39 protein-coding genes and 3 riboswitches are annotated in these 44,306 nt (G+C 59.7%); of the genes, 30 read left to right on the top strand and 9 right to left on the bottom strand.

Annotated features, from left to right (window positions below; genetic code table 11):
• The first annotated feature begins 74 nt into the window (after window positions 1–74).
• The 19 genes from ACLTXB_RS11450 (at window position 75) to ACLTXB_RS11360 (ending at window position 25,302) form a co-directional block, all read left to right on the top strand.
• On the top strand, window positions 75–1,520 hold the full coding sequence (locus ACLTXB_RS11450; protein ID WP_428227075.1) for a terminase large subunit domain-containing protein: 1,446 nt from the start codon (window positions 75–77) through the stop codon (window positions 1,518–1,520).
• A gap of 2 nt (window positions 1,521–1,522) precedes the next feature.
• The gene (locus ACLTXB_RS11445; RefSeq protein ID WP_428227074.1) at window positions 1,523–3,547 is read left to right on the top strand and encodes a portal protein; all 2,025 of its coding nucleotides are present in this window, start codon (window positions 1,523–1,525) and stop codon (window positions 3,545–3,547) included.
• Between the two features lie 13 nt (window positions 3,548–3,560).
• Entirely contained in the window at window positions 3,561–3,866 is a 306-nt protein-coding gene (locus ACLTXB_RS11440; RefSeq protein WP_428227073.1) for a ribosomal-processing cysteine protease Prp, read from the top strand.
• 177 nt (window positions 3,867–4,043) lie between these two features.
• A complete protein-coding gene (locus tag ACLTXB_RS11435; RefSeq protein ID WP_428227072.1) occupies window positions 4,044–5,060 on the top strand; it encodes a hypothetical protein in 1,017 nt (338 codons plus the stop codon).
• Window positions 5,061–5,099: 39 nt separating this feature from the next.
• Complete coding sequence (locus tag ACLTXB_RS11430) at window positions 5,100–6,161, top strand: N4-gp56 family major capsid protein (RefSeq protein ID WP_428227071.1); 1,062 nt, start codon at window positions 5,100–5,102, stop codon at window positions 6,159–6,161.
• Between the two features lie 60 nt (window positions 6,162–6,221).
• A complete protein-coding gene (locus ACLTXB_RS11425) occupies window positions 6,222–6,674 on the top strand; it encodes a hypothetical protein (protein WP_428227070.1) in 453 nt (150 codons plus the stop codon).
• Between the two features lie 143 nt (window positions 6,675–6,817).
• On the top strand, window positions 6,818–7,840 hold the full coding sequence (locus ACLTXB_RS11420; RefSeq protein ID WP_428227069.1) for a hypothetical protein: 1,023 nt from the start codon (window positions 6,818–6,820) through the stop codon (window positions 7,838–7,840).
• Between the two features lie 18 nt (window positions 7,841–7,858).
• Window positions 7,859–8,419, top strand: coding sequence for a hypothetical protein (locus tag ACLTXB_RS11415; protein WP_428227068.1), 561 nt, complete (start codon window positions 7,859–7,861; stop codon window positions 8,417–8,419).
• A gap of 14 nt (window positions 8,420–8,433) precedes the next feature.
• Complete coding sequence (locus ACLTXB_RS11410; RefSeq protein WP_428227067.1) at window positions 8,434–8,880, top strand: hypothetical protein; 447 nt, start codon at window positions 8,434–8,436, stop codon at window positions 8,878–8,880.
• Window positions 8,861–9,100: a hypothetical protein gene (locus ACLTXB_RS11405; RefSeq protein ID WP_428227066.1), complete on the top strand. Its 240-nt coding sequence runs from the start codon at window positions 8,861–8,863 to the stop codon at window positions 9,098–9,100. The genes ACLTXB_RS11410 and ACLTXB_RS11405 overlap by 20 nt, the downstream gene beginning before the upstream one ends.
• Window positions 9,090–9,539 (top strand): hypothetical protein, encoded by a 450-nt coding sequence (locus tag ACLTXB_RS11400; protein WP_428227065.1) that lies wholly within the window; start codon window positions 9,090–9,092, stop codon window positions 9,537–9,539. Before ACLTXB_RS11405 ends, ACLTXB_RS11400 begins: the two co-directional genes overlap by 11 nt.
• Window positions 9,508–9,939, top strand: coding sequence for a DUF6273 domain-containing protein (locus ACLTXB_RS11395; protein WP_428227064.1), 432 nt, complete (start codon window positions 9,508–9,510; stop codon window positions 9,937–9,939). The genes ACLTXB_RS11400 and ACLTXB_RS11395 overlap by 32 nt, the downstream gene beginning before the upstream one ends.
• Before the next feature lie 12 nt (window positions 9,940–9,951).
• Window positions 9,952–11,274, top strand: a complete 1,323-nt coding sequence (locus ACLTXB_RS11390; RefSeq protein ID WP_428227063.1) for a reverse transcriptase domain-containing protein — start codon at window positions 9,952–9,954, stop codon at window positions 11,272–11,274.
• Window positions 11,222–11,923 carry a DUF6273 domain-containing protein gene (locus ACLTXB_RS11385; protein ID WP_428227062.1) on the top strand — a complete coding sequence of 234 codons (702 nt, stop codon included), beginning with the start codon at window positions 11,222–11,224 and terminating at the stop codon, window positions 11,921–11,923. The genes ACLTXB_RS11390 and ACLTXB_RS11385 overlap by 53 nt, the downstream gene beginning before the upstream one ends.
• 226 nt (window positions 11,924–12,149) lie before the next feature.
• Window positions 12,150–12,638, top strand: coding sequence for a hypothetical protein (locus tag ACLTXB_RS11380; protein ID WP_428227061.1), 489 nt, complete (start codon window positions 12,150–12,152; stop codon window positions 12,636–12,638).
• Between the two features lie 14 nt (window positions 12,639–12,652).
• Complete coding sequence (locus ACLTXB_RS11375; protein WP_428227060.1) at window positions 12,653–14,476, top strand: hypothetical protein; 1,824 nt, start codon at window positions 12,653–12,655, stop codon at window positions 14,474–14,476.
• A 14-nt stretch (window positions 14,477–14,490) separates the two neighbouring features.
• Window positions 14,491–14,784 (top strand): hypothetical protein, encoded by a 294-nt coding sequence (locus ACLTXB_RS11370; RefSeq protein ID WP_428227059.1) that lies wholly within the window; start codon window positions 14,491–14,493, stop codon window positions 14,782–14,784.
• Between the two features lie 13 nt (window positions 14,785–14,797).
• Complete coding sequence (locus tag ACLTXB_RS11365) at window positions 14,798–16,267, top strand: hypothetical protein (protein ID WP_428227058.1); 1,470 nt, start codon at window positions 14,798–14,800, stop codon at window positions 16,265–16,267.
• Window positions 16,268–16,629: 362 nt separating this feature from the next.
• Window positions 16,630–25,302 (top strand): hypothetical protein, encoded by an 8,673-nt coding sequence (locus ACLTXB_RS11360; protein ID WP_428227057.1) that lies wholly within the window; start codon window positions 16,630–16,632, stop codon window positions 25,300–25,302.
• A gap of 36 nt (window positions 25,303–25,338) precedes the next feature.
• On the opposite strand, the gene ACLTXB_RS11355 is transcribed toward ACLTXB_RS11360, so the two are convergent.
• The gene (locus ACLTXB_RS11355; protein ID WP_428227056.1) at window positions 25,339–25,695 is read right to left on the bottom strand and encodes a hypothetical protein; all 357 of its coding nucleotides are present in this window, start codon (window positions 25,693–25,695) and stop codon (window positions 25,339–25,341) included.
• A complete protein-coding gene (locus tag ACLTXB_RS11350; RefSeq protein WP_428227055.1) occupies window positions 25,685–26,254 on the bottom strand; it encodes a helix-turn-helix domain-containing protein in 570 nt (189 codons plus the stop codon). Before ACLTXB_RS11350 ends, ACLTXB_RS11355 begins: the two co-directional genes overlap by 11 nt.
• Window positions 26,255–26,543: 289 nt before the next feature.
• On the opposite strand from ACLTXB_RS11350, the gene ACLTXB_RS11345 reads away from it, so the two are divergent.
• From ACLTXB_RS11345 to ACLTXB_RS11325, 5 genes are read left to right on the top strand one after another with little or no spacing between them, the layout of a single operon-like run.
• Window positions 26,544–26,807, top strand: a complete 264-nt coding sequence (locus ACLTXB_RS11345; RefSeq protein WP_428227054.1) for a hypothetical protein — start codon at window positions 26,544–26,546, stop codon at window positions 26,805–26,807.
• On the top strand, window positions 26,800–27,084 hold the full coding sequence (locus ACLTXB_RS11340) for a hypothetical protein (protein WP_428227053.1): 285 nt from the start codon (window positions 26,800–26,802) through the stop codon (window positions 27,082–27,084). Before ACLTXB_RS11345 ends, ACLTXB_RS11340 begins: the two co-directional genes overlap by 8 nt.
• Window positions 27,085–27,103: 19 nt before the next feature.
• The gene (locus tag ACLTXB_RS11335; protein WP_428227052.1) at window positions 27,104–27,574 is read left to right on the top strand and encodes a Gp49 family protein; all 471 of its coding nucleotides are present in this window, start codon (window positions 27,104–27,106) and stop codon (window positions 27,572–27,574) included.
• Window positions 27,575–27,614: 40 nt separating this feature from the next.
• The gene (locus ACLTXB_RS11330; protein WP_428227051.1) at window positions 27,615–27,971 is read left to right on the top strand and encodes a hypothetical protein; all 357 of its coding nucleotides are present in this window, start codon (window positions 27,615–27,617) and stop codon (window positions 27,969–27,971) included.
• Window positions 27,964–28,737, top strand: coding sequence for an N-acetylmuramoyl-L-alanine amidase (locus tag ACLTXB_RS11325; RefSeq protein ID WP_428227050.1), 774 nt, complete (start codon window positions 27,964–27,966; stop codon window positions 28,735–28,737). The genes ACLTXB_RS11330 and ACLTXB_RS11325 overlap by 8 nt, the downstream gene beginning before the upstream one ends.
• Before the next feature lie 52 nt (window positions 28,738–28,789).
• On the opposite strand, the gene ACLTXB_RS11320 is transcribed toward ACLTXB_RS11325, so the two are convergent.
• The 6 genes from ACLTXB_RS11320 to ACLTXB_RS11295 all read right to left on the bottom strand — a co-directional run bounded on the left by ACLTXB_RS11320 (window position 28,790) and on the right by ACLTXB_RS11295 (window position 36,564).
• The gene (locus tag ACLTXB_RS11320) at window positions 28,790–29,509 is read right to left on the bottom strand and encodes a cation:proton antiporter (RefSeq protein ID WP_428227049.1); all 720 of its coding nucleotides are present in this window, start codon (window positions 29,507–29,509) and stop codon (window positions 28,790–28,792) included.
• A gap of 142 nt (window positions 29,510–29,651) precedes the next feature.
• Window positions 29,652–30,404, bottom strand: coding sequence for a cyclase family protein (locus ACLTXB_RS11315; protein WP_428227048.1), 753 nt, complete (start codon window positions 30,402–30,404; stop codon window positions 29,652–29,654).
• Window positions 30,405–30,462: 58 nt separating this feature from the next.
• Window positions 30,463–31,821 carry a 23S rRNA (uracil(1939)-C(5))-methyltransferase RlmD gene (rlmD, locus tag ACLTXB_RS11310; protein WP_428227047.1) on the bottom strand — a complete coding sequence of 453 codons (1,359 nt, stop codon included), beginning with the start codon at window positions 31,819–31,821 and terminating at the stop codon, window positions 30,463–30,465.
• Between the two features lie 111 nt (window positions 31,822–31,932).
• Entirely contained in the window at window positions 31,933–34,176 is a 2,244-nt protein-coding gene (gene pflB / locus ACLTXB_RS11305; protein WP_235397248.1) for a formate C-acetyltransferase, read from the bottom strand.
• Between the two features lie 16 nt (window positions 34,177–34,192).
• Window positions 34,193–34,921 carry a pyruvate formate-lyase-activating protein gene (gene pflA / locus ACLTXB_RS11300; protein ID WP_428227046.1) on the bottom strand — a complete coding sequence of 243 codons (729 nt, stop codon included), beginning with the start codon at window positions 34,919–34,921 and terminating at the stop codon, window positions 34,193–34,195.
• A 68-nt stretch (window positions 34,922–34,989) separates the two neighbouring features.
• A riboswitch (ZMP/ZTP riboswitch) is annotated at window positions 34,990–35,068 on the bottom strand.
• A 77-nt stretch (window positions 35,069–35,145) separates the two neighbouring features.
• The gene (locus tag ACLTXB_RS11295) at window positions 35,146–36,564 is read right to left on the bottom strand and encodes an alanine/glycine:cation symporter family protein (protein WP_110441202.1); all 1,419 of its coding nucleotides are present in this window, start codon (window positions 36,562–36,564) and stop codon (window positions 35,146–35,148) included.
• Between the two features lie 103 nt (window positions 36,565–36,667).
• Window positions 36,668–36,755, bottom strand: a riboswitch (glycine riboswitch).
• Window positions 36,756–36,842: riboswitch (glycine riboswitch) on the bottom strand.
• A 250-nt stretch (window positions 36,843–37,092) separates the two neighbouring features.
• Here ACLTXB_RS11295 and secA point away from each other — a divergent pair.
• The 6 genes from secA to ACLTXB_RS11265 all read left to right on the top strand — a co-directional run bounded on the left by secA (window position 37,093) and on the right by ACLTXB_RS11265 (window position 43,585).
• A complete protein-coding gene (gene secA, locus ACLTXB_RS11290) occupies window positions 37,093–39,849 on the top strand; it encodes a preprotein translocase subunit SecA (protein ID WP_008980072.1) in 2,757 nt (918 codons plus the stop codon).
• A 180-nt stretch (window positions 39,850–40,029) separates the two neighbouring features.
• Window positions 40,030–40,782, top strand: coding sequence for a threonine/serine exporter family protein (locus tag ACLTXB_RS11285; RefSeq protein ID WP_428227045.1), 753 nt, complete (start codon window positions 40,030–40,032; stop codon window positions 40,780–40,782).
• A 52-nt stretch (window positions 40,783–40,834) separates the two neighbouring features.
• Window positions 40,835–41,254: a threonine/serine exporter family protein gene (locus ACLTXB_RS11280; RefSeq protein ID WP_428227044.1), complete on the top strand. Its 420-nt coding sequence runs from the start codon at window positions 40,835–40,837 to the stop codon at window positions 41,252–41,254.
• A 15-nt stretch (window positions 41,255–41,269) separates the two neighbouring features.
• Window positions 41,270–42,154 (top strand): GDSL-type esterase/lipase family protein, encoded by an 885-nt coding sequence (locus ACLTXB_RS11275; RefSeq protein ID WP_008980075.1) that lies wholly within the window; start codon window positions 41,270–41,272, stop codon window positions 42,152–42,154.
• Window positions 42,151–42,618 carry a DUF4358 domain-containing protein gene (locus tag ACLTXB_RS11270; RefSeq protein ID WP_008980076.1) on the top strand — a complete coding sequence of 156 codons (468 nt, stop codon included), beginning with the start codon at window positions 42,151–42,153 and terminating at the stop codon, window positions 42,616–42,618. The genes ACLTXB_RS11275 and ACLTXB_RS11270 overlap by 4 nt, the downstream gene beginning before the upstream one ends.
• Window positions 42,619–42,781: 163 nt before the next feature.
• Window positions 42,782–43,585 (top strand): cell wall hydrolase, encoded by an 804-nt coding sequence (locus tag ACLTXB_RS11265; protein ID WP_428227043.1) that lies wholly within the window; start codon window positions 42,782–42,784, stop codon window positions 43,583–43,585.
• 47 nt (window positions 43,586–43,632) lie between these two features.
• Here ACLTXB_RS11265 and cgtA read toward each other — a convergent pair.
• Window positions 43,633–44,306, bottom strand: a 674-nt coding sequence (cgtA, locus tag ACLTXB_RS11260) for an Obg family GTPase CgtA (RefSeq protein ID WP_428227042.1), incomplete at its 5' end; no start/stop codon positions are given.

The raw sequence follows: 44,306 nt of genomic DNA, 5'->3' as shown, positions 1-44,306 counted from the left end.
GGGCAGCGGCGTGGTCCTGCTCTCCCCTGTTATGCACAACCCCGGACCGCCGGACGCAGGAGGAGGCGCTGGGGATGGCTAACGTGGTATGGAGACCGCAGCCGCGCCAGGCTGCGCTCATGGCCCGGTTCGAGGACGAGGCCCTGTATGGGGGCGCGGCTGGCGGCGGGAAATCGGACTGCGCCCTGGCCGAGGCTCTGCGCCAGGTGGAGATACCGTACTACCGGGGCCTTATCCTGCGCAAGACCTACCCGCAGCTCACGGAGCTGATGGACCGCTCGACGGAGATATACCGGCGCGCATACAAAAAGGCCAAGTTCAACGAGAGCAAGCACGTCTGGACCTTCCCCAGCGGCGCGAAAATCTACTTCGGGTCCATGCAGCATACCAAGGACAGGGTGAATTACCAGGGCAAGCGCTATGACTTCATCGACTTTGACGAGCTGACGCAATTTCTGTGGGACGAGTACAGCTACCTGTTCTCCCGGAACCGCCCCAACGGGCCGGGGACCCGCTGCTATATGCGGGCGCAGGCCAACCCCGGGGGCGTGGGCCACGGGTGGGTCAAGGAGCGGTTCATCACGGCGGGCAAACCCATGGAGACGATCTGGGAGCAGGTGAAGGTCAGATACCCGGACGGGCGCGAGGAAACGCGGTGGAAGTCCCGCATCTTCGTCCCCTCCTCTGTGTTTGACAATAAAATCCTGCTGGAGAACGACCCGGACTACATCACCCGGCTGGCCTCTATGCCGGAGCAGGAGCGCAACGCCCTGCTGTATGGCAACTGGGACACCTTCTCCGGCCAGGTCTTTACAGAGTGGCGCAACGACAGCGAGCACTACGCCGACCGCATCAACACCCACGTCATCTCCCCCTTCAAGGTCCCGGATAGCTGGACGATTTGGTGCGGGTTGGACTGGGGCTACTCCAGGCCCTTCTCGGTGGGCTGGTATGCTGTGGACCACGACCGGCGGCTCTACCGCATCCGGGAGTATTACGGCTGCACAGGCGCGCCCAACACCGGCGTCAAGATGGAACCGGCGGAGGTGGCCCGGGAGATACGCCGCATCGAGGCCGAGGACCCCAACCTCAAGGGCAAGCGCATCAACCGCGTGGGGGACCCGGCGATCTGGGGCAGCGACGGCACGGAGAGCATCGGGGCGCTGATGGAGCGGGAGCGGGTCTACTTCGAGCGGGGCGACCATGCCCGCATCGACGGAAAGATGCAGGTGCATCACCGGCTGGCCTTTGACGAGGAGGGCTGGCCTATGCTCTATGTGTTCTCTACCTGCAAGCACTTCATCCGCACGGTGCCCAACCTGGTGTACGACGAGAAGAACGTGGAGGACATCGACACCGACGGTGAGGACCACATCTACGACGAGCTGCGGTATGTCTGCATGAAGAACCCCATCTCCCCCAGGCCCAGGAAAGCGCTGCCGCTGGTGGTGTATGACCCTCTGGACCTCCAGGAGCAGCAACAGACCTACGACAGATACGACTTTTACAGGAGGTATTGATTATGGCACTATTCGGACGGAAAGAGGAGGCAGTCCCCGGCGTGAAGCCCGACGGCCTGCCCGGTGTGCAGCGGGACGAGACCATGCCGCCGGAGATGGCTGCGATGCTGCTGTCTCAGCCGGAGGGCACAAAGCGCATCGGCAAGGAGGAGGTGGCAAAGGCCATCGACATTCTGACCCGATACAAGCAGGGCAAGGCCAACCTGGAGACCCGCATTGTAGAGGACGAGCTGTGGTGGGAGCTGCGCCACTGGGAAGCCATCGGGCGCAAGGACGGCAGCAAGGCCCGGCAGATCGCGGGCAGAGGGGCGGAGCCGACGTCTGCCTGGCTGTTCAACTCCATCACCAACAAGCACGCCGACGCCATGGACAACTACCCGGAGCCGGTGGTGCTGCCCAGGGAGCGCAGCGACGAGGAGAGCGCAAAGACCCTCTCCTCCATCCTGCCGGTGGTGCTGGAGTACAACGAGTTCGAGCAGACCTACTCCGACAACTGGTGGGAGAAGCTGAAACACGGAACGGCGGTCTACGGCGTGTTCTGGAACAGCGCCAAGGACAACGGCCTGGGCGACATCGACATCCGCTCCATCGACCTGCTGAAAATCTTCTGGGAACCCGGCATCACCGACATTCAGAAGTCCCGCAACCTGTTTATCGTGGACCTGGTGGACGAGGACCTGCTGGAGCAGCAGTACCCGGAGCACAGAGGGCACCTGGGCGGCAGCGTCATCGACGTGAAGCAGTATATCTACGACGACACCGTGGACATCACAGGCAAGAGCGTGGTGGTGGACTGGTACTACAAGACCACCTCCCCCTCTGGCCGGACGCTGCTGCACTATGCGAAATTCGTAGGCGACACCCTGCTGTTTGCCAGTGAGAACGAGCCGGAATACCGGGAGCGGGGCTGGTATGACGACGGAATGTACCCGGTGGTGTTCGACGTGCTGTTCCCGGAGAAGGGCACGCCGGTGGGCTTCGGCTATGTGGCGGTCTGCAAGGACCCGCAGCTCTACATCGACAAGCTGTTCGGGAACATCCTGGAGAATGCGATGCAGGCCACCAAGCGGCGGTACTTCGCCTCCAACAACACGGGCATCAACGAGGAGGAGTTCCTGGACTGGAGCAAGCCCGTCGTCCATGTGGAGGGCGAGCTGGACGACAGGCGGCTGAAAGAGATCGTCACCCAGCCCCTCTCCGACATCTATGTGCAGGTGGCACAGCTGAAAATCGAAGAGATGAAGGACACCTCCAGCAACCGGGACGTGAACAGCGGCAGCGCAGGGTCCGGCGTGACTGCTGCTGCGGCCATCGCTGCCCTCCAGGAGGCGGGCAACAAGACCAGCCGGGACATGATCTCCGCCAGCTACCGGGCGGACGCCAAAATCAACTCCATGTCCATTGAGCGCATGAGGCAGTTCTACGACGAGGTGCGGTCCTTCCGCATCACCGGCACGACGCCGGGAAGTTATCGGTTCGTGGACATGAACAACGCAGGACTGCGGGAGCAGCCGATGGGCCAGGACAGCTATGGAAACACGATCTTCCGGCGGCCTGTATTCGACCTGAAAATCAAGGCGCAGAAAAAGAACCCCTTCTCCCGCATGGAACAGAACGAGCGGGCCAAGGAACTGTACGGGCTGGGCTTCTTCAACCCGGAGCGGGCACAGGAGGCCATGGGCGCGCTGGAGATGATGGAGTTTGAGGGCAAGGAGAAGGTCCTAGAACAGGTGCAGCAGGGCCAGACGCTCCTCAACATCTGCCAGCAGATGTCCCAGCAGCTTGACCAGATGGCTTTCATCATCCAGTCGCTCACCGGGAAGGACATGGGCATCGCAGCGCCACAGGACGGCGGGCAGAGCGCAGGCGGGAAGCAGCCGCCCGCAGGAACGGCAGGCGGCGGGAGCGGGCTTGCAAGCGGCATCATGCAGGCGCAAACACCCATGACGGACTACGGGACCAGGCTTGCGGCCCGCAGCACCCCCAACATGAACGCCAAGAGCAGCGCCGCAGCGCCGCAGAGCTGAGAGGAGGCACACCATGACAACGGTTTATGCCGAGCGGGACGGAACGCGCTACACGCTGTTTGCCAATGGGCACGCCACGGGCCACCCGGAGGTGTGCGCCGCCATCTCCGGCATCCTCTACGCCCTGGGCGGCTATATCAAAAACACAGAGGGCGGTTCCACGCTTGCCTATGACCAGACCATGGAGAGCGGCAGAGTGGCCTTTCACTTCAACGGTGACTCTGCCGCTGGCGGGGCGTTTGACGCGGCGGTTATCGGTCTGAAACAGATCGAGGCCAAGTACCCGGACTGCATCTGCGTGGAGTATCTGGAGGAATAAAAAAATTTTTTCTGTTTTCGGGGCGCAATCGTGAAAAGCGTTTGGTACGCTTATGCTGTCCTCCTGCTTCACCTACGGGGGCAGCGGCCAGAGGCATACGTTCTGCCGCTGCCCTGGTGAAGTACCAGGACCGATGCACGGGGGCGAGACACCCGCGACGAAGAAGGAGGCAATCCTATGAGAGACATTCATTTGCTGGACATCCGGCTGGACCTGTTCGACGGCGGCGCTGCTGCTGGCGGAGCGGGCGCTGGGGCGGCGGCCCCTGCATCCCAGGCTGGTGACGGCACCCAGGGCGGTTCCCAGGCATCCCCCGGTAGCACCCGCCGGGGAAAATCGGGCGAGTTCCAAAATGTCCTGTTCGGCAAGCAGGCGGCACCGGCGGCGGCTGGTGACACCGGCGGACAGAACGGGCAAGCGCAGTCCTCCGACGCCGGGAGTGACAACAAGCCGGGCGTGCAAACCACGTCCGATACGCTGGAAAGCAGAAGAAAGGCGTTTCTTGACCTTGTGAACGGCGAGTACAAGGACATCTACACCGAGGAGACCCAGCGCATCATCAATCGGCGGTTCCGGGAGACCCAAAACCTGGAGCAGCAGGTGGGCAGCTATCAGCCCCTCGTGGATATGCTGATGCAGCGCTATCACATCGGGGACGGCGACATCGACAAGCTGACCGCCGCCGTTGAGAATGACGATGCGTACTGGTCCGAGGCTGCGGAAGAAGCAGGCATGAGCGTGGAGCAGTACAAGCAGTTTCAGAAACTCCAGCGGGACAACGCAGCACTCCTCAAGGCCCAGCGGATGCGCCAGGGCGAGGAGGCGGCGCAGCGGCAGCTCCAGAGATGGTATGGCGAGGCGGAGCAGGTCAAGAGCCTGTACCCCAGCTTTGACCTTAATGCAGAGGTCAAGGACCAGCGGTTCCTCTCTATGCTGAAAGCTGGCGTTCCCGTCCAGCACGCCTATGAGGTCATCCACATGGAGGAGATCAAGGCGGGCGTGGCCCAGATGCAGGCCCAGGCCACCGAGAAGCAGGTGGTGGCTGGCATCCGCGCCAAGGGAGCGAGGCCCCAGGAGAACGGCACTTCTGCCCAGAGCGCATTTACCGTGAAGGACGACCCCAGCAAGTGGTCCAAGAAGGACCGGGCCGAGGTCGCCCGCAGAGTTGCGCGAGGGGAAACCATCAATCTGTAACGGCTCTCCCCCTCCCGCATGGGAAAGGAGAATAGACTTATGTTTAAGACCAAGAGCGCGGACAAGTTCCTGCTGCTGCCCGTGGTGCTGAACCTGTTCGACGGCAACACCAACGTGACCGGCGACGGCGGGCTGTCCGACGAGATGAAAACCTTCTACTCCGACTATCTCATTGATATGGCGGAGCCGGAACTGGTGCATGACCAGTTCGCCCAGAAGCACCCCATCCCCAAGAACGGCGGCAAGACCATTGAGTTCCGCAAGTACGACCCCCTGCCCAAGGCGCTCACCCCCCTGACCGAGGGCGTGACCCCCGACGGCCAGAAGCTCAGCATGAGCACCATTACTGCCGAGGTGAAGCAGTACGGCGGCTTCGTGGAGCTGTCCGACATCCTGCTGCTGACTGCCATTGACAACAACCTGGTGCAGGCCACCAAGCTGCTGGGCAGCCAGGCGGGCCGGACCCTGGACACCATCACCCGCGAGGTACTGAACGGCGGCACCAATGTCCAGTACGCCGAGGGCCAGGTCAAGGCCCGGGCTGAGCTGGTGGGCGGTGCCACCACCGACCTGACCAAGAACCACTACCTGACCGTGGACGCGGTTCGCAAGGCGGTACGGTTCCTCAAGGTGATGAACGCTCCCAAGATCAACGGCTACTACGCCGGTATCATCCACCCCGACTGTTCCTACGATCTGATGTCCGACCCCAAGTGGGTGAACGTCAAGACCTACTCCGACCCCGACGGCATCTACGAGGGCGAGATCGGGCGCATTGAGGGCGTCCGCTTCGTGGAGACCAGCGAGGCCAAGGTATGGGAAAAGGCGGGCAAGGATGCCGCCGGGAACGAGGGCAGCCCCCAGGCCAGCAAGCGGGATGTGTACTCCACCCTCATTCTGGGTGCGGATGCCTACGGCGTGACGGAGATCACCGGCGGCGGCCTCCAGCACATCGTCAAGCAGCTGGGCAGCGCTGGTACTGCCGACCCCCTGAACCAGCGCGCGACCGCTGGTTGGAAAGCGACCAAGGTTGCCGAGCGCCTGGTGGAGCCTTACATGGTCCGCATTGAGACCACCTCCACCTTCAACGGTGCAGCCTGATAAACCACCGGGGCCGCCCGCTGCGGCAGGCGGCCCCACACCATGAAGGAGGTATTGACCATGGCTGAGAAAAAGAAGCCCGCAGAGGAGATGCAGGATGAAGCCCCCCAGGTGGATGCCGCTGCCGAGGCGGAGAAAATCCTGGAGGAGGCCCGAGCAAAGGCCGCTGCAATCGTGGCCGACGCAAAGGCGGAAGCGGCGGCGGAGATCAAGGCCGCCAAAGAAACCGCCCAGAATGATGACACGGTTGCGAAGGAAGCCGCTCCTGCCCATGACCCCTACGACGATATGGTGCCCATTCGCCTGTTCAAGGACAACGGCAAGTACAAGGACGACGTTTTTGTGGCCGTGAACGGCGAGCGGGTCCAGATCAAGCGGGGCGAGACGGTAGAGGTCAAGCGGATGTTTGCCGAAGTCCTGGAGCAGAGCATGAACCAGGACACTGCCACCGCGAACCTCATTGACCAGGAGAGCAACCGCTACGCAGAGAAGGCCAAGGCCCGGGGCGTCTGATGCTCCGGCTCTGGGACAACCGCATACCTACCGCGAATACCCAGGCGGCTGCGACACGGCGCAGCGAGGTTCGGACGGGACCTTTTCCTCCCTTCCCGGCCCCGCTGCGCCGTTTTCATACAGGAAGAAAGGAGGGAACGGAAATGGACAGAACCATCAACATCAATGTCAACGGTGAATTTGTCAAGAAGGACAACAAAAACGCCGGGGTGCAGGGAGAAGCCAACGCGACCAAGCTGCACATCACCATGAGCGCAGACTGGGAGCAGTACAGCAAGCGCATCATCTGGCGGGACCCCATGGGCGAAAAGCCTGTGGCTGTGGTCCTCTACAACAGCGTGGAGGACCTGGTGGCAAAAAAGGACCCGCTCGTGTTTGACACGCCCATCCCGGCAGAGCCGCTGTCCCTCCCTGGCTGGTGCAGCTTCACCATTGAGGGCTACAAGGAAGCGGAACCCTCTGCCGTGTCCATCACGGTGACGGACTACCTGCTGGTGAAGGGAAACGACACCTACAACACACCCAAGGAGCCGACGCCCACCCAGGCGCAGCAGCTCCAGGTAGAAATCGACAAAATTGTACCCCAGGTCTCTGAGCTGGTGAGCAACGCCATCGACGCGCTGGAGCAGGCGGAGGCCGCCGTGAAGGTATGGGAACCCTGGGGCGGAGCAAAGACCTACCTCCCGCTCCAGAAGGTCTCCAGGCTGGGTAGCTCCTACATCTGCAAACAGACCAACGCGGGCATCGACCCGTCGGTTGACACAGCGGACGGAGGCGGCGTGGAGGGCGCATACTGGCTGCTTATCGCAAAGAAGGGCGACCAGGGCGACCAGGGTGCTACCGGGCCGCAGGGGTTAACCGGCAAGCAGGGCATCCAGGGCGAGCGGGGCCTGACTGGAGAGCGCGGCGTCCCGGGCATCCAGGGACCCAGAGGCTTGCAGGGCATCCAGGGCGAGACAGGGCCACACGGCGCAGATGGAGCGCGCGGTCCTCAGGGCATCCAAGGCCCGCCGGGGCCGCGCGGCATCGACGGCGTGGCAGTACAGACCTCTGGCATGGTCACGTTTAACGTGTCTGAGGACGGGCATCTGCTCTGCTCCTATACGGGAGATCAGAGACCCAATTACTACATCAATCTAGAAGGGCATTTGTGCCTGGACATCTGACGGAAGGAGGAAAAACTTATGCCTACTTTTGATCTCGGCCAAGTTGTGGGTCCCCAGGGACCCCAGGGCAAGGACGGCCCCCAGGGCCCGCAGGGCATCCCCGGTGCTACCGGCAAGCAGGGCATCCAGGGTGAGCCGGGACCCCAGGGCGACCCCGGCCCCAAAGGGGACCCGGGCGCGACCGGCAAGCAGGGGCCTGCGGGCGCAGACGGCAGAACCCCCAATATCCAGGTGGGGAACACCGAAACCCTGGCAGCTGGTAGCAAGGCCACGGTGACGCGGCGGGTGGGCAGCCCGGATGCGGCCCCCATTTTTGACTTCGGCATCCCCAAGGGAGCGGACGCGGTGAACCCGGGCGATATGCACAAGGCCACCTACGACCCCACGGGCAAGGCCCGGGACATCTTCGCCTATGCGGACACCAAGATGCCCAAGAGCGGCGGGACCTTCACCGGGACCGTGGGGGGCGTGTCCCCCACCAGCGGCAGCACCAAGGGCTTCCGCAACATCTACTTCGGCGGCGGCGCTCCGGCATCCGGCCTTGGGGCCAACGGCGACATCTACATCAACATCGGGTAAGGGAGGAACCAACCATGATTAGAGCAGGAAAATACACCGTGGAGGACAGCGGCTTTACTGTGACCACGGAGCGCATCGGCGGCCTGCCCAGGCAGGCCGTGGTGGTGGAGCTGCCCGGCGGCATCACCGGCACTGCCCTGGACGCGCTGTGCGCCGGTCCCATCGAAGTGCTGAATGAGAAGGGCGAGGTGGTGCAGACCCACACCGGCCCCTTCCGCATTGCGACCCACGGGCTGAAATTGGTCCGGGAGGACCAGAGCGGCGACGTGGCCGCTTTGGCTTCTCAGGTGGCAACGCTGGAGGCTGCGCTTGCCAAGGAGACCAGCGAGAAAGAAAGCGCCCAGGACGCGCTTGCAAGCCTCAACGACAAGCTCACCACGCTCCAGGGACAGCTTAATAGCGTACAGAGCGCGGACAAGGCCCAGGGGCCGGAGGCAGCTGATGGAACGAGTAGCCTGTAAGAGCTGCGCGGAGGCGTCTTGCCTGGTGGCGAACCTGCTGGCAGAGCTGGAGCAGCCGTGCCGGAACTGCGGGACGGCGGATTGCGTGGTGTTCATGGGGACCTCCCCCACCGGCGAGCCGGTGACGGTGCGGATGCACCGGGACCTGACGCTGGACGTGGAGGGCAACTGCGGTCTCCTGGAGGAGATCAGAGGAAGAAGGTGCCCGCATGGACCGTAAGCCCACGAAACAGGAAGAAAAGGAGTTCATCCTGGGCAATAAGGCGGCGGACCTCTGGCTGACGATCTGCGACGCGTGCGCCAATGAAAAGGTCATCCCCAAGAAGTACCGCTACACCACCGGCACCGGCCTGATGAACACCGCAGAGAGTATCTGCGGAGACATTGAGGAAGCGAACCTTATCGACCTTCGGGAAGCGCCGAGGGACCGGCTTATGCTCCAGAGAAAGGCACTGCGAGAGTGCAAAAAGCTGGAGCGGAAAATTATCCGCATGAAGGAGAGCGACCAGTACCCAGGCATAAACTCCCACAAGGCGAGCGTCCTTTCCAGGGCATCCATGACCGTGCGCTATATGTGCGCGGCCTGGTACGAAAAGGACAAGGCCCGCGCTGCGGCCATGAAAACGGATGCAGGACGGTACGGACAGGGGCGGCGGTAAGCCATCCTGCACCCTGCTGTCTTTCATTAGGGTATGGCCTGTTCGCGCCATCAACTGGGGCCTGCGCTCCCCGAACTCCGATGACAACAACGCGTACAACATCAATACCGACGGCACCGTGAACAACAACAACGTCTACAACGCGAACTTCGCCCCGCGTCCCGCTCTGATGGAACACCGCGTACAAGTACCCCGCCCGGGGGAAAGCAGAGGCCTATCATCAAAGGAGGCCATATCCTGTCGCGGCAAGCTGCATGGAGGACGCAGCGAGCCAGGACGAACACATGGTATCGACGCTGACGGACCCGACACCGGGGGAAGGCCCCCGGGCACCTCTATGGAGGGAGGTGCCGCCAGCTATCAGCGATGCCCAGCGCTCCTCCGCATCCAAACCAAGTAAGGATGTGCAACCATGACCTATGAGGAACTATGCTCCTTCGACACCCTATGGGACGCCTATGTGCGGGCCAGACGGTGCAAGCGGAGCAAAGGGAGTACCGCAGCCTTTGAATACAGCGCAATCGAGGAGCTGCTGATACTCTCCAAATCCCTTTTGCAGGGGACCTTTCAGCCGGACCCGCTGGATGCGTTCCTGATCTACGAGCCGAAAAAGCGGCTTATCCAGGCCCCAACATTCCGGGACAAGGTGGTGCAGCACGCACTTACGGATTACGTCGTGTACGACGAGCTATCCCGGAGTCTGACGCGGAACACCTACGCCGCACAGGTCGGGAAAGGGGTACACTTCGGCCTGAAAATGCTGGAGCAGCACATGAGGACCCACTTTCTCCGCAAGAAGGGCGCGGACGAGGCGGCGCGGCGCGCTGCCGGTCTGCCGCACCGCCCGATGGAGGAGTGGGACTACGCCGAGGGCGCGGTCATCAAGGGCGACATCCGGCACTTCTTCCAGAGCATCGGCCACGACCGCCTCAAGGCGGCGCTGGCAAAGCGCTTCCAAGACCGGCGCATCCTGGAGCTGATGTTTCGGTACATCGACGAGGTGAGCGATGGGCTGGCCCTGGGCCACCAGACCAGCCACATCTACGCCGTGTTCTTCGTCTGCTCCATCATGCACTACATCAACGAGGTGCTGCGCCTGCCGCTGGCCGGAATGTATATGGACGACTGGTATGTGATCTGCCCGGACATGGAGACAGCGCGCAGAGCGCTGGCCCTTATCCGGGAACAGTTTGCAAGGCTGGGGCTGGAGCTGAACAACAAGACCAACATCTTTCCCCTGCAAAACGGCATCGACTTCTGCGGGTTCCACACCTACCTGACCAAGAGCGGGAAGGTGGTCAAAAAGCTGCGGTATGCCTCCATCAAGCGGATGAAACGACGCATCCGCCTGTGGGAGCGGCAGTATGCAGCCGGTGAGATCACGCGGGAGAAAATCATGGAGTGCTTCGGCTCCTGGGAGGCCCACGCCAAACACGGAGACACGAGGCAGCTCAGAACAGAGATGCGCGCACGGCTGGAGGCGAGCCTGGCGCGCGCAGCACCCGTAAAGGGTACGCCGCATCCGTATGGCAGCAAAGCTGCCGACGGCTGCGCAGAGGTCCGGCGGCGGGGGCGGGCGGAACCGGCCCGCTCCCCTGCCACAATCCACCCGCAAGGGGTATGCGGCATCCGTAAGGCGGCAGAGCCGCCAACGGCTGCCCAAGAAAGGAGATCAAAACGCTATGGGACAGTTACTTTCCAATCTTGCCAACGGCAGCCTGGTCAAGCTGAATGAGAACAGCCAGGGGAAGAAGTTCATCAAGCTGGATAACGACCATTACGGGTCTGGAACCGGCGTCACCATGCTGCGGAAGGATGCGTTTAGCGAAATCGCCTGGAACGCGTCGGACAGCAACGGTTACAAAAACCGCTACTTCGGGTGTACGCTGGACAACTTCTGCGACGGTATCTGGCCGCTGAAACTGGACCCGGAAATCCGGGACTGCATCGTGCCGGTGCCCATCGTGGTGGCGGAGGGAAACGGTGTGGCTACGCTGCACACCATCTACCGCAAGGGCTTTGCCCTGTCCTGCACAGAGGCGGGAGTGAGCGGCTGGCAGACGGAGGGCAAGAAGTTTGCCTACTTCGCAGACAATAACAAGTGCATCGCCAACCTGGACGAGACGGCGACCGCCATCTACTGGGGCCTGCGCTCCCCGTTCTCCGATGGCGTCAGCGCGTACGTCATCGATTCCGACGGCACCGTGGACTACGACAACGTCTACCTCGCGAACTTCGCCCCGCGTCCCGCTTTTAATCTTAAATCTTCTATCGTTGTATCGGATGCTCCGGGCAGCGATGGTTGCTACACGATTGAGAGCGTACCGGGCAAAACCGGCGGGCTGTATGTGAAGAACAACGGCGTGTGGGTCGCGGTCGTATAAGCTCCGCATCCCTCGCCCCGCCGCCAGCGGCAGGGCTCGCTCGCTCTGCTATACTCCCTTTCCGACCCGAGACCGCAAGCTGGGTCTCGGGTCGGCGGGGACGGGGACACGATTTTACCGGGGCAAAGCCCAGCGGAGCGGGCTTGCCCCGGAGAGGACGAGCAACGGATTGGAGCGGATGTCCGCCGGGAGGCGGACGGAGCGGAAAGGAGTTTGTGAGGACGAGATGCCGAGTATCAACGAGGTACTGGAGCGGGTGAACCGGGCGAGGCCGGATGCCATCGACGACGAGACCAAGGCGGCGTGGCTGCTGGAGCTGGACGGGCAGCTCTATCGGGAGGTCATCCTGCGGCACCGGCTGACGAGCGGGAGCGGGCTACACGGACCGGCGGGCGTATGCCCAGTGTGCGGCAGCACGGAAATCTTTTACGACCGCGCTATGGACTGCTCCTCTTGCCAGGCGTGCCGGTGGAGCGAGTTGCCGGAGTACCCCAGGAACTACCCGGAGGACGGGGACAAGCCGCTGCTGGTGCCCGCACCCTACGACGGGCTGTATGACCTGTACCTTATGAGCAAGTCCGACTTCTACCTGCGGGAGCTGGACAACTACAACAACAGTGCCCTGGCCTACAACACGGCGCTGGACGAGTGGAAGAAAGCCTACCACCGCAGCCATGCGCCCATCGGCGCGGGCTATTACAAGAATGTATTTTGACTGGAGGTGAGGAGATGAAGCTACCCTATCTGAACGGGACCAACCGAAAAGCCTCCCGGCAGATCGTCACCTTCGGCGGTGTGAATTACCAGGACAGCGGCGGCGAGGGCGAGCTGGAGGAGAGCGTGAACCTCTCCTCCACACGGTTCCCCTACCTGTGCCAGCGGGACGGGCGGGCCAGCACCGGAAAGTATCAGGCCCCCACGGGGCTGTATGCCCGGGGGAAGCTGTGCGTGGTGGACGGAAAGGACTTTCTATACGACGGGCGGAAGGTTGGGACCGTCACCGCCGGAGAAAAGCAGTTTGCCACCATCAACACCAAAATCGTGATCTTCCCGGACAAGGTGTACTACGACACCAAGGAGGACAAGTTCGGGAACCTGGCGGCGGAGTACAGCGGATATGCCGGAAACGTCACCTTTACCACCAACACTCTGACCGTGCCGGAGCAGAGTTATATCGACCAGGCGGAGACCGAAAGCTACACCCTGTCCGGGGTGGCGGCAAATACCTCCATCACGGTCTACACCGGGGCCAGCATCGACAAGGGCAACGGAAAGCTGACCATGAGCGGCGGGTCTGCGACCACGCCGGACAAGCTGAAAAACGGGGACCTTATCCAGCACAAGTGCGACACCGCCAAGGAGTACATGGTGGTCCAGAGCAGCGCCAAGCAGAGCGACGGGACCTATCAAATCACCTATATCATGCACGAGGCGCTGCTGCACAAGTACCCGGAGTTCAAGGACGTTTTCAAGGCCGGGGATGCAATCGAGATCACCGGCTGCACGACCTATGCCAGCAACAACGGCAGCCATATCATCCGCTCCCTGTCCGGGCGGACGCTGACCTTTGATAAAGATATTTTCAAGGCCGGGGCCGAGGCGGGCACCGTGCTGATGGAGCGGAAGGTGCCAGACCTCACCTGTATCTGCGAGTGCGACAACCGCATCTGGGGTGCGGAGGGGACCACGATCTGGGCCTCTGCCCTGGGCGACCCGACCAACTTCTACGTCTACGACGGCCTATCCACGGACAGCTACGCCGTGGCGGTTGGTACGGATGGGGCCTTTACCGGGTGCGTAGCCTACGGCAGCACGGTCCTCTTCTGGAAAGAGGACTGCGTGCATAAGGTCCTGGGCAACTATCCGGCCCAGTATGAAATCTACACCTATACCGTGCCCGGCGTGCAGGAGGGCAGCGAGAAAAGCCTGTGCATCATCAATGAGACCCTGTTCTACAAGGGGCGGAGCGGCGTGTACGCCTACACCGGCGGAACGCCGGAGCTTATCAGCGAGAACTTTGGGACCAGGCGCTTCGACGATGCTGTGGCCGGGACAGACGGAGAGCGCTACTACATCTCCATGCGGGACAGCAAGGGAAACTGGAACCTCTATGTGTTCGACACGATGCGGGGCGTGTGGCTGCGGGAGGACGGGACCCACGCAACAGACTTTGCCCTGCTGGACGGCGTGCTGTACTACCTGGACGGCGGAACCGGCAAGCTGATGAAAACCGGGCAGGACTATTCCGAGGAGGGGCGCATCCCGTGGAGCGCCACCCTCTGCAAGATGGACGAGACCACCCACGGACGGAAGGGCTACTCCAAGCTGTACCTGCGGGCGGACCTGGAGGCCGGGTCCTGGCTCAAGGCGGAGATCAGCGTGGATGACGGACCGTTCCGGCAGGTATTCGCCACCCACAACGAGCGGGCCAAGACCCTGCAAATCCCCATCCTGCCGGTGCGGTGCGACAACTTCCGCATCCGGCTGTCCGGCAAAGGCCCATGTCTTATCAAGAGCCTAGTCCGTGACTTCACGGTGGGCAGCGAATATTAAGAGGGGGCGAGCGCATGGCAACGACACTACCGGGAAACCCGCCGTCCTATGACCGAAACGATGTGGCGGGAACGGTCAAGGCCCTGTGCAGCTACACCAGGAACTTGCAAGAGAACCTGGACTTTATGCTGGGGCAGATCAAAAAGAACCAGGAGACGATGCAGCAAAGCATCTCCTCCCAGGGGGAGCGCGTCGCAACGCTGAGCAGCGCGATGTCCGGCGTGCAGAGCAGCCTTTCCGGCCTGGGGAACGATGTCAACCACCTGGCCGCCCGCGTTTCGGCGCTGGAGCAGAAGGGCACAACGTAAAGGGGGTAACACCATGGCAACCAAAAAGAAGGATGAGGAGCGGATTTCTCAGGACATCAAGGGCACAAGCTCTGGTTATAGACCGCTGGACAGCAGCGGGAACGACTACGCCTCTATGGCAGGAATGTCGGACCTGGACAAAGCCGCACTTGACGCAGCCGGTTCTTCCTGGAATAAAGCAAATGCCGCCGGAGACAAGGCGGGCATGGAGGCGGCCCACAAGCAGGCGGAGAGCATCCGGGGGAAATATGGCTACTCCGGCGGAGGCGACGGCTCGCAGTACATCCCCTTCCAGACGAGCAAGAAGGAGGAGTTCAGCTACGGCTCCGCGCCAACCTATACGAGCAAATACCAAGGGAAAATCGACGAGCTGACGGAGGCCATTCTTAACCGGGAGGCGTTCACCTATGACCCGGAGAAGGACCCCACCTATCAGCAGTACAAGGAGAGCTACACCCGCAACGGAGAGCGGGCTATGCAGGACACGCTGGGGCAGGTCAGCGCCCGCACCGGCGGCCTTGCAAGCAGCTATGCGAGTAGCGCAGCGCAGCAGACCTACGACGGGTATATGTCCGCCCTGGCAGATAAAATCCCGGAGCTGCGGCAGCTGGCCTACTCTATGTATATGGACGAGGGGAACACCCAGCGGGCCAATCTGGAAATGCTCATGGCGCTGGAGCAGGGCGACTATGCCAAGTACGCGGACCTGCTGGGCCAATGGAACACGGACCGCAATTTCGATTACGGCGTGCATCGAGACCAGATTTCGGACAACCGCTACAACAACGAGTGGAACTATCAGGTGGGCCGGGACGACATCGCGGACAAGCGGTATGAGGACGAGACCGCCTGGGAGCGCAGCCAGTACACCAGCGAAAAGGAGTATAACCAGGCCCTTGCCAAGGCTCAGACCCTTGCAGCGGCGGGCGACTTCTCCGGGTACAAGGCCCTGGGCTATACGGATGCGGAGATCAAGAACCTCAAGACTGCATACGACAAGGCACAGCACGCCTCTGTGAGCGGAACGCGGAAAGGAAGCAGCTCTTCCTCCGGCGGCGGCAACAAGGGCGGAACCGGCAACAAGGACGTCTACGCCGGGATGTATGACGCGGGCATCCGCAGCGAGGGCGACGCCTATGCCTGGCTGTTGACCGCCGGGTACAACACGACCCAGGCCGGAAAGCTGGCGGACTATTACGCCGAGTGGATGAAGAACAAGGGTGACAGCGGGACCGACGGAGGAACCGGCGAGGAAGGATACTCCCTGAACGATCTGGATACCAGCTCTGTTCTGGCCCTGGGCCTTGGCCCCATCAGCTTTGAGACGGTGCAGCAGCTGGCCGAGCAAGGCAAGGTGGATGTATATACCGGGAAAAACGGAAAGCTGACCGTCGGCTGGATGCCTGGGTATAACGCCCAAAATTACAAGAACAGTCTTTCGGGAGGACTGATGAAACCCCCGTTCCTGCCAAACCTGAGATAGGAGGCGCTACTATGAGCAGATTGACCGATGCTATTGATGCGAACCGGCGCGGAGAGGCTGTGCCGCCTCGGACGCAGACGCCTAAAAATAACGCTATGGGTACAGGAAGCCGGGAGGAGCGCGCCACTTCGCGCGCTCCCTCCCCGGTGCCCTGGGCCTCTCCCCAAGCCAACCCTACCGGGCAAAGCCGATTGGAGCAGGCTATTGATGCCAGCCGCAGGGGCGAAACTGTGCGCCCTGGGACATATACGCCGCCGAAAGCTATCGTACCGAACAGGTATTACAGACCGGCAGCGCTTGGGACAGAACCGGCTCAATCGCAAAAGCCCACGGAAAAGCCGAGAAAAGCCACTCTGTATGACATGACCATAGGCAGCATTAAGCGCGGGTATGACAATGCAGTTTATGGCCGCGAGCTGTATAAGGATATGACCGGCCAGGAAAACCAGGCAGATGAATATGCACAGAAAATGGCCGGAGATGAATATAACTTTGAAGCGGGCGGTTTTCTCTCTCGCGCACTCTCTGGCGGTATGGAACTTTTGGGGCAGCAGGTTCGCCAGTGGACAGACCCCCTCTCCGTCGGCCTTGCCGGGACTGCCGCAACCGGCGCGGCTATTGCTGGACAAGCGGGACCTCAAGTGCTGGTGCCGGAAGAAGTTATTACAGTCCCCGGCGCTTTTCTGGCCGGATTACAGGTGGGCAGCACCAAGGCAAACTTTGAGATCGAGGCGGGGCACGCCTATAAAGAGATGCTGGACAACGGCATCTCTGAGGAGACGGCGAGCAAAATTGCAACCGGGGTTGGCATCGGAAACGCCGCACTGGAATTTGTCCAGCTGGATGAATTGGCAAAGTCCTTCAAAATTCTGGACAAAATCGGCGCAGACGATAGCATCATCGGGGCTGTAAAGCGGGAACTTACCCGCCGGGGTGTGGATATTGCCAAGGAGACCGCCCAGGAAGTGGCTCAGGAGGGTGTTACTATTGCTGGCACGCAAATCGGCAGCAAGATCGACACAGGTAAGTGGGCCTATGACAGCGGAGATGTTTTGGGCAGACTGGGTGACACTGCGGCGTCGTCCGCGCTGTCATTTGGCACGCTGAACGTGCCTGGAGGCGCATACAACGTCTATCAGCAGACCTCGGGGAAGGACACCCAGAACGCCGGAGGAAAATCTGCGGAAGATATTGGTGCAACCTTCCAAGAGATGGGCGATGATGTTGTACTCGCCACCATCCAGGAGGGACTTGCCAGCGACCCCTCCACCCGGAGTTATCAGCTGGCCCAGCAGCTCCAGCAGAAGCTCGACGCCGGAGAAACCATCACCAACGCGGAGCTGGGGCATCTGTACCAGGCCAACGTGCAGGCCATCGACGCAGAGGAGAACAGCGACGACCTGCTGCTGCGGGCCGCCGACGAAGCTGCCCGAAAGGGCGGCGTGACCAACAGCACAGCCACCGACATTCTGGGCAATCCCAGCGCCGTGCGTACCCTTGCCCAGGACGCAGGACTGTCACTGGCGGACGACATGAGCAAGGCGCAGCGCCGCAAGGCTGTGAAAACCGCTGTCGAGACCCTTGCAAGCCGCAACACGGCCACCATGGAGTCCAGCGTGGAAACGAACATGGAGCAAGCCGCTCCCTCCCCTGCTGCGCCCCAGAGCGTCCCTGTGCAGCAGCGGCCTATGGCAGCCCAGGCTTATGACATTCGCCGGGTCCAGAGCGCTGCGGCATCCCTGGGTGAGCGTGGGGCCAAGGCGCTGCGGACGGCCTACGACGGGAGCGTGAGCGCAGACACCTTCTACGCCGGGTTCGCCTCCTACTACGAGGCGGGCGTTTCCGGCATGGATATGGGCAAGGTCCGCAGCGAGTACGGCGCGCAGCTCAGCGCGGCGCAGAAGTATGCGGCCTATGTTGCCGGGCGGAATGACGCGGAACTCTCCCTCCAAAGAGAGCGGCAGGCTGCGCCTTACGCCAAGAGCGCCGGGAACGATAGCGGCCTGGTCTACGACGACTTTGTGCGGCAGGCCGTGGAGAGCGGACGCGTCATGAATGATGTGAACGGCGAGACGAGGGTGTACCTCACCGCAGAGACGGCGGCCAAGATCAACGGCGTGGCGAAGTCTCTGGGCGTGCGGGTGCAATTCGTGGACAGCGTGCGCGGCGGCACCGCCAACGCACAGATCAGCGGCAGCACGGTGTTGGTGGAACGAAACAACCCCAACCCGGTCATGGCTATTGTCGGGCACGAAATGACCCATCGGATGCAGGAGCTTGCCCCCAAGGAGTACCGGGCGTTCCGGGACTTTGTTGCCCAGGAGGAGCAGAGCGGCATCCAGAGACGCATTGACGCCTACGCCGCCCAGGGTGTAGAGCTGACCTACGAGCAGGCCATGGACGAAGTGGCTGCGGACTACGCAGGGCGCATGATTGACGACGGGAAGGTGCTGGACGACTTCATTGAAAAGCACCGGGATGACCGCACCTTGCTGGAGAAGGTGCGGGACGCTATCCGGGCCATCGTCCGCAAGCTGACCGGGGCGGAGAAGAAGCAGGCCCAGACCGCCGAGGGCAAACTGACGGCGGCGCTGGAGGCTGCGGCAAAGCAGGCGGAGAACCTGGAGACGAACAAAAACGCCGCCCAGACGGACGGCGAGACGAAATTTTCTATCAAACGAACCTCTCAAATGACGCTGGCCCAGCAGCTCAAGATGTTCTACGATGGGAAAATGGCTTCCAGCGATGCGTTCTACTTTGGCGAAACCCCGGCGGCACTGAACATCGCCGGGCTTGACGTGCTCCCCCTGGCCTTTACGGTTTCGGACTTTCGCAAGTCCTCGAAGGGGAAACACAATGTGCCGCGCAGAGTATGGAAAAACCTGCACAGCAGCCTGGAGACCGCGCTGTTTTCCTTCCGCCAGGGCGACCGCATTGGCATTATGACCGGCGACATCGACGGCGATGGAAAGCCCCTTCTGGTAGGCATTGAGCGGAACGTAAGCATGGACCGCACCCCTGTGAACGCTATCCGCAGCGTGTACGGTCTGGACAACCCCGGCCCGTGGCTGCAAAATCAAATCAAAGCCGGGAAAGAACTTGTTCTTCTGGACAGAGAAAAAGCGAATGCTTTTCTCCAGACCTACGGCGCATATTCGGCCTCGGTGGGAGATGGCATCCGCTCTATGGGTGAGAGTGTAACCCAGAACGGCACGGAAGTCAAGACTAAGTTTTCCCTCAAGGCCCCGGTGGAGGAGACCAAGAACCTGATTGCCCTGCATAATCTGACGGAGGAGAAACTGTGGGGCGACCTTCGGCTGGGCGGCTTCCCCATGCCCTCCATCGCTGTTACCCGGACTGACGTGCCCCACACCAATTTCGGAGACATTACGCTGGTCATGGACAAGCGGAGCATCGACCCCAAAGCAAACCGCAAGAACACCGTCTACTCCGCCGACGCATGGACGCCGACCTTTCCGCAGGTGGAGTACGCCGCCGACCCGGCGGCAGAGCGCCGCATTTCCGGGCGGCTGCGGGAATTGTCCGGCAAAGTGGACGAGATGTTCAAGCAAGACCTGTATCGCATCACCTATGACATGGAGGACCTTCTGAACCGCTATGGCGGAGAGGATGGGCTGCTGCGTCAGGTCATGGATAACTACGGTCTCAAGGCTGCCTATCTGGAGGACGCAGGGCACCACGTTTCTGCGGCCACGGTCCAGCGCGAAGCGGACAAGGGGTACAGCCAGGACCGGGTAGAAAAGTACCGGGCAATCGTCGAAACCCTGGGGACGGATGACCCGGACGAGATCGGCCACATCCCGCTGAAAGAGCTGCGGGACCGATATGGGGACGAGCTGGAGACTGCGTTCCCCGGCATGACTAAATCTACGTTCCGGCTGAGCGGCATTATCCGCCAGGTACAGGCATACCTCCAGGACCAGGGCGGCGAGCCGGTCTATGAGACGGTCACGGACGCCGCCGCCACGCGCCGGGCTATTGATGACGTGCTGGACCGCGACGGGTATGAGCGGTGGGTCCGGGAACTCTACTCCGGCGTCCAGGCGGACAGCGGCATCTACAACAACAAGGAGCGCTTTACCCCCGCCGGGAACCGGCGCACCTTCAAGCAGACCCACTATCCCGTTACCCTGGAAAACATCGTAAAGGCCATGAAGGGTCAGAACGGCGGAAACACCAAGAACGTCTCTGGCTTTTACGGCGTCAAGAGCCTGCGGGCCGGGACCGCCAAGCGCTTCAAGAGTATTGCGGATATGCACAAGCTGGAGGGGCGGCTGCAAAACCTGACCGAGGAGCAGACAAAGGCCATCCACGATGAACTGGACCGCCGCCTGATGGATATTACTGAGGCTCTTGCCGAGAAATTCCCCAACGGGAAGGGGAGCTTCGACTATTATCTGGCGGACAGCATCGGGAATATGCTGGTGGAGATCGCGGACGGAGAAGTTTACACCATCGACGCTATCATGGGCAAATTCAATGGAGAGTACGGCTTCCATATCGGAAACGAACTGGCAGCCCAGGTCCGCGACCTTCTCTTTGACGTGTCCCAGATGCCGGTGAATATCTTCGAGGCAAAGCCGGAGCGGGCGGTGGGCTTTGATGAAGTCCTGGCCGCTGTACTGCCGGACGACGCCAGCGGCGAGCTGCGGGACGCCCTTTCTGGTAGGGGCGTAAATGTCCTTACCTACAAAGCCGGAGACGACGCGGACCGCATTGCCAAGGTCAATGGCGTTGAGGGGGCGCGGTTCTCCCTCAAGGAGGATACGGTCAGCAAGAACTACGCTGCAATCCTGGAGGAGAACGAGCTGCTGCGGGAGCAGATGAAGGACTATATCGACCTCCAGCGCCGCAACGGGAAGCTCCAGGAGAGCCGGGACTACTGGCAGGGCCAAACCCGGCGCACCAAGCGCGTCACCACCGACAAAAAGGCCGTGTCGCGGGCGGCCCGGGAGCTTATCCGCTCCTATGGTGCGGACCTGGATGCCGGAGACATCACCCAGGACCTCCAGAGCCTTTACGACTACCTTGCAAGCGGCTATGACGGCAAGGACGAGCTGACCTACACCGAGGCCCGCCGCCGGGCGGAGGCCATCGCTGAGAAGCTGGTGGGCAACGCTGTGGCCGTGGACGAGACCTACGAGCAGTACAGCGACCTGCGGGCGTATCTGCGGTCCACCACCCTGTCCCTCTCTGAGGAGGACAGCAGGGACATCCCGGACTATGGAGACTGGCGCAAGCACCAGATGGGGCGCATGGTCATCCGCAAGGGGCACACTAACATCGACCAGGTGTATCAGGAAATGTCCGAACTGTGGCCTGAGTTTTTCGACGAACAGCGGGAGAACAACCCTGTGGACCAACTGCTTCGCATCGCGGAGGTCATGGACGGCATCTACAACGTGGAGGAATACAACCCCTTCGGCCCCTATATGCAGCAGGCCATCACCGGCGCGGCCAACGAGATCATGGAGCGGTTCTTTGACCTGCCCCAGACCCGGGCCACCTTCGCGGACCAGCAGGCCCGGAAACTGGACGACGCCAAGGCCAAGGGCCGGGAGCGGGTCCAGAAGGCGCAGGAGCAGAACGCAGCCCGCCTTGCGGAGCTGCGGCAGCAGAACCGGGAGCGGACCGCAAAAGCTGTGGAGCGGGAGCGGACGCGGCGGGCGGAGCAGATCGGGAAGCTGAAACAGCGGTACAGGGAGAAGGACGCGGCGGGCCGGGAGCGCCGGAGCGCCCGGGAGCTGCGCGCCAAGATCATGCGCCACACCAGCGCCCTGTCCCAGAAGCTCCTCCGCCCCAGCGACAAGCAGCACATCCCCGAGAGCCTGCGGCAGGCCGTGGCCGCCATGCTGGAGAGCATCAACCTGGAGAGTGCCTACACCACGGACCCGAACACCGGCAAGCGGGTGAAGGACGGCTCCGGCACGCCCACCAAGCGTACCGAGGCGTTCCGGGCGCTCAAGGAAGAGTACAGAAAAATCATTTCTGAGGGCGGCGATATGGTCATTGACCCGTCGCTCTTGGGCAGCGACGCAGAAGGCATCCGAGGGAGCTTTGACGCTGTACTTGCCATGGGCGACATCCGGCTGGCTGACATGAACACCGAGCAGCTTGCAACTGTGTGGCAAGTCATCAAGGCAGTGGAGCACAGCGTGAACACGGCGGGGAAAATCCTGTCCAAGGTCAAGTATGCTAAGACGGCGGACTGGGCGCAGGCTATCTCCATCGGGACCAGCAGCCGCCGGGCCAAGAGCAGCCTGACCACCAACCATGCCCTCATTGACCTGGAGACCCCGTACACCTTCTTCTCCCATTACGGAGAGGCGGGCAAGGCGGTCTACCGGATGCTGCGGGACGCGCAGGACCAACAGCAGCTCATGGTGGACCATGTGGCCGAGGAGGTCCGCAAGATCGTGGCCCCCGAGACGGTGAAGGAACTGGAGACGACCACGCAGACCTTCACCACGGAGCGAGGTGAAAAGCTGACCCTTTCCGTGGCCCAGGTGATGGAGTTGTACGAACTGGCGAAGCGCAAGAAGGCCCGCGACCACCTGCTCAAGGGCGGCGTGGTCCAGCCGGAGATCAAAACCTCGAAAATCCGGCGCGGCACGGACAGCATCCGTCTGACGGAGGGCGACCTGGTGAACATCACCGAGACGCTGACACAGGAGCAGGTGAAAATTGCAGATGGCCTGCAAGGGCTGACCGCCAGCGTGCTGGCCGACTACGGCAACAAGGCCAGCATGGAAGCCTATGGTTACAAGAAGTTCACCGAGAGCGATTACTGGCCCATCAAATCGGCCAAGGAGGGCCTGCACAGCAACATCGAAAAGGGCGGAAACAACACCCGCTCCATTAAGAACATCGGCATGGCAAAGACCACGATGCCCCGCGCGAGCAATGCCCTGGACCTGGCGGGCATCTTCACCACCTTTGCAAATCACACCTCCGACATGACGGACTATGCATCCTGGCTCTGCGCGATGGAGGACATCAACCGCTTGTTCAACTACCAGTTCCGGGACGAAGAGGGCAACCCCACCGGAAAGACCATCAAGGGCCTGCTGGACCGCGTGGGCGGCCCTGGCAGTCAAAAATACTGGCACAACCTGATGGAGGACATCCAGAACGGCATCAACGCCCCCGGCGACAGCCCCATGTGGGACATTGCTGGAAAGGCCATCGGCAGCTTCAAGGGCGCAGCCATGGGTGCGAACATCCGCGTGGTCATCCAGCAGCCCACGGCGTTCTTCCGGGCGGCGGCGGTACTGGACCCCCGGGACATGGCGCGGGGCCTTGCAAGAGGCGTTACACGGGGCAACGGATGGAAGAAAGCCCTGCAATACTCCCCCATCGCTATGCGGAAGGATGCAGGCGGTTTTGACATCTCCAGCCCCTACCAGATGACCGAGACGCTGTTCGACAACCGGACGAACGTGCGGAAGCTGAACGACGTCCTCTCCGCCCCTGCGGGCGTGGCGGACGCCGTAACCTGGAGCAAACTGTGGAACGCCTGCGAATGGGCCACGGCACGGGAGCACCAGGGGCTCACCAAGGGCAGCGAGGCGTTCTACCAGCAGACGGCAAAGCTGTTTGCGGAAGTCATCGACCAGACCCAGGTGGTAGACGGCGTGCTCCAGCGGTCCAACATCATGCGCTCCAGCAACGCGGTGGTGAAGCAGGCGACCAGTTTCATGGGCGAGCCGATTATGAGCCTCAACCTGCTGATGCGGGCCTATGACCAGGTGCGCTACGAGCAGAACAACCAGAAGCGCGGCAAGGCCATCAAGACGATGGGCCGGGCCGCCACCGCCCTGGTTGTGACCAATGTGGTCAACGCTCTGGCTCAGAGCCTGGTTGACGCGATGCGAGATGACAACGAGGACGAAAAATACTGGGAGCGGTTCCGGACGGCCTTTACTGGTATCACCGGCGAGGAGGAGACCCCTTGGGAGAAAGCCTGGAACGCCATCATGGAGGGTAACGTCGGCAGCGGCATGAACCCCTTGGGACAAATCCCCTTTGTGAAGGACGCGCTGTCCATCATGCGGGGCTACGATGTATCCCGCACAGAGATGGAGGTTGTTTCTGACTTGATAGCCGCCGGACGGACAGCCATCGACAGCGCGGACGGGAACGGCAAAAGAACCCGCGCCTATGCTATCAAGCAGTTGCTGAGCGCCGGAGCAAAGATGTTCGGTATCCCGGTATCCAACCTGACGAGAGATATGTGGGGTCTGGCCCGGACCGCCGCGGTTGAGACCAACAATATTCCGCTCCAATACGAGATGGAAAAGGCTATCTACAACATCACCAACACCAGCAACAAGAGCCGCTATTACGCCATCTTGTACCGAGCGCTGGAGCAGGGCGACATGGACACCTACCGACACATCAGGGACGACTTGATGAACAGCATGGGCGTGGACGGCGCAAGCATCGACAGCGTCATGCGGAGCCGCTACAACAAGGCCGTGGAGGAGGAACCAGACTACACTCTGCCCCAGAGGGCGCGGGACCTTATTGGAAGCCGGGACCAGTACGCACCGCCCAAGGAGAAGGAGGAAACCTTCGGCGCGGATGACCTGGGCAGCGGCGCCTACCAGGCGTACTCGGACCAGCGGGCCAACGACTACCGCAGCATGGCCGACGGCCTGGCGGGAAGTCCTATCTTCCGGGGCATGGACGATGAGACCCGAGACAAGGTACTCAAAGCGGCCTATGATCTGGCTGACAAAAGCGCCCTGGAGGACCATTCCGACGGACAGTACAAAATAACAACCAAATGGATGACTCTCGCAGATGAAGCAGAGGCTGTGGGTGTCGAGCCGTGGGAGTATGTACTGTTCCATGTGGCCTACAATGAGGCTGAAACTACGAGGGACGAGAACGGCGATGCTATGAAGGGTGAGACTAAGAGCGACCATGTGCGGGAATGGCTGGAGCTCTCCGGGCTGACACAGGAGCAGCAGGAATTTCTCTGGGGAACCGTCTACAAGAGCGAATGGTAAAAGCAAAGGGCCGGGGTTATCCCCGGCCCTTTCTGCTTATTGCCGCCTGTCGCTCAAAAATGCGCCAAGTCCCCAGAAAATAAGCATAGCAGTTAGAAGCGCATACCCTATTCCTGTTGTAAACTTTGTATCGTAGAAAGTAGCTAAGTAAACCCAGATCGGTGCTCCCCAAAAAGTCAGGTATAGGCCAATGCTGAGACAATACTGCTTCAACCGCAGCTCAGCCGGCATAAAAAAGAACTGCCAGGTGGCCGGAATACAGATTAAGACGGCAATAGAAACAGACGCAAACACCGAGAGGCCATCTGATGCGATGTATGAGGAAACTCCGGCCACAACTGCAAATGCGGCAGAAACCACGAGCATGATAAAACGTACCCTCTTATCCTTCAAGTTGCCCATCTCCTTTCTTGGGGCATTTCTTTTTGAGAATAATGCTCTCTATATTCACCTCAATGCAGAACTCGTCACCGTCGTGCAGATTAAGTTGCCTTATGACCCATCGCGGAATATGTATCAAGTCGCTGGAAAATAGGCGGACCGTCTTTGTTTTCAGTGTATCGCGGGTAACTCCTGGTATCAGCCCGTGGTCTATTGCGGCAAAGACCGTGTTCCGTGATTTTGGCAGTCTTTGAAATCTTTCGGGCCTCTCTTCTTGCAGCCAGCGTATCACCTGTTGGACATTAAGACCGTCCTCCAGAATTAAATCGGCCACACATTTTGCAAGTGCCCGGTCCTCAAACATCTGCCCGTCTGATGGAAAATTGTTTTGCCTTTTTGACTTTGCTCCTGCATCGGCCTGGGCACTTTCGGGGTCATATTGTCCGGGTTCACAGCGCTTTAATTCCTGGTATATCGTTTCATGATGCACGCCGATTTCGCGGGCTATGTCCGGAACAGACAAGCCCATGTCAAGAAGTTCTTTGATGCGCAAACGATTTTCGTATGTCAAACGCGGAATATGACCCACCTACCTTCTCTTTTTATATGCCCTGAAAAGTACGACTGCTAAGCAGGCAAATGAAACTGCCAAGATCAGCAGCAAAACGGCGCTTGAAATCATTCCTTTTCGTACACCGAGGGACGCAGCGGATAGGCACAGCGCGGCAATAAAGAAGCAAAGCAAATATAACGTGAGAAAAATGTATTTCACTCTACACACCTTCTTTCAAATTTTTGTTGCTTTCGGGGCGCAATCCTCCCGGCGGTTTGGTATGCTCGGAGAGAAAGGCGGTGACGAAATGAATGAGTGGGAAGTTGTGGGCGTTATCGTTGTACTTCTGGGGCTGATTGCCTCTATCAGCGGCCCGATGATTAAGCTCAACGGGACCCTTACCCGACTAAATACAAAGATGGAGCACTTCACGGAAGGGCTAGAGAAGTTCCAGGGTCGTTACAAGGACCACCTCAAGGAACAGGGCGAGATCAACACCAAGTACCAGAACGAGCTTGACGACCACGAGCATCGCATCACTGTATTGGAGGCGAAAGAGCGGGATGTCTAAAAAGGGGAAACGCGTCTCCGCTCATTCCGTCACCCGCATCCTGTTTGTCACGACGCAGATCGCGGCGCTAGGATGGGTGTCGGTCTCCTATCTGATCGCGGTTTACTCCACCGTTCGGCTGGGGCAGCCGTTCCCAGTGGTGGAGTTATCGGAACAGGCCATCGAAACCATACTGGGGGTAAATGTTCTCAAGGTGGTAGAGAACATCTTTGAGCACAATGACGGCCCGGTGTTCGGGAAAAACAACACAGAGAAGCAGGCCAAACGTGACTGCTGAAAATGAGGAGGTAAAGATTATGGAAGTCTACATCGGGACAAAAATCATTGAAGCGGCCCCGGCGGTCAGAAAGGGCGGGAAGGTCTACGACCTGACGTGGCCCATCCCCCGGAGCATGGAACCGGAGGAGCCTGGATACCGCGTCCGCTACCCGGACGGCTACGAGAGTTGGTCTCCGAAGGATGTGTTTGAACGGGCGTATCTGCCTGTAACCATCAATCCTGATTTGCGAACGGAGGCCCCCAGTATCAGCCAACAGATGGTGGATGATTTCATCCGTGAAACAGAGGTCATTACTATGGGGGGCAAAACCACTGTGGTTCGGGCTATTCTGCGCAATGGTTTTGAAGTCGTAGAAAGTAGCGCCTGCGTCAGCGCCGAGAATTACGACGAGGCTCTTGGTGCAAAAATTTGCATGGAGCATATCAAAGACAAAGTGTGGATGCTGCTTGGGTTCCTGCTCCAGACTGCGATCCACGGCGTGAAATGATAGCTGACGACTGAATGATTATGGACTAAGGAGGCACATCATGGAATTTATCATCGAAAACTGGCCGCTTATCGTGGCTGCGCTGGCGGTCATCGCTGCCGTGGTGGTAGCCGTAGCCCGCTTCGTTGGACTGCCCACGGAAAAGCAGCTTGCAAAGGTCAAGGAGTGGCTGCTGTGGGCCGTTACGGAGGCGGAGAAGGACCTGGGCGGGGGCACAGGAAAGCTCAAGCTGCGGCAGGTCTACGACCTGTTTGTGCAGCGGTTCCCCTGGCTGGCAAAGGCGGTCTCCTTTGAGTTGTTCAGTTCCCTGGTGGACGAGGCCCTGGATGAGATGCGCGAGATGCTGGACAATAACCAGGCGGTAAAGGCTTTTGTGGAGGGGCCATCCAATGAGTAACAGCCCGCTCGTTACACACACAGCGCTATCCCCGAACCATTCCGGCAAGCGCAACCACGCCATTGACACCATCAGCATTCACTGCTTTGTGGGACAGGTGACAGCCAAGCGCGGCTGCGAGGTTTTTCTTCCAAAGGGGAACGCCTCGTGCAATTATGTCGTCGGCTACGACGGAAGCATCGGCCTGTGCGTCGAGGAGAAGGACCGCAGCTGGTGTACCTCCAGCCGGTCAAACGACAATCGGGCTGTGACCATCGAGACGGCCAGCGATAACAAGGACCCCTACGCTGTCACAGATGCAGCGTACAGCGCGCTCCTGGACCTGGTAACGGACATTTGCCGCCGGAACGGGGCCAGGAAGCTGCTGTGGTTCGGAGATAAAGGAAAGACCCTCTCCTACATTCCGAGGGACGGAGAAATGGTTATGACGGTACACCGCTGGTTTGCTAACAAGAGCTGCCCTGGGCCGTACCTCTATGCACGGCATGGGCAGATCGCGGCGGAAGTAACCCGGCGGCTGGGAAAGGATGACGACGAAATGGACCAGGCGACTTTCAACAAGATGATGCAGGAGTATGAGAAAAGCAAGGCCAGGCCGGTGCCGGACAGCACGCCCGCAGACTGGGAAAAGGACGGCGTGGAGTGGGCCAGGGAAAACGGCATTATGGCCGGGAACGGAAATGGGGACCTGATGCTGCACTCTCCGCTGACGCGCGGGCAGTTCTGTGTGATGCTGAAACGGTATCACGAGGAGCTGGGAAAATAATGTCGAAACGGGGCGGGGAAACCGCCCTGTTTCTTTTCTCTGTGCGTCTTTCTTAAATTTTGTATAACATCGAAATAAATTGTAAATCTTTATTACAAGAATAAGCCGAAAACGTGCTACTGTCAAGGCACGGAGGCGGTGCTATGTGAAGACCTAAAATCCAGGCAGACAGCCGACCAAGCAGCAGGCCTCCTGCGGCACCCAAAGCGATCTGCTGGAGCAGCAGAAGAGGAACTGAGATTTCCTGCCTGGTGAGGACAGCTACCGCGACGGAGGTGAGCATATAGGAGATGGGGTCGTTGGAACCAGATTCGAGCTCCAAAAGAGAGTCGGTATGCTCTTTTAGAGCTAACTTTTTAGTGCGCAGGATATTGAACACCGAGGCCGCGTCAGTGGAGGAGATCACCGAGCCTATAAGCAGGCTCTCTGCCCAGGACAGATGGAACACCAAATGGACAAAGACCGCCACACTGCCGGCGGTACAGGCCACGCCCAGGGTGGACAGGACGACGGATTGCACTGCCACCGGGCGGGCAGCAGTCAGATTCGTGCCGAAGCCGCCGTAAAACATAATAAAGATCAGACTGACAGAACAGATGGTGTTGACTGCCGCATAATCGTCAAACTGGATGTGCAGAAGGCCGTTTTCTCCAAAACACATACCCAGGGCAATAAAGACGAGAAGGGAGGGGACGGCTAGTTTTTCCACCCAGCGGTTCATTAGAATACAAATCAGGATAACGGTACCAACCAGAAAAAGAACGTGATCCATTATCTACCTCCTTAAAATGCAATCATATAACTATTATAGCATGGAAACAGGAGAAAAGACGAAAAGATCGTGGAAATACTGTTAAAAAAGTATAAAGAGGAGCGCTTTGCGCTCCTCTTTACAGTGGCAGAAATTGAAATAATCAGGGGGTGACTGCCCAAACCCGGGCGGGCAGACCGGTAGCGCCGGTAATGCGGGGGAAGGACACCATCACCACCGCGCCGGCAGGGGCTACCTGATCCAGATTGTACAGCAGCTCCACCTGTACCTTGCCATGGCTGAGCACATACCGCTCGCAGGCCAGGTCGCCGGCCTGAGCAGCCAGGGCGGAGGCGTCGGTGTCAATGGTTTCATGGCCGTTGGCAGCGGCGGAGCGGGTCTCATAGATATACTTCAGGGCATCCCTGGACCAACCGGGGGTGTGCTCGCCGCCCTCGGCGTCAAAGTTGGACAGGGCATCCATGCTGGGCCAGCGCTTGCTCCAGTCAGTGCGCAGGGCCACAAAAGCGCCCTCGGGGATGGGACTGTACTTGGTCTCATAGTCCAGAATATCCTGGACAGTTACCGCATAGTGCACATCCTGGGCCACCTTGTCGGACACGTCAATGACGCACAGAGGGAAGACCAGCTGCTCCACGCCGTAGGCCTCGGAGGAGACGCCTTCTTTGTCAAAGTGGCTGGGGAAGTCGATGTGGGTGCCGAACTGACCGGGGAAGCAGAAGGTCTGGATGAGACAATCCAGCATGGGGTTGCCCCAGTCATACACGGTCTTGCACAGCTCCACCGAGCCCTCGGGAATTCCAGCCCAGAAGGGACTGTCGTTGTCCAGGGGGTGAGAGAGCTCTACCCACTTGTACTCTTTGGCCCGCTTCAGGCCTTCCCAAAGTTCGTACATAAACAACACTCCTTTATATATAATGGAAATAGGATAAACAAAGGACATCGGTCCGGGATCAGTTTGCCCGGACCAGGAGCAGGACTGTCTCCACGTGAGCGGTGCGGGGGAAGAGGTCCACGGCCTGGACCTTGACTGCCCGGTAGCCCAGCTCCTCCAGACGCTTGGCGTCCCGGGCCAGAGTGGCCGGGTCGCAGGAGACATAGACGATACGTTCCGGGGCCATGGAGGCCAAAATGGCGGGTACCTCCGGTGCTAATCCCTTCCGGGGTGGGTCCACGCAGATGACTTGGGGACGCACACCCTCCCGGGCAAGCTGAGCGGCCACTGATCCCGCGTCGCCGCAGAAAAAACGGGTATTATTCACCTTGTTGCGTGCAGCATTGGCCTTAGCGTCCTCAATGGCCTGGGGGACGATCTCAGCCCCAATGACCTGCCCCGTCGTCTGGGCCAAAGCCAGAGAGATGGTGCCGATGCCGCAGTACAGGTCCAGCACGGTCTCTTGTCCAGTGAGGGAGGCAAAATCCACCGCCTGGGCATAGAGCCGCTGAGTCTGAGCCCAGTTGATCTGGAAAAAGGAGGGGACGGACAGCCGGAAGGTCATACCGCACAGGGTCTCCTCCAGGAAATCCTGGCCCCACAAAGTGCGGTACTCAGGACCTAAAATTACGTTGGTATCCGCCTGATTGATGTTGAGAACCAGACCGATGAGTCCCGGTTCCACTTTGCACAGAGCCTCCACCAATTCGGAAACCTGGGGCAGCTTTTTCCCGTTGGCAACCACACAGCACAAAGACTGTCCCGCCTGGTTGGTGCGCACATAGAGGTGACGGATCAGTCCCTGACAGGTGCTCTCGTCATAGGCAGGCACCGACCACTGTTCCATCCAGGCCTTGAAGGCCTCTCGCAGCCGGGTCACCGCCAGAGGCTGGAGGGGGCAGTCCTTCACATCCAGCACGTCATGGCTCCGGGGACGGAAGTAGCCGATGGACAGGCCCTGCTTTCCCTGGGCCACGGGCAGCTGCACCTTGTTGCGGTAGCGCAGGGAATCTTCCGCCCCAAGCACCGGAGGCAGCTCCAAATCCAGGCCGCCCAGCCGCCGCAGGGCGTCATTGACCCGGTCCCACTTGGCCGTCAGCTCCTCCTCGTAGGTCATGTGACGGTATTGGCAGCCGCCGCACTTGCCGCTGATGGGGCAGTCGGGCTCCACACGAGCGGGAGAGGGGGTGAGCAACTCCACGCCACGGCCCCAGGCGATGTTCTTTTGTACCTTTAACAGCTGAACCTTCCAGTCCTCTCCCCGGATGGTGCCGGGAATAAAGACCACCCGGCCATCCAGCCGGGCCACACCGAAGCCCTGGGCGGTGTAGCTGTCGATGTGCAGATCATGCAGTGAATTTTTCTTCCAGTCGGCCATGAGGCGCCTCCCACATGTTTGTTTTCCCCCATCATACCATGTCTGCCCCCGCTGCGTAAAGATAAAAAAACCCGCCGGTTTTGCACCGGCGGGGCAGAAGGTGTGGAAAAATCACATGGCGCTGTGGAAGGTGCGCTGGATGACTTCCAGCTGCTGCTCCCGGCTGAGGCGGTTGAAGTTCACCGCATAGCCGGAGACACGGATGGTGAGGCTGGGATACTTCTCGGGGTGATCCATGGCGTCCAGCAGAGTTTCCCGGTGCAGGACGTTCACGTTCAGGTGGTGGGCGCCCTGGACAAAGTAGCCGTCCAGGATAGCCACCAGGTTGGCCCGGCGCTGGTCCTCGTCCTTGCCCAGGGCCTCGGGGACGATGGAGAAGGTATTGGACACGCCGTCCTGACACACGGCCCGGTAGGGAATCTTGGCCACCGAGTTGAGGGAGGCCAGAGCGCCGTTTACGTCACGGCCGTGCATGGGGTTGGCGCCGGGGGCAAAGGGCTCGCCTGCCTTGCGGCCGTCGGGGGTGGCGCCGGTCTTTTTGCCGTACATCACGTTGGAGGTGATGGTGAGGGCGGAGAGGGTGTGGATGGCATTGCGGTAAAGGGGGTGCTTTTTCAGCTCAGCGGAGAAGTAGGAGACGATCTCCACGGCGATATCGTCCACCCGGTCGTCGTCGTTGCCGTACTTGGGGAAGTCACCTTCAATGGCGAAGTCCACAGCTACGCCCTGTTCGTTGCGGATGGGGCGCACCTTGGCAAACTTGATGGCAGACAGGGAGTCGGCGGCGATGGACAGGCCGGCCACGCCGAAGGCGGCCAGCCGCTCTACCAGAGTGTCATGAAGAGCCATCTGGCTGCTCTCGTAGGCGTACTTGTCGTGCATATAGTGGATGATGTTGATGGTGTCCACGTAGAGCTCAGCCACATAGGCCAGTACCTTTTTATAATTGGCCAGCACCTTGGGATAGTCCAGCACTTCGTCCATGTCGTGCTCGATGCCGGGGACGATGACGCCGCCCTTCTTCTCATCCACGCCGCCGTTGATGGCGTACAGCAGACTCTTGGCCAGGTTGGCCCGGGCGCCGAAGAACTGCATCTGCTTGCCCACCGCCATGGCGGACACACAGCAGGCGATGCAGTAGTCGTCGCCGTACATGGGGCGCATCAGCTCGTCGCTCTCGTACTGGATGGAGTCGGTGGCAATACTCATCTTGGAGCAGTAGTCCTTAAAGCCCTGAGGCAGGTCCTTGCTCCACAGAACGGTGAGGTTGGGCTCGGGGGCAGTGCCCAGGTTGGTAAGGGTGTGGAGCATCCGGAAGGAGTTCTTGGTGACCAGGGTTCGGCCGTCAATGCCCATGCCGCCGATGGACTCGGTGACCCAGGTGGGGTCGCCGCCGAAGAGCTCGTTATACTCGGGGGTGCGCAGGTGACGCACCAGGCGCAGCTTGATGACAAACTGGTCGATGAGCTCCTGGGCGCCCTGCTCGTCCAGCAGACCGTTGTCCAGGTCGCGCTGGATGTAGATATCCAAGAAGGTGGACACACGGCCCAAGGAGGTGGCGGCGCCGTTATTTTCCTTGATACCGGCCAGGTAGGCCATGTACAGGTTCTGCACCGCCTCATGGGCGTTTTCGGCGGGGCGGGTGATGTCGCAGCCGTACTTGGCGGCCATGGAGGCCATCTCACGAAGAGCGCGGATCTGCATCTGGACCTCTTCGCGCAGGCGGATGCGCTCGTCGGTCATGGGGCCGTCCAGCATGTCCAGATCCTTCTGCTTCTCTTCAATAAGGAAGTCGGTGCCGTACAGGGGGACGCGGCGGTAGTCGCCCACGATGCGGCCGCGGCCATAGGCGTCGGGCAGGCCGGTGAGCAGACCGGCGTGGCGGGCGTCCCGGGTACGCTTGGGATAGGCGTCAAAGACGCCCTCGTTATGGGTCTTGCGGTAGAGGCGGAAGTGGCGCTCGATCTCCGGGTCCAGATGGTAGCCGTACTGCTCCAGGGCGGAGACGGCGTTGCGAATGCCGCCGAAGGGGTTGACGATGCGCTTGAGGGGGGCGTCGGTCTGAAGGCCCACGACGACCTCGTTGTCCTTGTCAATGTAGCCGGGGGCAAAGTTGTCGATGCCGGAGACAGCGTGGGTCTCTACATCGATGATGCCCTTCTTGATCTCCTCCAGAATGAGGGCCTCTGCCTTCTCCCAGACCTTGGCGGTCTTGGGGGAGATGGGGGCCAGGAAGTCATCCCCTCCCTGATAGGGGGTGTAGTTTTTCTGAATGAAATTGCGCACATTCACCAGGTGGCGCCATTCGCCGGTGCGAAATCCCTTCCAAGCGGTGCAGTTGACGTCGATGCTCATAGCTCCCATTCCTTTCTTAGTTGTCTGTGTTCCGGCAGCAGGCTTCATTGAGCTGCCGGTTCCAAGGTTCCAGTACTGTCTTGTCCATCGGCGGTACCCCTTCCAACGGATAGGGGATGCCAAGCGTTTGATACTTGTGAACGCCCAGGGTGTGGTAGGGGAGGAGTTCCACCTTTTCCACCCGGGGCAGGGTGGCGATGTACTTGCCCAGGGAGGTGAGATGCTCCCGGCTGTCGGTGAGGCCTGGGACCACCACGTGGCGCACCCACATGGGGACGTTTGCCTTCCGGACCGCCTCCACAAAGGCCGGGGTGGGGTCCAACTCCCGGCCGGTGATCTTCCGGTAACCCTCTCTTTGATGGTGCTTTACGTCGTAGAGCACCAGGTCGGTGTGTTTGAGAATGTCCTCGTAGTCACCTTGGCCTACGCCGCAGGTGTCGATGCAGGTGTGTACCCCCTCTGCTTTGAGCAGCTTCAGACACGCCAGCAGAAAGTCAGACTGTCCGAGGGGCTCACCACCGGAGAAGGTAACGCCTCCGCCGGAAGATTCAAAATAAGGCCGGAAGCGGAGCAGCCGTTTGACCAGGGCCTCGGGCGTAGTCTCCTGTCCGCCGGAGAAGGTTTGAGTGTCCGGATTGTGGCAGTAGAGGCAGCGGAGAGGGCAGCCCTGAAGAAAGACCACTGCCCGTACACCGGGGCCGTCCACCAGTCCCATACTCTCCAGCGAATGAATGAATCCAGTCATGAAAAATACTTCCTTTCCGCCCTGAATAGGCAAAAAAGGGCGCAAAAAAGCCGCCCTTCCGGGCCACTTTTCGGCGCCCAGACGGTCGGCATCATGACGATCATACTCCCTGTGGTCTCCCCACTTCCGTCAGTCATATGATCCGCCCTCAGGATAACAAAAGACCGCCGACCCTGTCAAGGGGACGGCGGTCTTTTTCATGTTTTCATAAAAACTGCACAAAATTATTTGGAAGCCTTTTTGCTCATGTGACAAATCTTTACCACCACGCCGGACAAGGCAAACAGGGCGATGGCGTTGGGGATGACCATGAGGTTGTTGAACATGTCGGTGAGCTCCCACACCAGGTCATTGGACATGAGGGTGCCCAGGAAGATAAAGACCAGAGCGATGACGGAATAGACGGGAGCGGCCTTCTTGCCGAAGAGGTAGATGATGTTGATCTTGCCGAACATGTTCCAGCTCAGCACCGTGGAGAAGGCGAAGAAGAACAGACAAACGGCCACGAACATGGCGCCGGCCTGGGTGCCGAACACGGTGCCAAAGGCGGTCTGGGCCAGGTTGGTCTTGTTGATGACCTGGGAAACCTCCTCGGTGTAGCCCTGGGCCAGAATGCCGCCGGGGGTATACAGAGTGGAGATGACTACCAGAGCATTGAGGGTCAGCACGATAAAGGTGTCGATGAACACGCTGACCATAGCTACCACGCCCTGGTCGTGGGGATCCTTCACGTTGGCCTGAGCGTGAGCGTGGGGGGTGGAACCCATGCCGGCCTCGTTGGAAAAGAGGCCGCGCTTGGCGCCCTGGCTGATGGCTTCCTTCAGCGCGTAACCGAAGCCGCCGCCGATGATGGCCTGGGGCTCAAAGGCATACTGGAAGATCATAGCGAAGGTGGCGGGGATATACTGGATGCGGATGACCAGTACGGCCAGCGCGCCCAGCAGGAAGATAGCGGCCATGATAGGGACGATCTTCTCGGTGACAGCGGCCAGACGCTGCACGCCGCCCACAAAGATGAAGCCGCAGATGATGACCAGCACCACGCCCACGATCCAGGAGGGAACGCCGAAGGCGGTCTGGAAGGTGGAGCCGATGGAGTTGGACTGGACCATACAGCCCATAAAGCCCAGAGCCAGAATGATAGCTACCGCAAAGAAAGCGGCCAGGAACTTACCAAAAGCACCCTTAAAGGCAGTGGTGATATAGTAAACGGGGCCGCCGTGGAAGTCGCCGTTCTCATCGGTGATGCGGGTCTTGATGGCCAGAGTAGCCTCGGCGTAGATGGTGGCCATGCCGAAGAAGGCGATGATCCACATCCAGAAGATGGCGCCGGGACCGCCGGCCAGAATGGCGCCGGAGCCGCCTACGATGTTGCCGGTGCCCACCTGAGCGGCGATGGCAGTGGCCAGAGCCTGGAAGGAACTCATACCCTGCTCCTGCCGTCCGCCGCGCAAAGACACATTTCCGAATACCTTCTTCATGCCCTCGCCGAAGCAGCGTACCTGAACAAAGCGGGTGCGGATGGAATAGAAAAGACCCACGCCGATGAGCAGGAAGACCAGAATATAGCTGGACAGGTAGGTGTTGATATTGACCACGATAGGATAAAGTGCGGCCTCTAAGGATTGCAGTGCTTCAGACATCGTTTTCTCCCCCTAAAATATCCAGAACAAAAAAGACCGTGGAAGCTTCCACGGTCTATGATGGGGCGAAAACAGACCCACGCCGAAAAAACGGCGGGGCGGTTTGTTCGTCTCTGTCCTTTTGCCTGAGAGATTGGCGGGGATCCCCGCTTTGCACCTTCGGCACTCGTGGTCGAGCTTCTCCAGAGTCACATCCACGCACAGTCCTCGTCCCAACAGGGACACCTGAGAGTGTTACTCCTTCGGCAGGCCGACGGCCATTTTCCTGGGCGCTTCGTTTGTCCTGTTCAATTGTGAATCTAACCATACCACAGGCGCTACAAACTGTCAACCCCTGGCGTACATTTATGTGCATGTGGTGGATATTTGAGGGCGGGATAGAAAGAAATTGGAGATTCTGTGAGGGAAAGTTTACAATTTGCTCTTTTTTCCGCCGAAGGCTTGTGGTATACTAAGACGATAATATGCCCGGATGGCTTTCCCGGGCGGAGCGATTCTACGAGTAACAACAACGAGGTGTGATCGAATATGAGTTTCCTGAAGAAAATTTTCGGCACCAGTTCTCAGCGGGAGGTCAAGGCGATTATGCCGCTGGTGGAGAAGATCGAGGCCCTGGAGGATGAGTACAAAGCGCTCAGCGACCAGCAGCTCCAGGCCAAGACCCCGGAGTTCCAGCAGCGTCTGAAGGACGGCGAGACCCTGGACGATATCCTGCCTGAGGCCTTTGCTGCCTGCCGTGAGGCCGCCTGGCGTGTGCTGGGCATGCGTCCCTACCGGGTACAGCTCATCGGTGGTATCATCCTGCACCAGGGCCGTATCGCTGAGATGAAGACCGGTGAAGGTAAGACCCTGGTGGCTACCCTGCCTGCCTACCTCAACGCACTGGCCGGCAAGGGCGTGCACATTGTCACCGTCAACGATTACCTGGCCAAGCGCGACAGCGAGTGGATGGGTAAGGTCTACCGCTTCATGGGTCTGACCGTGGGTCTGGTCATCCACGGAGTCATGGGCCAGGATAAGAAGGCGGCCTACGACGCCGACATCACCTACGGTACCAACAACGAGTTTGGCTTTGACTATCTGCGTGATAACATGGCCATCTACTCCCAGGAGCTGGTACAGCGTGGCCACTACTTTGCCATCGTGGACGAGGTGGACTCCATCCTCATCGACGAGGCCCGTACCCCTCTGATTATTTCCGGCCAGGGCGAGAAGTCCACCCAGCTCTACACCGTGGTGGACCAGTTTGTCTCCAAGCTCACCTGCCAGCGCATTGCCAAGGTGGATGACAAGGAGGAAGAGGACGTCAACATCGATGCGGACTATATCGTGGACGAGAAGGCCCGCACCGCTACCCTCACCGCCCGGGGCATCAAGAAGGCCGAGGAAGCCTTCAACATTGAGAACCTGGCCGACCCCGAGAATACCACCCTGTCCCACCACATTAACCAGGCCATCAAGGCCCGCGGCGTGATGAAGCGGGACATCGACTACGTGGTGAAGGACGGACAGGTCATCATCGTGGACGAGTTCACCGGCCGTCTGATGTTCGGCCGTCGGTATAACGAGGGCCTGCACCAGGCCATCGAGGCCAAGGAGCACGTGGAAGTGGCCAACGAGTCCAAGACCCTGGCCACCATCACCTTCCAGAACTACTTCCGTCTCTACGACAAGCTCTCCGGTATGACCGGTACCGCTATGACCGAGGAGGAAGAGTTCGGCACCATCTATGAGCTGGACATCGTGGAGATCCCCACCAACAAGCCCGTGCAGCGTGTCGACCACCACGACGTGGTGTACAAGACCGAGGCCGGTAAGCTGCGTGCGGTGGTCAGCCAGATCGAGGAGTGCCATGAGAAGGGCCAGCCTGTTCTGGTAGGTACCGTGTCCATTGAGAAGTCGGAGGAGCTGTCCGACATGCTCAAGCGCCGCGGCATCAAGCACAACGTCCTGAATGCCAAGAACCACGAGAAGGAAGCTGAGATCGTGGCCCAGGCCGGTAAGCTGGGCGCGGTCACCGTGGCCACCAACATGGCCGGCCGTGGTACCGATATCATGCTGGGCGGTAACGCCGAGTATCTGGCCAAGGCCGACCTGCGTAAGGCGGGTATGTCCGACGAGCTCATCGCCGAGGCCACCGGCTACGCCGAGACCGACAACCAGGAGATCCTGGATGCCCGGAAGATGTTTGCCGACGCCGAGGCTAAGTATAAGGACGAGATCAAGGAAGAGGCGGAGAAGGTACGTGAGGTCGGCGGCCTGTTTATCCTGGGCACCGAGCGCCACGAGTCCCGCCGTATCGATAACCAGCTGCGCGGCCGTGCCGGCCGTCAGGGCGACCCCGGCGAGAGCCGCTTCTACCTGTCCCTGGAGGACGACATCATGCGTCTGTTCGGCTCTGAGCGGGTCATGGGCATGATGGAGAAGCTGGGCGTAGACGAGGATACCCCCATTGAGCAGAAGATGCTCAGCAACGCCATTGAGAACGCCCAGAAGCAGGTGGAGTCCCGTAACTTCCAGACCCGTAAGAACGTGCTGCAGTACGACGACGTCATGAACACCCAGCGTGAGGTCATCTACAAGCAGCGCCGCCAGGTGCTGGATGGTGAGGACCTGCAGGGTTCCATCCAGAATATGATCCACACCATGGTGGAGAACGCCATCCAGGGCCATATGGGCGAGCAGAAGCACATGGATGCCGAGTCTTTCCGGGAGGCTACCGCTCTGTTCCACACCATGTTCCTCCAGCCCGGCGAGCTTGCTCTTACCGATGAGGAACTGCAGAAGTACAACGAGCAGCAGCTGGTGGAGCTGGTGGAGAACCGTGCCAAGGAGGTCTATGCCGCCAAGGAGCAGGAGATCGGCTCTCCCCTCATGCGGGAGCTGGAGCGGGTGCTCATGCTGCGGGTGGTTGACGAGTACTGGATGGATCAGATCGATTCTATGAACGACCTCAAGCAGGGCATCGGACTGCGGGCCTACGCCCAGACTGATCCCGTGGTGGCCTACAAGAAGGAAGGCTACGAGATGTTCGAGCAGATGGTGGCCGCCATTCAGGAGGAGACCCTGCGCCGTCTGTTCTTGGTGCGTCTGCGCAAGAACGAGGAGGTCAAGCGTGAGCGCGTGGCCAAGATCACCGGCGAGTCCGGCGCCAGCGACGGCACCGTCCGCAAGCAGCCTCAGCGCAAGGCCATCAAGATTGGCCGCAACGATCCCTGTCCCTGTGGTTCCGGCCTGAAGTGGAAGAAGTGCACCTGCACCCAGTTCCACCCGGAGCAGAAGTAAGAACCTGAAAATTAAAAAATATTTTGCGGCGAGAGGAAACCTTTTCTCCTCTCGCCGCGTCTTTTTATAATGTGAGATCGAAATCTCCAGAAAGAAGGGGAAAGGAGAAAATTTTTGTAATAAAATTGTGACTTGTTATTTTCCTGAAACATGGTATTCTGTTTCAGGGAGGCGGATGGAATGGAGTATGACGACCTGCTGAATATGGGAACGGAATTGGGCTATCAGCTGATGTTCAGCGGTGCGGAAATCTACCGTGTGGAAGAGTCGGTATACCGTCTGCTTACTGCCTATGGGCTGCAGCCCCAGGTGTTTGCCATTCCAAATTGCCTGATCGTAAGTTTAAATACCCCTCAGGGCCATCCCATTACCCAGATGCGCCGGATTCCCTCCCATGGAACCGACATTGAGCTGTTGGAGCGGTGCAATGATCTGTGCCGCCGCCTGTGCCGGGAAGTTCCCCCGGTAAAGCAGGCCAAGGAGCTGGTGGACGGTCTGAGCCAAAATAAAAGGCAATATTCCACCCCAGTGCTTCTTCTGGGCTATGTGGTGGCCGCCGGATTTTTTGCTGCCTTCTTCAACGGCGGCGTTTTGGATGCGGTCAGCGCAGGAATTTGCGGCTTGGGCGTTGGATTCTGGATGCTGTATCTGGGAGGGAAGATGGGCTTTAACGGCTTTTTCCAGACCCTCATCGGCGCAGCCATCGCATCACTGCTGGCGCTGCTGCTTACCAGGATCGGCGTGGGAGAGAACGTGGACGCCATTACCATTGGAACATTGATGGTACTGGTACCCGGTATGGCGCTGACCAATGCCATGCGGGAGATCATGGCCGGAGATATTATTTCCGGCGTGAACCGTACGGCAGAGGCCATCCTGACTGCTGCGGCCATCTCTCTGGGCGTGGTGATCTCTCTGGCGATTGGAATGTGAGGGGGATGCCATGGAAGTGATACAAGAACTGCTTTTACCCTGCCTGTGGGGTATGATAGCCTGTGTAGGTTTTGGATTGGTGTTCAATATCCAGGGCGGAGGCATTTTAATCTGTGGTCTGGGCGGAGCGCTGGGCTGGTTTGTCTATCTGATTGCTCAGCGCCTGCTGGGAGGCGATATTTTACCGGCCTTTCTGGCTGCGGTGTGCATTGCCATCTACTCGGAACTGATGGCCCGGGTGCGCCGTTGTCCGGTAACCGGGTATCTCCAGGTGGCGCTTTTGCCGCTGGTACCCGGAGCGGGCATCTATAACGCCATGCGCTACTGTGTGGCTGGAGAGACCGATCAATTTATTTCCACGATGCTGCATACCTTTGGGATGGCAGCATCTCTGGCTGTGGGAGCTATGCTTGCTTCCACGGTACTGCGAACTTTACTGCCGCGATTGAGCAGAGAAAAGAAGAAACATTAAAAAGAGGGCTTAACTATGCATTTTTTCTATGATAACCGCCGGCTGCTGGCCGGTGTTCTCCTGAGCGCTGCACTGCTTTCCGGATGCGCTCCCAAAAATAATTCCCAGGGCTCTGACCAGTCGTCGGCAGACGTGTCCACCTCAGAAAATAACCCCGGCGGCGATGTGAGCCAGCCTGACGGCTCCAGCGTGACCGCCAATGGTTCTGCCTCTCTGCCGGAGGACGGCAGCCAGCAGGCCGCATACGACTTTTCCAAACCCTGTCCGGAGAGCCCGGCGGTGGACAACAGCTACTTTGCCGACGCTGCCTTTATCGGTGACTCCCGTACCGAGGGCCTGATGCTGTACAGCGGCATTGGAGAGGTGGATAAGTACACCTCCATCGGCATCTCCATCTTCAAGCTGGAGAGCAAGAAGGCCATCACCATCGACGGAGTGGATTACACTCTGGTGGAGGCGCTGGCCCAGAAGCAGTACAACAAGGTCTATATCTGCCTAGGAGTCAATGAGCTGGGCTATTTCAACGACCAGGGCTTCTATGACTCCTATTGCCAGGTGATTGATGATATCAAGGCCAGTCAGCCAAATGCGGTCATCTACATCCAGAACCTGATCCCCCTCAACGAGGACACCATTGCTGCCCGGGGGGGATCGGAATATTTGACCAATGAGCACCTGCGGGTTTATAATGAACTGACCCAGAAGGTGGCCCAGGAGAAGCAGGTCGTCTACCTGGATCTGTACTCGGCCTTTGTGGGCGAGGACGGACAGCTGCCTGCAGATGCCAGCACCGACGGCGTCCATCTCAGCGGCGCGTACTATAAGGCCTGGCTGGAGTACTTAAAGACACATACGGTCTCTTATGAGACTCTGTACCCAGAAGGAGGAGCAGCGGAATGAAAAAGATCTTGGGCGTGGTAATTGCCTTGGTATGTCTTATGTCTTTGATATCCTGCGGCGGGAAGCAGACCACAGCCGCTTACACCAAGGAGCAGGCCCAGAAGCTTTTGGATGGATCTGTATTCAGTGAGCAGTTGGAGGACCTGGATCTGGACACGGCCTGGTCCCTGTACCAGCTGGAGGGAGCCGGGGTGAGCCGGGATCAGCTCACCGACGGAGTGGTACACCGCTCCTCCGGCGGTACCTGTGAGGAGCTGGCTCTGCTGATTTTCCAGGACGAGGAGTCCGCTAAGAACGCCAAGACCGCGATGGAGAGCTATCTCCAGAGTGAGATCGAGGAGAACAAGAACTACCGTCCCGCAGAGATTCCCAAGCTGGAGGATGCCTTCCTGCAGCAGGCGGGCAACACGGTGCTGATGGTGGTATCCACCGATACCCAAGCTGTCAAAGACCTTTTGGGTTGATTATGAACAAGAACAGAGGAGGCCGCATATGCGGCCTCCTCTGTTTTCTTGTCAGGAAATCTTTTGATGCCCTATATGAGGATGACAGGATTTACAGCTTGATGGAAAATAGAAAATCCGGTACAATTTCAGAGTAAAACCAGCTAAAAAGGAGCAAAATATCATGAAATTGAACTGGAAGCGAGGCGCAGCCGGAATTCTGGCCGCCCTTGCTCTGATACCCGGAGCTCAGGCCGCCGGGGGAAATGTAAAGCTCAACGGTACCACGCTGAGCCAGCAAGAGGCCTGGATTGAACATGGAACCAGCTATATCACCCTGGCTGCCTTTGCCCGGGAGACGGGCCGTACCCTGAGCTGGGATGGCAAGCAAGCCATCCTGGAGGGGAATGGACTGGAATTGACAGCGGCTCCCGGAGCCATCTACATCCTCTCCAACGACCGCGGTCTATATGTGGCTGAGGGAGTGCGGGTGGTGGACGGACGCACCGTCTTTTCTCTGCGCCTGCTCTCCCAGGTAACAGGGGGAAAGCTGAGCTGGGACGCTGCCAGCGGCACTGCTCAGCTGGATACCCGTGGGACGGTCCCTGCCCAGGCCGACTATGACGATGAGGACCTGTATTGGATGTCCCGTATTATCTCGGCAGAGAGCCGGGGAGAGCCTCTGCTGGGGCAGATCGCCGTGGGCAATGTGGTACTTAATCGAGTGGCAGATAAACAGTTTCCCAACACGGTCAAAGAGGTGATCTTTGATGATAAGTATGCCATTCAGTTTGAGCCGGTAGAAAACGGTACGGTCTATGATGAGCCCACTGACTCGGCGGTGTTGGCGGCCAAAATCAGCCTGGAGGGGGCAGACGTTATTGGTTCGGCGCTGTATTTCTATGCTCCGGCCCTTTCTCCGGTGAACTGGATCAACCAGAACCGCCCCTTTTATATGACCATCGGCTGCCACGATTTCCACCTGTAACAGCAAAACGCGGTGCATACCACAGGTATGCACCGCGTTTGAGCTTATCAGCGCTGATATTCAAATTCCAAGTCGTACATGGACACGATATCCCCGTCCTGGATGCCCATGGCCTCCAGCCGGTCAAACAGACCGGACTGGCGCAGGTTCTTATCAAACCAGTTGCGGGACTCGTAGTCGGAGAAGTTGACGTTGGAGATGAGCCGCTGCAGCCACGGTCCCTCCACCACCCAGGTGTCGTCGAACTTTTCGATGGAGACCTCGCCGCTGGTATCCACCTCGGGGGGACGCTCCACATAGGTGGGCTCGTACACCGCCACAGGGGGCAGGTGCTGCAGTTCCTCGGCTGCCTTCTTCATCAGTTCACGGGTGCCCATATGGGCGGCAGCGGAGATCTCAAAGAGCTCCATACCCTTGGCATTGACATGCTCCCGCAGGCGCTCCAGCAGTTCCGGGTCCTGCATGATGTCCACCTTGTTGGCGGCCACGATCATCTTCCGGGAGGCCAGGGTGGGGGAGTACTCGGCCAACTCGGCATTGATGGCCTCAAAGTCCTCCACCGGGTCACGGCCCTCGCTGCCCGACACATCCACCACGTGGATGAGCAGACGGCAGCGGTCAATGTGACGCAGGAAGTCATGGCCCAGACCGGCGCCCTGAGCGGCACCCTCGATGATGCCGGGGATGTCAGCCATGACAAAGGAGACGCCTTCCTCCACAT

It is taken from the genome of Flintibacter sp. (assembly GCF_046973065.1).
This window is presented reverse-complemented; position numbering and strand designations above follow the sequence as displayed.

What these genes read in the sequence shown, in the direction of transcription:
- ACLTXB_RS11325 (WP_428227050.1), top strand. Translation starts at nt 27,964, where the DNA reads ATGAGTAACAGCCCGCTCGTTACACACACAGCGCTATCCCCGAACCAT.
- ACLTXB_RS11315 (WP_428227048.1), bottom strand. Translation starts at nt 30,404, where the DNA reads ATGTACGAACTTTGGGAAGGCCTGAAGCGGGCCAAAGAGTACAAGTGG.
- ACLTXB_RS11375 (WP_428227060.1), top strand. Translation starts at nt 12,653, where the DNA reads ATGAAGCTACCCTATCTGAACGGGACCAACCGAAAAGCCTCCCGGCAG.
- ACLTXB_RS11385 (WP_428227062.1), top strand. Translation starts at nt 11,222, where the DNA reads ATGGGACAGTTACTTTCCAATCTTGCCAACGGCAGCCTGGTCAAGCTG.
- ACLTXB_RS11275 (WP_008980075.1), top strand. Translation starts at nt 41,270, where the DNA reads ATGCATTTTTTCTATGATAACCGCCGGCTGCTGGCCGGTGTTCTCCTG.
- ACLTXB_RS11360 (WP_428227057.1), top strand. Translation starts at nt 16,630, where the DNA reads ATGACCATAGGCAGCATTAAGCGCGGGTATGACAATGCAGTTTATGGC.
- ACLTXB_RS11380 (WP_428227061.1), top strand. Translation starts at nt 12,150, where the DNA reads ATGCCGAGTATCAACGAGGTACTGGAGCGGGTGAACCGGGCGAGGCCG.
- ACLTXB_RS11440 (WP_428227073.1), top strand. Translation starts at nt 3,561, where the DNA reads ATGACAACGGTTTATGCCGAGCGGGACGGAACGCGCTACACGCTGTTT.
- secA (WP_008980072.1), top strand. Translation starts at nt 37,093, where the DNA reads ATGAGTTTCCTGAAGAAAATTTTCGGCACCAGTTCTCAGCGGGAGGTC.
- ACLTXB_RS11265 (WP_428227043.1), top strand. Translation starts at nt 42,782, where the DNA reads ATGAAATTGAACTGGAAGCGAGGCGCAGCCGGAATTCTGGCCGCCCTT.
- ACLTXB_RS11270 (WP_008980076.1), top strand. Translation starts at nt 42,151, where the DNA reads ATGAAAAAGATCTTGGGCGTGGTAATTGCCTTGGTATGTCTTATGTCT.
- ACLTXB_RS11425 (WP_428227070.1), top strand. Translation starts at nt 6,222, where the DNA reads ATGGCTGAGAAAAAGAAGCCCGCAGAGGAGATGCAGGATGAAGCCCCC.
- ACLTXB_RS11320 (WP_428227049.1), bottom strand. Translation starts at nt 29,509, where the DNA reads ATGGATCACGTTCTTTTTCTGGTTGGTACCGTTATCCTGATTTGTATT.
- ACLTXB_RS11415 (WP_428227068.1), top strand. Translation starts at nt 7,859, where the DNA reads ATGCCTACTTTTGATCTCGGCCAAGTTGTGGGTCCCCAGGGACCCCAG.
- ACLTXB_RS11450 (WP_428227075.1), top strand. Translation starts at nt 75, where the DNA reads ATGGCTAACGTGGTATGGAGACCGCAGCCGCGCCAGGCTGCGCTCATG.
- ACLTXB_RS11285 (WP_428227045.1), top strand. Translation starts at nt 40,030, where the DNA reads ATGGAGTATGACGACCTGCTGAATATGGGAACGGAATTGGGCTATCAG.
- ACLTXB_RS11445 (WP_428227074.1), top strand. Translation starts at nt 1,523, where the DNA reads ATGGCACTATTCGGACGGAAAGAGGAGGCAGTCCCCGGCGTGAAGCCC.
- rlmD (WP_428227047.1), bottom strand. Translation starts at nt 31,821, where the DNA reads ATGGCCGACTGGAAGAAAAATTCACTGCATGATCTGCACATCGACAGC.
- pflA (WP_428227046.1), bottom strand. Translation starts at nt 34,921, where the DNA reads ATGACTGGATTCATTCATTCGCTGGAGAGTATGGGACTGGTGGACGGC.
- ACLTXB_RS11280 (WP_428227044.1), top strand. Translation starts at nt 40,835, where the DNA reads ATGATAGCCTGTGTAGGTTTTGGATTGGTGTTCAATATCCAGGGCGGA.
- ACLTXB_RS11345 (WP_428227054.1), top strand. Translation starts at nt 26,544, where the DNA reads ATGAATGAGTGGGAAGTTGTGGGCGTTATCGTTGTACTTCTGGGGCTG.
- ACLTXB_RS11395 (WP_428227064.1), top strand. Translation starts at nt 9,508, where the DNA reads ATGCAGGACGGTACGGACAGGGGCGGCGGTAAGCCATCCTGCACCCTG.
- ACLTXB_RS11400 (WP_428227065.1), top strand. Translation starts at nt 9,090, where the DNA reads ATGGACCGTAAGCCCACGAAACAGGAAGAAAAGGAGTTCATCCTGGGC.
- ACLTXB_RS11330 (WP_428227051.1), top strand. Translation starts at nt 27,615, where the DNA reads ATGGAATTTATCATCGAAAACTGGCCGCTTATCGTGGCTGCGCTGGCG.
- ACLTXB_RS11365 (WP_428227058.1), top strand. Translation starts at nt 14,798, where the DNA reads ATGGCAACCAAAAAGAAGGATGAGGAGCGGATTTCTCAGGACATCAAG.
- ACLTXB_RS11410 (WP_428227067.1), top strand. Translation starts at nt 8,434, where the DNA reads ATGATTAGAGCAGGAAAATACACCGTGGAGGACAGCGGCTTTACTGTG.
- ACLTXB_RS11390 (WP_428227063.1), top strand. Translation starts at nt 9,952, where the DNA reads ATGACCTATGAGGAACTATGCTCCTTCGACACCCTATGGGACGCCTAT.
- ACLTXB_RS11430 (WP_428227071.1), top strand. Translation starts at nt 5,100, where the DNA reads ATGTTTAAGACCAAGAGCGCGGACAAGTTCCTGCTGCTGCCCGTGGTG.
- ACLTXB_RS11420 (WP_428227069.1), top strand. Translation starts at nt 6,818, where the DNA reads ATGGACAGAACCATCAACATCAATGTCAACGGTGAATTTGTCAAGAAG.
- pflB (WP_235397248.1), bottom strand. Translation starts at nt 34,176, where the DNA reads ATGAGCATCGACGTCAACTGCACCGCTTGGAAGGGATTTCGCACCGGC.
- ACLTXB_RS11335 (WP_428227052.1), top strand. Translation starts at nt 27,104, where the DNA reads ATGGAAGTCTACATCGGGACAAAAATCATTGAAGCGGCCCCGGCGGTC.
- ACLTXB_RS11435 (WP_428227072.1), top strand. Translation starts at nt 4,044, where the DNA reads ATGAGAGACATTCATTTGCTGGACATCCGGCTGGACCTGTTCGACGGC.
- ACLTXB_RS11405 (WP_428227066.1), top strand. Translation starts at nt 8,861, where the DNA reads ATGGAACGAGTAGCCTGTAAGAGCTGCGCGGAGGCGTCTTGCCTGGTG.
- ACLTXB_RS11340 (WP_428227053.1), top strand. Translation starts at nt 26,800, where the DNA reads ATGTCTAAAAAGGGGAAACGCGTCTCCGCTCATTCCGTCACCCGCATC.
- ACLTXB_RS11295 (WP_110441202.1), bottom strand. Translation starts at nt 36,564, where the DNA reads ATGTCTGAAGCACTGCAATCCTTAGAGGCCGCACTTTATCCTATCGTG.
- ACLTXB_RS11370 (WP_428227059.1), top strand. Translation starts at nt 14,491, where the DNA reads ATGGCAACGACACTACCGGGAAACCCGCCGTCCTATGACCGAAACGAT.